The sequence below is a fragment of the Calothrix sp. CBUCES-K 9914 genome (assembly GCF_059640475.1).
This window is the reverse complement of the sequence record NZ_JBXXZH010000006.1, coordinates 1-57,671: the sequence shown is the minus strand read 5'-3', so window position 1 is coordinate 57,671 and position 57,671 is coordinate 1. Positions and strand designations below refer to the sequence as shown.

At 38.0% G+C, this 57,671-nt stretch carries 58 protein-coding genes and 1 pseudogene (1 of these 59 running past the window's edge); 36 read left to right on the top strand and 23 right to left on the bottom strand.

Features of this window, described 5'->3' with window-relative positions; all coding sequences use genetic code 11:
* Positions 1 to 119 carry the 3' portion of a hypothetical protein gene (locus AC2JBO_RS02375; protein ID WP_496952018.1) on the top strand. It extends 22 nt beyond the left edge of the window, so 119 of the gene's 141 nt are visible here — the last part of the coding sequence; the start codon falls outside the window, past its left edge; its stop codon occupies positions 117 to 119.
* A gap of 8 nt (positions 120 to 127) precedes the next feature.
* On the opposite strand, the gene AC2JBO_RS02370 is transcribed toward AC2JBO_RS02375, so the two are convergent.
* Entirely contained in the window at positions 128 to 724 is a 597-nt protein-coding gene (locus AC2JBO_RS02370; protein WP_496952017.1) for a hypothetical protein, read from the bottom strand.
* A gap of 464 nt (positions 725 to 1,188) precedes the next feature.
* On the opposite strand from AC2JBO_RS02370, the gene AC2JBO_RS02365 reads away from it, so the two are divergent.
* A complete protein-coding gene (locus AC2JBO_RS02365; protein ID WP_496952016.1) occupies positions 1,189 to 1,452 on the top strand; it encodes a hypothetical protein in 264 nt (87 codons plus the stop codon).
* A gap of 89 nt (positions 1,453 to 1,541) precedes the next feature.
* Here the strand turns inward: AC2JBO_RS02365 and AC2JBO_RS02360 are convergent, their stop codons facing one another.
* The 5 genes from AC2JBO_RS02360 to AC2JBO_RS02340 form a co-directional block, all read right to left on the bottom strand.
* On the bottom strand, positions 1,542 to 1,925 hold the full coding sequence (locus tag AC2JBO_RS02360; RefSeq protein WP_496952015.1) for a hypothetical protein: 384 nt from the start codon (positions 1,923 to 1,925) through the stop codon (positions 1,542 to 1,544).
* A 588-nt stretch (positions 1,926 to 2,513) separates the two neighbouring features.
* A complete protein-coding gene (locus AC2JBO_RS02355) occupies positions 2,514 to 3,176 on the bottom strand; it encodes a glutathione S-transferase family protein (RefSeq protein ID WP_496952014.1) in 663 nt (220 codons plus the stop codon).
* A gap of 59 nt (positions 3,177 to 3,235) precedes the next feature.
* The gene (locus tag AC2JBO_RS02350; RefSeq protein ID WP_496952013.1) at positions 3,236 to 3,979 is read right to left on the bottom strand and encodes an SDR family oxidoreductase; all 744 of its coding nucleotides are present in this window, start codon (positions 3,977 to 3,979) and stop codon (positions 3,236 to 3,238) included.
* Between the two features lie 11 nt (positions 3,980 to 3,990).
* Positions 3,991 to 4,731 carry a glutathione S-transferase family protein gene (locus AC2JBO_RS02345; RefSeq protein ID WP_496952012.1) on the bottom strand — a complete coding sequence of 247 codons (741 nt, stop codon included), beginning with the start codon at positions 4,729 to 4,731 and terminating at the stop codon, positions 3,991 to 3,993.
* A gap of 86 nt (positions 4,732 to 4,817) precedes the next feature.
* Positions 4,818 to 5,420: a TetR/AcrR family transcriptional regulator gene (locus AC2JBO_RS02340; protein ID WP_496952011.1), complete on the bottom strand. Its 603-nt coding sequence runs from the start codon at positions 5,418 to 5,420 to the stop codon at positions 4,818 to 4,820.
* A 299-nt stretch (positions 5,421 to 5,719) separates the two neighbouring features.
* On the opposite strand from AC2JBO_RS02340, the gene AC2JBO_RS02335 reads away from it, so the two are divergent.
* Complete coding sequence (locus AC2JBO_RS02335; RefSeq protein WP_496952010.1) at positions 5,720 to 5,929, top strand: CopG family ribbon-helix-helix protein; 210 nt, start codon at positions 5,720 to 5,722, stop codon at positions 5,927 to 5,929.
* Here the strand turns inward: AC2JBO_RS02335 and AC2JBO_RS02330 are convergent.
* The 6 genes from AC2JBO_RS02330 to AC2JBO_RS02305 all read right to left on the bottom strand — a co-directional run bounded on the left by AC2JBO_RS02330 (position 5,921) and on the right by AC2JBO_RS02305 (position 9,990).
* Positions 5,921 to 6,955 carry an NAD-dependent epimerase/dehydratase family protein gene (locus AC2JBO_RS02330; RefSeq protein ID WP_496952009.1) on the bottom strand — a complete coding sequence of 345 codons (1,035 nt, stop codon included), beginning with the start codon at positions 6,953 to 6,955 and terminating at the stop codon, positions 5,921 to 5,923. The two genes, AC2JBO_RS02335 and AC2JBO_RS02330, sit on opposite strands and share 9 nt — an antisense overlap.
* A complete protein-coding gene (locus tag AC2JBO_RS02325; protein ID WP_496952008.1) occupies positions 6,952 to 7,284 on the bottom strand; it encodes a cupin domain-containing protein in 333 nt (110 codons plus the stop codon). The genes AC2JBO_RS02330 and AC2JBO_RS02325 overlap by 4 nt, the downstream gene beginning before the upstream one ends.
* Positions 7,285 to 7,537: 253 nt before the next feature.
* Positions 7,538 to 8,119 carry an ATP-dependent Clp protease proteolytic subunit gene (locus AC2JBO_RS02320; RefSeq protein ID WP_496952007.1) on the bottom strand — a complete coding sequence of 194 codons (582 nt, stop codon included), beginning with the start codon at positions 8,117 to 8,119 and terminating at the stop codon, positions 7,538 to 7,540.
* A gap of 165 nt (positions 8,120 to 8,284) precedes the next feature.
* Positions 8,285 to 8,839 carry an SRPBCC family protein gene (locus tag AC2JBO_RS02315; protein ID WP_496952006.1) on the bottom strand — a complete coding sequence of 185 codons (555 nt, stop codon included), beginning with the start codon at positions 8,837 to 8,839 and terminating at the stop codon, positions 8,285 to 8,287.
* Positions 8,824 to 9,159, bottom strand: a complete 336-nt coding sequence (locus tag AC2JBO_RS02310; RefSeq protein WP_496952005.1) for an ArsR/SmtB family transcription factor — start codon at positions 9,157 to 9,159, stop codon at positions 8,824 to 8,826. The genes AC2JBO_RS02315 and AC2JBO_RS02310 overlap by 16 nt, the downstream gene beginning before the upstream one ends.
* 147 nt (positions 9,160 to 9,306) lie before the next feature.
* Positions 9,307 to 9,990: a type 1 glutamine amidotransferase domain-containing protein gene (locus AC2JBO_RS02305; RefSeq protein WP_496952004.1), complete on the bottom strand. Its 684-nt coding sequence runs from the start codon at positions 9,988 to 9,990 to the stop codon at positions 9,307 to 9,309.
* An 80-nt stretch (positions 9,991 to 10,070) separates the two neighbouring features.
* Here AC2JBO_RS02305 and AC2JBO_RS02300 point away from each other — a divergent pair, with 80 nt between their 5' ends.
* The 3 genes from AC2JBO_RS02300 to AC2JBO_RS02290 all read left to right on the top strand — a co-directional run bounded on the left by AC2JBO_RS02300 (position 10,071) and on the right by AC2JBO_RS02290 (position 11,926).
* Positions 10,071 to 10,502 (top strand): DUF6006 family protein, encoded by a 432-nt coding sequence (locus AC2JBO_RS02300; protein WP_496952003.1) that lies wholly within the window; start codon positions 10,071 to 10,073, stop codon positions 10,500 to 10,502.
* Between the two features lie 126 nt (positions 10,503 to 10,628).
* Positions 10,629 to 11,489 (top strand): LysR family transcriptional regulator, encoded by an 861-nt coding sequence (locus AC2JBO_RS02295; RefSeq protein ID WP_496952002.1) that lies wholly within the window; start codon positions 10,629 to 10,631, stop codon positions 11,487 to 11,489.
* Between the two features lie 80 nt (positions 11,490 to 11,569).
* Positions 11,570 to 11,926: a DUF6464 family protein gene (locus AC2JBO_RS02290; protein ID WP_496952001.1), complete on the top strand. Its 357-nt coding sequence runs from the start codon at positions 11,570 to 11,572 to the stop codon at positions 11,924 to 11,926.
* Between the two features lie 125 nt (positions 11,927 to 12,051).
* Here the strand turns inward: AC2JBO_RS02290 and fmt are convergent, their stop codons facing one another.
* Positions 12,052 to 13,056 (bottom strand): methionyl-tRNA formyltransferase, encoded by a 1,005-nt coding sequence (fmt, locus tag AC2JBO_RS02285; RefSeq protein WP_496952000.1) that lies wholly within the window; start codon positions 13,054 to 13,056, stop codon positions 12,052 to 12,054.
* A 984-nt stretch (positions 13,057 to 14,040) separates the two neighbouring features.
* Between fmt and AC2JBO_RS02280 the strand changes: the two genes are divergently transcribed.
* Positions 14,041 to 15,330 carry a hypothetical protein gene (locus AC2JBO_RS02280; protein ID WP_496951999.1) on the top strand — a complete coding sequence of 430 codons (1,290 nt, stop codon included), beginning with the start codon at positions 14,041 to 14,043 and terminating at the stop codon, positions 15,328 to 15,330.
* A 242-nt stretch (positions 15,331 to 15,572) separates the two neighbouring features.
* Here the strand turns inward: AC2JBO_RS02280 and AC2JBO_RS02275 are convergent, their stop codons facing one another.
* Complete coding sequence (locus tag AC2JBO_RS02275) at positions 15,573 to 15,998, bottom strand: slr1601 family putative cell division protein (RefSeq protein WP_496951998.1); 426 nt, start codon at positions 15,996 to 15,998, stop codon at positions 15,573 to 15,575.
* 249 nt (positions 15,999 to 16,247) lie between these two features.
* Positions 16,248 to 16,346 (bottom strand): photosystem I reaction center subunit XII, encoded by a 99-nt coding sequence (psaM, locus tag AC2JBO_RS02270; protein ID WP_096688900.1) that lies wholly within the window; start codon positions 16,344 to 16,346, stop codon positions 16,248 to 16,250.
* A gap of 164 nt (positions 16,347 to 16,510) precedes the next feature.
* On the opposite strand from psaM, the gene AC2JBO_RS02265 reads away from it, so the two are divergent.
* The gene (locus AC2JBO_RS02265; RefSeq protein WP_496951997.1) at positions 16,511 to 17,809 is read left to right on the top strand and encodes an FGGY-family carbohydrate kinase; all 1,299 of its coding nucleotides are present in this window, start codon (positions 16,511 to 16,513) and stop codon (positions 17,807 to 17,809) included.
* Between the two features lie 220 nt (positions 17,810 to 18,029).
* Here the strand turns inward: AC2JBO_RS02265 and AC2JBO_RS02260 are convergent, their stop codons facing one another.
* Both AC2JBO_RS02260 and AC2JBO_RS02255 read right to left on the bottom strand, forming a co-directional pair.
* The gene (locus AC2JBO_RS02260; protein WP_496951996.1) at positions 18,030 to 18,578 is read right to left on the bottom strand and encodes a shikimate kinase; all 549 of its coding nucleotides are present in this window, start codon (positions 18,576 to 18,578) and stop codon (positions 18,030 to 18,032) included.
* 4 nt (positions 18,579 to 18,582) lie between these two features.
* A complete protein-coding gene (locus AC2JBO_RS02255; protein ID WP_496951995.1) occupies positions 18,583 to 20,142 on the bottom strand; it encodes an NB-ARC domain-containing protein in 1,560 nt (519 codons plus the stop codon).
* Positions 20,143 to 20,602: 460 nt separating this feature from the next.
* Here AC2JBO_RS02255 and AC2JBO_RS02250 point away from each other — a divergent pair, with 460 nt between their 5' ends.
* Entirely contained in the window at positions 20,603 to 20,806 is a 204-nt protein-coding gene (locus AC2JBO_RS02250) for a hypothetical protein (RefSeq protein WP_496951994.1), read from the top strand.
* A 38-nt stretch (positions 20,807 to 20,844) separates the two neighbouring features.
* Here AC2JBO_RS02250 and AC2JBO_RS02245 read toward each other — a convergent pair whose 3' ends face one another.
* The 3 genes from AC2JBO_RS02245 to AC2JBO_RS02235 form a co-directional block, all read right to left on the bottom strand.
* A complete protein-coding gene (locus AC2JBO_RS02245) occupies positions 20,845 to 21,564 on the bottom strand; it encodes a LapA family protein (RefSeq protein ID WP_496951993.1) in 720 nt (239 codons plus the stop codon).
* A gap of 23 nt (positions 21,565 to 21,587) precedes the next feature.
* On the bottom strand, positions 21,588 to 22,199 hold the full coding sequence (locus AC2JBO_RS02240; protein WP_496951992.1) for a flavin prenyltransferase UbiX: 612 nt from the start codon (positions 22,197 to 22,199) through the stop codon (positions 21,588 to 21,590).
* A 126-nt stretch (positions 22,200 to 22,325) separates the two neighbouring features.
* Positions 22,326 to 24,728 carry a ribonuclease R family protein gene (locus AC2JBO_RS02235; protein WP_496951991.1) on the bottom strand — a complete coding sequence of 801 codons (2,403 nt, stop codon included), beginning with the start codon at positions 24,726 to 24,728 and terminating at the stop codon, positions 22,326 to 22,328.
* An 858-nt stretch (positions 24,729 to 25,586) separates the two neighbouring features.
* Between AC2JBO_RS02235 and AC2JBO_RS02230 the strand changes: the two genes are divergently transcribed.
* Entirely contained in the window at positions 25,587 to 26,576 is a 990-nt protein-coding gene (locus tag AC2JBO_RS02230) for a slr1353 family protein (RefSeq protein ID WP_496951990.1), read from the top strand.
* A gap of 70 nt (positions 26,577 to 26,646) precedes the next feature.
* Here the strand turns inward: AC2JBO_RS02230 and clpP are convergent, their stop codons facing one another.
* Entirely contained in the window at positions 26,647 to 27,255 is a 609-nt protein-coding gene (clpP, locus tag AC2JBO_RS02225; RefSeq protein ID WP_496951989.1) for an ATP-dependent Clp endopeptidase proteolytic subunit ClpP, read from the bottom strand.
* A 224-nt stretch (positions 27,256 to 27,479) separates the two neighbouring features.
* Here clpP and AC2JBO_RS02220 point away from each other — a divergent pair, with 224 nt between their 5' ends.
* From AC2JBO_RS02220 to AC2JBO_RS02100, 25 genes and pseudogenes are all read left to right on the top strand, one after another.
* Positions 27,480 to 27,635, top strand: a complete 156-nt coding sequence (locus AC2JBO_RS02220; protein ID WP_496951988.1) for a QAALIT motif small membrane protein — start codon at positions 27,480 to 27,482, stop codon at positions 27,633 to 27,635.
* Positions 27,636 to 27,711: 76 nt separating this feature from the next.
* Positions 27,712 to 29,820 carry a thioredoxin domain-containing protein gene (locus AC2JBO_RS02215; RefSeq protein ID WP_496951987.1) on the top strand — a complete coding sequence of 703 codons (2,109 nt, stop codon included), beginning with the start codon at positions 27,712 to 27,714 and terminating at the stop codon, positions 29,818 to 29,820.
* Positions 29,821 to 29,832: 12 nt separating this feature from the next.
* Entirely contained in the window at positions 29,833 to 30,444 is a 612-nt protein-coding gene (locus AC2JBO_RS02210; RefSeq protein WP_496951986.1) for a molybdenum cofactor guanylyltransferase, read from the top strand.
* Between the two features lie 91 nt (positions 30,445 to 30,535).
* Positions 30,536 to 31,054, top strand: a complete 519-nt coding sequence (gene ilvN, locus AC2JBO_RS02205; protein ID WP_496951985.1) for an acetolactate synthase small subunit — start codon at positions 30,536 to 30,538, stop codon at positions 31,052 to 31,054.
* 932 nt (positions 31,055 to 31,986) lie between these two features.
* Positions 31,987 to 34,035 (top strand): polysaccharide biosynthesis protein, encoded by a 2,049-nt coding sequence (locus AC2JBO_RS02200; protein ID WP_496951984.1) that lies wholly within the window; start codon positions 31,987 to 31,989, stop codon positions 34,033 to 34,035.
* 1 nt (position 34,036) lies between these two features.
* Positions 34,037 to 34,177, top strand: a complete 141-nt coding sequence (locus AC2JBO_RS02195) for a hypothetical protein (protein WP_496951983.1) — start codon at positions 34,037 to 34,039, stop codon at positions 34,175 to 34,177.
* A gap of 50 nt (positions 34,178 to 34,227) precedes the next feature.
* A complete protein-coding gene (locus tag AC2JBO_RS02190) occupies positions 34,228 to 34,419 on the top strand; it encodes a hypothetical protein (RefSeq protein WP_496951982.1) in 192 nt (63 codons plus the stop codon).
* The gene (locus AC2JBO_RS02185) at positions 34,406 to 35,860 is read left to right on the top strand and encodes a DUF4832 domain-containing protein (RefSeq protein ID WP_496951981.1); all 1,455 of its coding nucleotides are present in this window, start codon (positions 34,406 to 34,408) and stop codon (positions 35,858 to 35,860) included. Before AC2JBO_RS02190 ends, AC2JBO_RS02185 begins: the two co-directional genes overlap by 14 nt.
* A gap of 82 nt (positions 35,861 to 35,942) precedes the next feature.
* Positions 35,943 to 37,295 (top strand): murein biosynthesis integral membrane protein MurJ, encoded by a 1,353-nt coding sequence (gene murJ, locus AC2JBO_RS02180; RefSeq protein WP_496951980.1) that lies wholly within the window; start codon positions 35,943 to 35,945, stop codon positions 37,293 to 37,295.
* 55 nt (positions 37,296 to 37,350) lie between these two features.
* Positions 37,351 to 39,429 carry a glycosyltransferase gene (locus AC2JBO_RS02175; protein WP_496951979.1) on the top strand — a complete coding sequence of 693 codons (2,079 nt, stop codon included), beginning with the start codon at positions 37,351 to 37,353 and terminating at the stop codon, positions 39,427 to 39,429.
* A 55-nt stretch (positions 39,430 to 39,484) separates the two neighbouring features.
* Positions 39,485 to 40,573: a glycosyltransferase gene (locus AC2JBO_RS02170; protein ID WP_496951978.1), complete on the top strand. Its 1,089-nt coding sequence runs from the start codon at positions 39,485 to 39,487 to the stop codon at positions 40,571 to 40,573.
* A gap of 47 nt (positions 40,574 to 40,620) precedes the next feature.
* Complete coding sequence (locus AC2JBO_RS02165) at positions 40,621 to 41,946, top strand: O-antigen polymerase (RefSeq protein ID WP_496951977.1); 1,326 nt, start codon at positions 40,621 to 40,623, stop codon at positions 41,944 to 41,946.
* 42 nt (positions 41,947 to 41,988) lie between these two features.
* The gene (locus tag AC2JBO_RS02160) at positions 41,989 to 43,173 is read left to right on the top strand and encodes a glycosyltransferase family 4 protein (protein WP_496951976.1); all 1,185 of its coding nucleotides are present in this window, start codon (positions 41,989 to 41,991) and stop codon (positions 43,171 to 43,173) included.
* Between the two features lie 172 nt (positions 43,174 to 43,345).
* Positions 43,346 to 43,501 (top strand): hypothetical protein, encoded by a 156-nt coding sequence (locus AC2JBO_RS02155; protein ID WP_496951975.1) that lies wholly within the window; start codon positions 43,346 to 43,348, stop codon positions 43,499 to 43,501.
* A 75-nt stretch (positions 43,502 to 43,576) separates the two neighbouring features.
* Positions 43,577 to 44,755, top strand: coding sequence for a glycosyltransferase family 4 protein (locus AC2JBO_RS02150; RefSeq protein WP_496951974.1), 1,179 nt, complete (start codon positions 43,577 to 43,579; stop codon positions 44,753 to 44,755).
* Positions 44,756 to 44,847: 92 nt separating this feature from the next.
* The gene (locus tag AC2JBO_RS02145; RefSeq protein ID WP_496951973.1) at positions 44,848 to 45,501 is read left to right on the top strand and encodes a sugar transferase; all 654 of its coding nucleotides are present in this window, start codon (positions 44,848 to 44,850) and stop codon (positions 45,499 to 45,501) included.
* 82 nt (positions 45,502 to 45,583) lie between these two features.
* Positions 45,584 to 46,672: a DegT/DnrJ/EryC1/StrS family aminotransferase gene (locus AC2JBO_RS02140; protein ID WP_496951972.1), complete on the top strand. Its 1,089-nt coding sequence runs from the start codon at positions 45,584 to 45,586 to the stop codon at positions 46,670 to 46,672.
* A 48-nt stretch (positions 46,673 to 46,720) separates the two neighbouring features.
* A complete protein-coding gene (locus AC2JBO_RS02135; RefSeq protein WP_496951971.1) occupies positions 46,721 to 47,800 on the top strand; it encodes a GNAT family N-acetyltransferase in 1,080 nt (359 codons plus the stop codon).
* A gap of 52 nt (positions 47,801 to 47,852) precedes the next feature.
* Positions 47,853 to 48,989 carry a glycosyltransferase family 4 protein gene (locus AC2JBO_RS02130; protein WP_496951970.1) on the top strand — a complete coding sequence of 379 codons (1,137 nt, stop codon included), beginning with the start codon at positions 47,853 to 47,855 and terminating at the stop codon, positions 48,987 to 48,989.
* A 47-nt stretch (positions 48,990 to 49,036) separates the two neighbouring features.
* The gene (locus AC2JBO_RS02125; RefSeq protein ID WP_496951969.1) at positions 49,037 to 50,179 is read left to right on the top strand and encodes a DegT/DnrJ/EryC1/StrS family aminotransferase; all 1,143 of its coding nucleotides are present in this window, start codon (positions 49,037 to 49,039) and stop codon (positions 50,177 to 50,179) included.
* A 62-nt stretch (positions 50,180 to 50,241) separates the two neighbouring features.
* Entirely contained in the window at positions 50,242 to 51,312 is a 1,071-nt protein-coding gene (locus tag AC2JBO_RS02120; protein WP_496951968.1) for a GNAT family N-acetyltransferase, read from the top strand.
* A 92-nt stretch (positions 51,313 to 51,404) separates the two neighbouring features.
* Positions 51,405 to 52,163, top strand: coding sequence for a class I SAM-dependent methyltransferase (locus tag AC2JBO_RS02115; RefSeq protein WP_496951967.1), 759 nt, complete (start codon positions 51,405 to 51,407; stop codon positions 52,161 to 52,163).
* Positions 52,164 to 52,255: 92 nt separating this feature from the next.
* Positions 52,256 to 54,463 carry a GumC family protein gene (locus tag AC2JBO_RS02110; protein WP_496951966.1) on the top strand — a complete coding sequence of 736 codons (2,208 nt, stop codon included), beginning with the start codon at positions 52,256 to 52,258 and terminating at the stop codon, positions 54,461 to 54,463.
* A 32-nt stretch (positions 54,464 to 54,495) separates the two neighbouring features.
* Positions 54,496 to 54,726 (top strand): hypothetical protein, encoded by a 231-nt coding sequence (locus AC2JBO_RS02105; RefSeq protein WP_496951965.1) that lies wholly within the window; start codon positions 54,496 to 54,498, stop codon positions 54,724 to 54,726.
* Between the two features lie 254 nt (positions 54,727 to 54,980).
* Positions 54,981 to 55,420: pseudogene (locus tag AC2JBO_RS02100) on the top strand (two-partner secretion domain-containing protein); the annotation flags it as partial.
* A gap of 197 nt (positions 55,421 to 55,617) precedes the next feature.
* On the opposite strand, the gene AC2JBO_RS02095 reads toward AC2JBO_RS02100, so the two are convergent.
* Both AC2JBO_RS02095 and AC2JBO_RS02090 read right to left on the bottom strand, forming a co-directional pair.
* Positions 55,618 to 56,565, bottom strand: coding sequence for a class I SAM-dependent methyltransferase (locus AC2JBO_RS02095; protein WP_496951964.1), 948 nt, complete (start codon positions 56,563 to 56,565; stop codon positions 55,618 to 55,620).
* 355 nt (positions 56,566 to 56,920) lie between these two features.
* Entirely contained in the window at positions 56,921 to 57,175 is a 255-nt protein-coding gene (locus tag AC2JBO_RS02090) for a hypothetical protein (protein ID WP_496951963.1), read from the bottom strand.
* Between the two features lie 252 nt (positions 57,176 to 57,427).
* On the opposite strand from AC2JBO_RS02090, the gene AC2JBO_RS02085 reads away from it, so the two are divergent.
* The coding region (locus tag AC2JBO_RS02085) for a helix-turn-helix domain-containing protein (RefSeq protein ID WP_496951962.1) at positions 57,428 to 57,671 on the top strand (244 nt) is incomplete at its 3' end.

Here is a 57,671-nt window from a genome sequence, read left to right as displayed (position 1 = left end):
GAAGAATCCTTGCTCGTGTAGACCATGTGTTTGTCGCAGACAGAAACGACCGAATGATTTATGGAGGTTTTGTAGGTTGTAACCGTTCAGGGGGTGCCTACGGGTTAACCCAAACATAAACAAAACTTTACTGCTGCATCATCCAAACAAGGAAAGCTAAAATTTGGTTGACAGGAGGTAATGTATAATCAGTCAAATCAACAGTTACATTATTTTCTTCTAATTTCAAAAAGCGCCACTGTGTACCATTACTTATGGCGCCAAAAATAGTATTAATTGAGTTATTGTTTGCCTCATTAAAACGTTGAGCAGCAACCATTTCTGCGACACATTGCCCGTATCCGCTTTTTAAATCGGCTTTTTTTGCTTCAACGATGATTGCAACAGGTGCTTGAATTTCCAATACTAGTGGAGAACGACTGAGAAGAAAATCCACAAGTCCATTTAGCCCTACAGAATCATCAACAGAAAAATCTTCACCGGAAAATAAGGATATTTGTTTGTTTAAGATTCTTCTTACTTCTAGTAAAACTGGGTAAATAATGCCTTCTGAGCGAGCTTTTTCACTGGCAGTTGCTGAAATTATTAAGGTATCATCAAGGTATTCTTTTAGTAATGTAGAAGGAACTGTCGGCTCAATCTCTGGGAAAAACTTTTCTTCTTTAACTTTTAAATTAAAAGCATCAGTTGCTCGTTTTAGTGTTGTAAATTGACTGTAAGGCATTTTGTAACCTCGTATTTATCTAAACCCAGTATGCATTATGCTGCTATATCAAAATACTTGATTGTATTCGATTGCCTTTATTTTATAGAAGAATCGAGCTTTTGTGTTTTGAATTTTGGCGCCACTGATAGATAAGTGCGATCAAAGGAAGCTAGCTTATCCGTTCGTTCTACCAGTTTTGCTTAAGATACTTATTACTTCTTGGTATCCTCCATACCTAGTATTCGCTCTAGCAGTTAAGCTGTTACTCCCGTTGGACGGTATGAGAAACCGACTTGAGTTAGTAGTAATATTGCAAAACACATTTGATAATTTTTTTACTAATTTGTTTTTCGTTCTTTGTGGAATCGAGAATTATTGAATGCTGGTCTATCAAAAAACTACAGCAGAACTTTTTACTAATAAATTAATTATGTTATATTATAAAATATTTAATTATTCAAGTTACAATTGTAAAAAAAATTATGGCTCAGGCAATCCTTCAGAACATTATTAACCAACTTCAAGAGCTTGAAACAGAAGAATTATACCAACTCAATCAAGCAATTAAGCAACACATTACTGTTAAAACGCAAACTGAATCGGAAACTGCATTTGAGCAGGCATTGTTGGAGTCTGGACTTGTCAAAGAAATTAAAAAGCCCACTTACCGGAATGTAAGCACGGAGCAGTTAATAAAAGTGGAGGGGAAGCCACTCTCTGAAACAATTATTGAGGAACGGCGCTAGATGGCGGTTTATTTTATTGACAGTAGTGCCCTCGTCAAACGTTATGTGAATGAAGTTGGCTCGGCTTGGGTCTTGGAATTATTTAATTCTCAGCCAAGCAATAAAATATTTATTGCTGCTATTACAGGTGTTGAAATAATTGCTGCAATTAATCCTTTTTCCGTAGCATCTGTAAAATCAACGCCCAATTCCTTAACATCCATATCTGGCTTAATAATATATATATCGGCGCCGTTATAACTCTCAGATATTTCTTCTAACTGAAACATATCTCGATAGAGTACACCTGGTTCATTACTAATAGCGATGACTTTTTGGTATCCTGCTTCTACCATTTCTATAACTGGGCACATACAAGTGTACGATGCATCAATATAAGGTTTTTGGTTTATCCAAGCTGGAATATCCCAAGCATGTAGCATCCGACTCAAAGCATAAGTGACTTCATCAAAATTACTTGCATTAAGCTGCAATTTAGGCTCTTCCGTACTTAGCGTGCTAAATCTGTTGATAAATTAGCTTAAAATTCTTACTATGCTTATGTTACAGCCATTATTACCTTTATAAAGATTAAATTAATCAAATTTCAACTATAAGTGCCTGTAAGCCTTGATAATAAAGGATAATTATCGATTTTAATGAAAATTTAGCACGCTATGTACGGAAGAACCTAAATATTGTTATCAAACATACATTAAAAATTAATAATCATTATTCCTCATGAGTGATGTTGCAGAGCCAAAAAATATCTAATCTACTAAGGCAATTGCTTTCGTATTAATTATGCACCCTTACTTTCAAGAACATACATCTGAGTATGCTGAGTTTATTGAGGAGTACAATTGCTTCTTAAAGCATTACGCAAAATCTCAAATGTTTTGTAAAAAAAATACATAATTTATACCGCAAATACCGAGACATCTTCAGGCCATACACAAGCTGTAGAGGCACATCTTGATGCAACAAAGGCTTACATACGACTTGTTGCCATACACGAACGTCTGGTTCTAAAATGCTGGCACAATTTCCACACGTAGGAATCTCAAATGAGAATAAACTTACTAAGTTCTACTTGCTTGCCTGATTTTTCTGGTCTGTATTATCAGAAAAACTCTTTTAAATTGCTCAAATTCTTCTGTACTTAATTCAGTTTTTTGCCAAGCTTCGCGCTGCATCAAACGCTCAAACCAATCATTCAATTTTGGATATTCACTCAAATTAAATCCAGATTTTGCTAGTAAAGATATATCAGTTCCTGCTACGATATCAGCCAGACTTAAAGTTTCACCTCCAAAATATACATTTTCCCCTAACGTTGCGGTAAAAAATTGAAATACAGTATTGATATGTTGCTGGGCTTGTATGTATACTGGTGAATCTGGCTCTTTGAAAATAAATGAAATAGCTTTTGGCAATAATTCATTGCTGGACACCAACTGCACCATCTTTACTGTTCCTAACGCTTGCGCTTCTTTTGGTAAAAGTGCAGGAACCGGATATTTTGCTTCGAGATAATCTAAAATTGCTAGTGACTCAATAACCCTAAAACCATCATCTATAATTACAGGTACATGGTGGAATGGGTTTAACTCTAAATATTCAGGCGCCATTTGGTCGCCATTTAAGTTCATAATTACTGGTTCAAACTCAATTTGCTTTTCTAGCAAAGCACGCCATACACGTCTCGCCATTGGTGAACGCGGATTGTAGTAAAATTTCAACATTCTGTTTTACTCCTTGATAAAAAAGACTGAACGGTCTGTTTGCAAATAAAAAAATACACTTATATTTCCCAGTCTGTACTCCCGACAAAAATAGTTGCTCCAGTTTCTAGTTGGTTATCGAGTGCAGAAGAAGCAACAGCGCGCGCGAATTCCTCTACTGTAGGTAGAACACCTGCTTGTTGTTGCCTCTTTTCAATCAAACCAGGATTTTGACGCTGCATTAATTTGGGTGTAATTGTACCTTCAATTAAATCACCGCTTACTACAATCAGTTTGATACCCCTTTTCGATAGTTCTGGTATATACGCGCGTAATGTTTCTTCACCTGCTTTTTTACTTTGTGCAATAGGTTCATAAAATGGGTAAACTGGTTTATCACCATAAAAGTGAGCTAAGTGACTAGTAACAAATACTATACGTCCACCATTTGACATTAAAGGTAATGATAAATCAACCGCGCGTTTTTGGGCAGTTAGGTTAAGTTGCATTGGGTAGTCTGGGTCTTTGCCTTTTTCTAATCCACCACTAGCATTTAGAATAAGCAAGTCAAGACGACCAAATTTTTCTTGCACTAATTTTATCATCTCCTTCATGTCGTTCTCGCTTGTTAAGTCTGCTTGTGCAAGTAAAGCTTGGCGCCCTTTTTCACGTACAATATTGGCAACTTCTTCTGCACGAGAAGTTTTACTGTGATAGTTAATTACTATATTGAATCCTGCTTCAGCTAAAAGATATGCAGTATTGGCGCCAACTCCTCGTGATGCTCCTGTAATTAGAGCGACTTGTGCTGTATCATTTTTCATTCAAAACCTCATTAATTATTTCTTTCATGGTATAAACGTAAGACAAATTGCCCTGCTGGTGTTTTCCGAAATTGATTTACCTCTTGTGCCATATTTACAGGGAAATTATCTAAGCTACCCCGTGTAGCTGGGTGTTCAGGTGGTGCAATAGTTGGTGCAGCAAGTGCAGCAAATGTTATATCTGCTGCGGAAAGTTCATCTCCAACTAAGTAACGGCGCCCGTCTGCTAATATATTGCTAACTTGTTCAAAGATTTGCTGTATTTTTTCATGTGTTTCAACTGTAGATTCAGGAGTTATATTAAATTTTTTACAAGCCAGCGTGCGAGTTTTAGAAAAAACTAATGGAAATAATACACGTTCTATCCAAGGTACATTTCTACACCATGCTTGTTTTACAAGTTTGGGGTCGTTTATCGTATGAGAATAACCCCAAACTCTTGTTAAAACTCCTAATTGCTCATCAAATAATTCTTCTAATTCTTCAACCTCTTTTCTTAATTCTACTTGACTAGGGTATAACTTCTTATCAACTGAGGCAATCGAATCAAGATATTTCAAACAATCAGTGGAGTCTAAAAATATACTATCTTTCGTAACGAGTATTGGTGTTGTCTTTCCACCTAAACGAGGCGCCACTAATAAATGAAATGGCGGAGAATGACATTCTTCAATATATGATATTTTCAAGCGGTCTAATGCCCATCTGACTTTTTCACAGTAATGGCTGATTGGAATTGTAATTAATCGCATCTGATTTTAGATTGTTGTAAAGGCTGATTTACAAATACCATAAAAGACCGAATGGTCTGTTTTGATGTAAAAAATAAAGGCGTGATTTATATCCTCAAATCACTATTAATATAGTTATTCAAATGCTTAATCGCGCGTTCAAGGTGTATAGAGTCACCGTTAAGTTTGCTCATCATTACAGAACCCTCAAGAGTTGAGATAATAATCGACGCGACTTCATCACCATCAACATTTGGTTTGACTTCACCTTTTTTGATGCCTTTCTCGATAATACGACGAAAAAGCTGGCGCCATGAGTCCATTGCTTGCTGCGCGCGTGCTTTTAAAGCTGGATGCGCGTCATCGCTCTCGATAGCAGTATTTAGTAATGGACACCCACCTTTGATAATCGGATGCTGTGGATTATCTATATAAATACGGAAAACATCAACAATAGCTTGCAAACGTTCTATTGCATGTTTCTTGCTTACCCACGCTTCACGGTAGCGTTTCTGAATTTGCGAAACAGCATAATCAAACGCAGAGAGCGCTAAATCATCTTTACTTCGGAAGTGGTTATAAATTCCTCCTTTCTGTAACCCAGTCACCTGCATAATATCCGACATCGAAGAACCCGCATATCCTTGCTGGTTAAACAAAGATGCTGCTTTCTCGATAATCATCGCCTTGGTGTCATCGCCCTTCGACATGTGTGAGTGTAGAGACGCGATATATCGCGTCTATGCTGAGTGATTAAGACCGATTGGTCTGATATTAGCATATAGGGAGTTAGGAGGTCAAGTAGCTAGTGGTTTATATCATTAGTTTTGGTTGGTTAATTTGCAACGGATATAACGGATGTAACGGATAATTTATTGCTTACAAACAATATCTAGTACTCCATGTCATTAATTATCCTAATATATATTTTTTACTACAGAGGAACAGAGTTATAGAATATGTGTAGAGACGTTACATGTAACGTCTCTACGAGATTTCGGGTATTACTATGAACGGAGAAAACGTTACATTTAACCTAGACACCGAGAAAAAGAATACATACAGAGATTATATACTGAATCAAGCAGTAGATACAGAGATGAAAATATACTGTTGGCAGCTTGAGGAAATTACAGATGGTATTGCGGAAGCAGAAGCAGGAGACTTTGCTAGTCCTGAAGAAGTTAATGCCGTTTTTGCACAACTATGTTTAGGTTAACAATACATGCCTCAAGATTGCGTCTTCAATTGCATAATCAAGTAAGTACGGCGCCGCAAACTGATTTGGTTGTTGAGGTAAATTCGCGCGTTGCCAACTAATTGTTCGCTGCAATGCTTCATCAGAAGGCACAATTTCTTTGTATCCCAACTCTTTACGAATACGAGTTGAGTCTACTAGCCAATCTTGCTTTACATTAAGTGGCAACTTCCATTCTGGTGGTAATTGACTTTCCGGTACAGTAACAACTTTACCCTGCCATTGAGCTATTTCCCCTACTTGAGTAATGCGAAGAGCTTCACTTTCGTTTTCTATATCACCAACGTGATAAATGCGATTTGTTGCACGCGCGTTCGTGACTACCAGTGCTATTGCATACGCCACATTTTCTACATAACCATAAGAACCACGCCAATTAGCTACACTTTCTGGCAATACAATTGCAGGACGATTATCATCTATACGCTGTAAATACGGAAACAAACGATGCAATGGGTCATTTTCACCGTACACCATTGGCAAGCGTATTACTGTTCCTGGTAAATCAGGATTTGACATTACAACCTTTTCAACCAGAATTTTTTCATAATCATCTGGCGCCTGTAAAGGTCTATTTGGCATTTCCCGAAACGGATAAAGTGAAGTACGTAGAGGTGAATCTTCAGTTAATGGTACTGGAACAACATCTGATTCTTTTCCTAGAAGCACGCTGTAAGCTTGATATACATCAATACTACTAACTGCAACTACACGCGCTTGTATGTTTTCTAGTGCCTCAAATAGCGTGCGCACATCGTGTTCAGTATACGCAATCATATCGAGTACAACTTCAGGAGAAAGCTTTTGTAACTTATCTTTTATCTGAATGATATTCTGCCGTTCTCCCAAAATTTCATGTACACCTGCTGGTAATTGAGCAGTTGTTTTTCCTCGATGAAATATAGTTACCTCGTGCCCCATCTGTATAAGATGGCGAATAACGGGAGGCCCGATAAAATTTGTGCCACCTATAATTATAATTTTCATTTCTCGAATACTCCCATTACTCCAAGACGAATTGTGATAACCTCTACATCTGTAATTGCTTGATGAGGTCTGTTTTTTGCATTAGCAGGTGTAGACCAAAATGCTCCTGCCTCACATTGGCGCCCAGCCGTTTCAATAATTCCATCCAAAACATATACATATTCATTGCAGGGGTGATAATGAACTGGTATCACTGTACCTGCTGCAATTTTAAGGCGATGAATTGAGCCTTGTGGTACAGGTTCTGCCAATGGTAATAGTTGGGCACCAGAAAGCCTACTATACGGTTGGTCTAGAAAAGTCGATCTGCCGAAAGTGGATGCTCCCATTTTGATCCCCCTAACCCCCCTTAACAAGCTACTGTGTACACACAAGTCTCTAAAAGTTGCCTTTCTTCTCTTTCTTTGCCTCTTTGCATACGAGCGCGGTTAATTCTTTAACGAACCGCAAAGTACGCAAAGTACGCAAAGGGAAGGAATGTAAGAATTATAAAAAGATGTGTGTACACAGTAGCTTTAACAAGAGGGGAACAAGAAATTAAGCAATAATCTTAGCCCCCTTCCACGCGGGGGTTGGGGGGATTTATCTTTGAATAATAGTGTCGATCAATCCATAAGTTTTTGCTTCAAGAGCGCTCATAACTAAATCTCTTTCAGTATCAATTTTGATTTTATCTATCGATTGATTTGTATTAGCAGCTAATATCTGATTAATCGATTCTTTTAAGTAAAGAACTTCTTTAGCTGCTACTTCAATATCACTGGCTTTTCCTTCAGTACTTAAAATTGGTTGACTTATAGAAATCCGTGCATTTGGAAGAGCATATCTTTTGCCTTTAGTACCTGAAGATAGTAAAAGTGTTGCTGTCGCTGTCGTATTACCAATACATACAGTAGATACATTACTACGAATTTGAGTGATAACATCGTATACAGCAAATGCAGTTGTTAAGGCGCCTCCATTGCTATTGATATATAATGTTATATCTTTATCTGGGTCTTCAGCATCAATAAATAACATTTGAGCTACAATTAAATTTGCGACTTCTTCTGTTAAGTCTCCACGCAAGAATATAATTCTTTCTAATAGTAATCGAGAATAAATATCAAACTGATTTGGTGCCTGATTTACTGTTGCAAAACCAATTTGTGAAGGAATATTCATTGCTTACAACCTCCGTGCGTCTTAATCTTTTGCTACACATAAAATAATGACTTAGCTCTTGTAATAACTCTTGTAGAAACTCTTGTGATAACTCTTGTGATAACTCTTGTGATAACTCTTGTGGGATGGGCATCCCTGCCCGTCCCCTTATAAAACAAACCCACTTTACACATCACAATTGAGAACCTGAAATAAATTTTGATTCAGCTTATCTTCCCATCCACCATTGAAATAAGCACTCATAATAATGCTTATAGATTGCTCAAGGTCATTATTTATTAACCCATAGCTAGGAATCAAAGTAGAAACTGCTAATTGTCTATTCAAAGAAGCAGAAGGAACAGATTTATTAGTATGCCAATCGTACTGTTCTTGACGTTCTTGCTTAAAAGCATTTTCAATTACTCGATGTTCCAACCGTAATACAGTTCCACCATCTACAGCTTCTAACGTCCAAGTTACAATCGAAGGCTGATACATCAAACTATCTTTCCAAGTAAACGACAGGCGCCTTGGTTCATCAAGTTCAATAACTTCACAATTTATATGCGCGCTCATTCCTGGTAGCGATGAATATATAAATTGAAACTTATGTCCAAGACGCGCTTCAAAATTGTTGTCCATCAACCAAGCAGCTAACGCTTTCTGATTTGTTATTACCTGCCAAACTCTTTGTAATGGATAAGGATAAAAAACTTTCTTATTTAAGTATCTGAGCATGGATTCTCCTCCAAATAATCGCCAAGGGCGCCTAATTTGTCTTGCCAGAACTGTTCATAATCACTAATCCAGTCTGATATTTGTTTCAATGGTTCTGGATTTAGACTATATAAACGCTGGCGCCCAGATTTTCGCATTTGCACTAAGTCAGCTTCACAAAGAATTTGCAAGTGCTGAGATATAGCTGGCAAACTCATGGCAAATGGTTCCGCCAACTCTTTAACTGCTTGCTCTCCTAAACGCAATTTATCTAATAGCGCGCGCCGAGTCGGGTCTGCAATAGCTACAAACACATCGGCGCTAGCAATGGGTCTACTCATTCTATTTAACTACATATTTAAGCAATCGCTTAACTATCTTTCATGATATATAAGCAATTGCTAAAATGTCAAGTCGGGTGGGCACTGCTCGCCATACATACTATGCACACTTTTACCACAGAGGCACAGAGAGACAGAGGAAGAGAGTTAAACGAGTTGTAATTTGAGTAATTTAACCATTTCCTCTCCAATCAATGAAGCGGAAGCAGGGTTTTGACCTGTGACGAGATGTTCTGATACACTAACTTTTGGTTGGAAGTTTACAGCTTTTTCTACAAGTGCGCCTAATTCAATAAATTTTGCTTCTAACAAAAATGGCACAACTTCTGTTAGTCCAACTGCTGCTTCTTCTTCGTTAGTGAAACAAGATACTGTTTTCCGAGCTACTAGATATTCACCGTTGCTAAGTTTAATATTTACTAGTCCAGCAGGTCCATGACATACGGCACCGACAATACCACCCTTTTCATAAATGCTTGCTGCAATCTTAGCAAGTTCGATATTGTCAGGAAAATCCCACATAGTACCGTGTCCACCTGCGTAGAAAATTGCATCGTAGTCTGCTGGGTTGACTTGGTGTGGCGCCAATGTATTTTCGACTTGCGCTATTTTTTCGGGGTTGTCCAAAAATGCTTTGTTAAGAGGGTCATTCATATCAATACCAACCATCGGCGCCTTGCCTCCTTTGGGACTAACATAATCTACGCTAAAACCATTCTGGGTAAATACTGCTTCAGGGTGTGTGACTTCAGGAAGGTAAAACCCTGTTTCTCTGCCAGTATTACCGAGAGTTGCATGGCTAGTAAGAACGATGAGAATTTTAGGTTGCATTGTTTTCTCCTGTAAAAATCAATTTATTGCTGCATAAAATTTCCACCTTCTACATATAAAGAGCAGAAGATGAAAAATTTATGGTAAAAACGATGAAAATTAAAGCTGTACTTGCTGGTTTAGCTATTATTCCCTTGAGTTTTTTCGCACCTGCGGGAAATGCTCAAGCTGGACTAGTTGCTACACAATGGTTTTTCGGTAATTGGGATTGTTTTATCGACGGTAGACCAGCAAAAATGCAGTGGCGTGTTGTCGATGACCCTCAAACACATTGCGATGGTAATGTTTGTTCTACCTCATCTGGTGTAAAAGTTGTTGGAAGATTTAGTGATAACGGTAGTGCATGGGTTCCTTTAGCACAGCGTTATATTCGTGGTTCAGAATTTGGTATTCGTTACCAAGGCAGAGAACAAGACAACTGGCTTTTAAGATATGACGCGCGTACTCAAACTGCTAACGGTTGGACTACCTGGCGCGGAAATCGTTACCCGTTACAATGTCGCAAAGTTTAAATCAATGTAGAGACGTAACATGTTACGTCTCCACAAATTTTGTGTCACATTTTCATCCTAATCTTGATTTATCTAAAATACAAATTATGAATTTTAGATATTACTATAAATATATTTATAGTAAATATGGTTAATCTGGAGTGGTATCGCAGTTTCATTACGGTATATCAAGTTGGAACCACATCACGCGCGGCTGAAGTTTTACATCTCACACAACCAGCAGTTAGCCAGCATCTTGCTGCATTAGAGTCTGCCCTAAACACGCAGTTATTTGAACGAACACCTCGAAAAATGCTGCCAACTGATACTGGTAAACGACTTTATAATCAAGTGGTGCCTGCTATAGAAACATTAGATGCAGTAAACGCACACAGTAATTTTTTACAATTACAGCAAATAATACGCTTAGGTACACCACAAGAGTTTTTCAACGAAAAAGTTTTGGTTTCGCTTCAACAAGATGAAAATATTAGCTATGTAATTAAGTATGGAATTACAAGCGAGTTAATTAAGTTACTTCAAAACACTGAACTTGATGCAGTTATCGCAACGCAAAAAATTAATAACTCAGAAATCGAATATCAACTTATATATGAAGAAAATTTTTGGCTAGTGGCGCCGCCAGAATTTACAATACCCTCTACACCATCAATACAATGGTTGAAAGAGCAACCTTGGATAGCTTACGCTGAAGACTTACCTATAATTCGCCGATTCTGCCGAATAGTTTTTGGAATGAGAATCGATATTAACCCTAAATTAGTAATTCCAGATTTACGCGCGATACGTGAGGCTGTATCGTATGGATTTGGCGTAAGCGTACTACCTGATTACTTGTGTCAAGATTGGGTTTATAATAAACGCTTAACATTGATGCTAAAATCTAGTACGCCTGTTACAAATCAGATTATGTTGGCGTTTCGTAAGTCAGAACGTCAAACACAGAAAATACAAATGCTATATAAGTTACTATGTATTAATGATTGAACATCTTGTGGAGTGGGCATCCCTGCCCGCACAGACAGTCTTTAAGTATGGTATACAAGTTATTAAATTACACGTATCTTATGGAGCAAGATTCATTGCCAACGGAGGTTATTTTAACTCATCCACGTCAAACTCTTGGAAATGTCCAACTTGACTGGATGCCACAACCTGGAAATTATCTTGATTTAGAAGGAAAAACCTACGCTGTTTTAGAACGCAGTCACAAGTATCAACTGAAGTCAGGACGCTACCGCTTGCATAAAATTGCTATCTATGTTCAGTCAGCGCAGCGTCCTACAGAAAAAAGTTTAGTTAATGGACGTTGGGTGGTTGGCGATGCTACTTGTTGTTACAATGCTCAGTCTGAAATTATACGCTGCGCTGTTAACCCAAATGGCCCTTGTGAGTCTTGCCGCTTTTATAAAAGTGCTGAATAGAAAGTGCTGAGTGCTGAGTAGAGACGCGATTAATCGCGTCTCTACAGGAGTTAATGGTTAAGGGTTAAGTTAGAAGTTCAAAATCACAACTCAGCACTCAGCACTCAGCACTCAGCACTCAGCACTCAGCACTCAGCACTCAGCACTTCTTTTATTGTTAAGCGTGTGCCGTTGACAAAATCCCATCCTGACTGGGGACGTTTCCCTGATGGTTGAACTTCTAATAGTAATAACATCCCGTCTCCAGTTTGTACTAATGCTCCCATTCCTTTAATGATGCCGACTACTTCACCTGGTTTAGTTGCTAGAACAAATGTGCTAAATAGTTTTTCGAGTAATGATTGATATTGAGAGGGTAAATTAATTGGAACTGCGGCGCCAAGGGGAATAGTAGCGGTTATTTTGAGTGGTTGGTTACGAAAGCTGGTGATACAGTTTGGGTAAAATCCTCGAATTTGATTATGTAGGGCAAGCGCGCTTTTTGTCCAATCTATTTTATAGTCGTCTTTTTTTATCAGTGGAGCATAAGTTGCCTTTTCGTTTTCTTGCGGTGTTGGAACAATCTCATTTTTTTCTAATTTGAATAATGTTTCCAGTAATAACTCGGCACCTGTTGTTGCTAATCGTTGGGCTAAAATATAAGCATTATCTAGTAAATCTACTGGTGTTGTGACGGTTAGAAGCATTGCTCCCGTATCCATTCCCGCATCCATTAACATTGTTGTTATACCCGTTTCTGTTTCACCGTTGCACAAACACCATTGAATCGGAGCGGCACCTCGGTAATATGGCAATATTGAGCCATGTACGTTAATACACCCTAGTTTTGGCATATCAAGAATCTCTTGCGAGAGTATTTGTCCGTAAGCTATAACTACAAATGCATCGGCGCCTGACTGTCTGAGCAAGGCTAAAGTTTCTTCGTCTTTCTTGATTTTTGCTGGTTGCCAAATCGGTAAGTTGTGAGCTAAAGCTATGCTCTTTACTGGCGAAGGTGTTAAATTATTACCTCGCTCTCGGCGTTTGTCTGGTTGCGTTACAACCGCTAACACCTCAATGTCTGGGTGTGTGAGTAGTTTTTCTAAAGTCGGAACCGCAAATTCTGGTGTGCCAAAAAATACTATTTTCATGCTTTCTACTGGAAGTTTGACGAACTAGTTATCATATATTTCTATTATTAAAGAGAAACAATTATTTATTTATGCCCATAAACCAGATTAGATGCTCCGGTCTGTGATCAAAAACACTTGTATTCAGTGTTTACTCGGTTGAGCATCCACCATTCCTGAAATAAATTAGTTTATCAAAGATAACTTACCTCAAATTTTTCTAGGAAAAGGGGAGACAAAACATAGGTGAGTAGGGTTATAATATATTTGGAACGAAGCCTGCCAGTACATCTACCGTGTCTGTTTCTATCCACTTTTTCTGAGTAGCGCTTGTTACCAAAATTTACTCTTTTGGTAGATTCGATTAATTTATTATTAATCTATGTTAAGTATAGCCTCAGATTACTGAGTTCAGTTCAGACAAAAAAGTATTAACTGAAACGTGCGTTGAAATTATTATTATTTCTCTATCAGTGTAAATAACTAAAAAATGATGCAGTCGAGTACAAGTATGGTTATGTATATTTAACCATATATATGTCGGCTGATTAACTTATTGACACATACGCATGTGGGTATCCGCTTCCGTATGGGTACTGTATTTTTGGTTAAATCTGATTAACTGCTCGTTCAAGATTTTCTAATTTGTTCTTGCTAGTACTAAATGCATGAGCGCATTCAGTATATTCTGTTAGGAACAAATGATAAATTAACTCCTCTTTTACTGATTGGCTGTGTAATTCTGGAAACATTATTTGTTTTTCAGGAATCGCTTGATGCCAAGGTGTATCTATAAATTGTGGAATTACTTAAAGTTGTTCACAATTTTTAAACTTTAGAGAGTTGTAGTTTAAAATACCTGTTTATGTAAAACTATGCTAGACTGAAGCGGATTTCCGTTCAGTGCTTTAGTTCTCTGTTATACATAATAGCTATAGCTTGCCTGGTTTCGCTTCCTCAGTATTTCTCTTCGCACAGCAACACCCCAATCTAGAGAGTCAGCAGATGTTGAAAACCCTTTTGTTGTCGGGATGGTTTCGCACTAAACCATTCCTTAAGTATGTTGTAGTTGTGATGCTAATTGGCCCTTTAGCAGCAGCTAGTAGTCATGCGACCACTTCAACAACCCCAGAATTGGAGAGCGCTTCTGTTGCTACTACTGATTCGATACCAACAGCACCTGCAAATACTGTTGATACTAGTAGCGCAAATCCTCAATTGCCTACAACTGATAATAATTCCTCACAACAAAAATCTGACTCAATGCCCACAATGGTTGCTGCTGTCATTGAACCGCAACAACCTAGCTTAGATACAGATAATCATTCACTTTTGGCGGATGATAGTTCCCACGCTAACGAATCTACTAACGATTCATTAGCGGCTGTTGAATTGGCGCCTCCAGTTGTTCGGTCTGAGTTTTCATCAATCGAGATTCCGGCACAGAAGAATGATTTAATTGAGAGACTAAAAGCTTCTAAGACTAAGGTCGCTATAGAAAATGGTTCGCTATACGTCACAAAAGTGACACCTGTACTTCGCGACTCACAATTACCTACAACTTCAAATAACGTTAATCCTCAACCTGAAGCAGGGCAGCAAGAATCTAATGACCCATTAGGTAGCGCTTACCCAATTCCAATGAAATGGATTAATGCAACCCAAGAATCTATGGCGCCGAGAGGTGGTGGTGTACGTTACTATCGCAGCGTACCAGTAATTTCTCCAGATGGGCGTTATGCAGTTTACAGTCGTATTCAACTAGAAGTAAAACCTGAGACACATAACAGTCGCGTTAGTAGCGTTTTATTCATCGAAGACCGCCAAACTAAAGCGTTACGTGTTCTTTCATCAACTTCACGCAATAGCGATGTTTTGATTAACGTCAAAGCTCAACCTGACGCAAACGGCGAAGGAACAATAGGGGTATTGGTTCCTGTAAGCTGGTCAGAAAAAGGAGAGCGCTTCCTAGCACGACGCTTTGAAGGTGTAATGAATACATCTGACGTTTCCGATTATGCCGTAATTTGGCATCGTGAAAAGAATCATACAAATACCGTTGGTCCAGCGCACCAAGAAAACGAGCATGAAAAAATCTCTATCTTGTTAGGCTGGAGTAAATCTCAACCAAATCACGTTCTATTCCGTGCTGGCGAAATGGGTGAAGAAAATTGGGCACTTCTTTCTGTTTCCGACGAAGGAAAAACTAATAATGCTACAGAAGTTGACCAACCTGTAACCTTCGGCAAACAAGCCGTTGACGTTTGGGCAGGACCGCAAGTTGCTTACCGTTAGTTCATAAGTTTCAATCAGGTTCAACTAAATATTAATATTTTTACTAACAAAGATACCCGACTTCTCCTTGAGTCGGGTATCTTTGTTCTAACAACCTGATATATCTAAAATAATTTAAAGTTTTGTTTACCTATAACGACGAATCAATAATAGCTAAATAGTTAAATAGTAATAATTAATCATAAGCCGACATTGGCGAACGCGTGCTATTAACAATTAACTATTAGCTGTTGATTTTGTATTCATGGAGATGATTCAGATGCATCTGAAGAATTCGCTTGATTAGTAGTCAATACAATGCGGCGCTGATTTGGATCGAAACGGAATCCTTGTTCTTCTCTAATCGATTTAGCTTGGCTAGGGTCGAAGTTACGGCTTAATTCCGCATTTAAGGTGTTTACGCGCGTTTCTGCTAGATTAAGTTCGGTGCGTATTGCCCGTAGCTTTTCTTGCTGTGTCCAATGATAGGGTAAAAGCTGAATTAAAGCAGATACAGCAGCAGCTCCGATTGCAATATTTACACCAACTTTAGCTGTCGTCTCAAGTGCCATAACTTGATAGGAGCGCGCGCGCAAGTGACGTTTGGGTCTGGGAGACTTTGACGGTTGTTGGGTTGGCTGTTGGGTCGGTTGTTGAGCTTCTTGTTTGTAATTTCTAATTGCATTCATACACTTGAAAATCGTTATATTTACTACATGCCAGCAAACCTTAATTACTTATTTTACTGATTGCGGCTGGGGAATGCTGTCATATTACTTTATTTTCATAATTTTGCTACTGTAATTTCACTAGCAAAAAAATAAACCTGGCAAAACAAGTAGGTATTTCTACTATTTTTGGGGTTGATAACCACCCTTGAATAGCAGAAATACCTTCTTTTCACCAGGTTCGATTCGTTTTACAGCAAGTTGCTCAGTTTAGTTTTTGTAAAGTTCTGATGCTAAACGCCAAGCTAATACGCCTGGAATTAAAGCAACGACGAGAGCAACATAGACTTGGGTATCTGATATAGACATAATTTGAAGTCTCCTTAACTATTGGATTTAAATACCTCGTTTACTACTTTTCACCTTTTTGCCGAAAATGGGGAATAGGTTGTTACAAGATGCAACAATTGGAGTTTGTAAGAAGCACCCCTTTTCAAGATTGATTCAAGTTTTATTAAGAAATAATAAGAAATATGTCTTTATATTTAGGCATTGATTTTGGAACCGGAGGCGCCCGCTGTGCAGTTATTGATTCTGAGCAGAGTATTCTAGCTACTAGACGTTACGCATTTGAGATGGCGCCTAACGACCTTGCTGGTTGTTGGCAAACAGCTTTATTTACACTGTTGGAAGATATTCCTCTCGAAATCAGGCAGCAGGTAGAAGCTATTGCGATTAATGGCACTTCTTCGACTGTAATGTTATGTGATGCCGACGGAAAACCTGTTTCGGCGCCGCTACTTTATAACTCGGCGTGCGGGGCTATGATGCTCGATAAGCTTTTGGAAATGGCACCAGCAAATCATACTGTATTGAGTGCTACATCAAGCTTAATAAAATTACTATGGTTGTTAGAATTGCCTGGTGCTGAAAAAGCAAGATACTTTCTACATCAAGCTGATTGGTTAGCGTTTTTGCTCCACGACAAAATAGGTGTTAGTGATTACCATAATGCTTTGAAGCTTGGTTATGACGTAGAAAATTTAAAATACCCTCAATGGTTAGAAAAGTTAAATTTGCCCATTGAGTTACCACAAGTTTTGGCGCCTGGAAACGTCATGGCGCCTGTTAAACCAGAAATATCCAGTCGCTATGGTTTTCCGATGTCCTGCGTTGTCTGTGCAGGAACAACCGATAGCATTGCGGCATTTATTGCTAGCGGTGCTTTTTTACCAGGGGATGCAGTCACGTCACTCGGTTCAACCCTTGCCATTAAGTTACTAAGCCAAACAAAAATTGATAATTCTCAGTACGGTATTTACAGTCACCGTTTCCCTAACTTAACTCAAACACCTGCTACACAACCACCAGTATTATGGCTAGTTGGTGGCGCCTCTAACACTGGAGGTGCTGTACTACGACATTTTTTCTCTAATGCCCAGTTAGAAAGTCTAAGCAGCAAAATTGATTTATCTAAATATAGTCATCTCGATTACTATCCATTAATTAAACCAGGAGAGCGTTTTCCTATCAACGATGCGAATTTACAACCGCGACTGGCGCCTCGTCCTGATGACGATGTTGAATTTTTGCATGGTTTGCTCGAAAGCATTGCCCGTATTGAAGCGCGGGGGTATGAGTTATTACAACAATTTGGAGCTTCGCAATTAAACCGCGTCTATACAGCAGGAGGTGGCGCCGTAAATGAAGCTTGGACATCTATTCGCCAACGATATTTAAACGTTCCCGTACAACCATCAGTTTACACTGAAGCAGCTTATGGAACTGCACTATTGGCTTTTTTGGGACGAAATCTTATCACCCGCGAATAATGATGTTCTTTATACTTTCTTTGCAAATGTAACAGATTTCAGTATGTACACGAGTGACAATCATAAAGTCATCGGTTGATACTGGGATGGTTAGACACTGGGCGTAATGGTTCCAGGTTAATAATCTGGGCAGCAATTTGGGGTAGGTGTTTCGTGTATTAACTACGATTATCATCTATCCCTTTAATTTATTTATTTATTTATTTATTTATTTATTTTATTAATTTAAGGATTGATTCGATTTAAGGACGCTTGGTATTGCGGTAATTATTTTTTGAGCGGTGTCAAGGGGTGCTTCTGTTTCGGTAATAGTTATATGTAAATCTGCTTCAGAATATAGGGCTTTACGTTCCAAAGCTAGTTTATGTAATTTTTCTTTAGGGTTAGCATTTTGTAATAAGGGTCGAGTTGTATCTGATACCAAGCGGTTATAAAGTACATCAACGGGGGCATCAAGCCAAACAACTAATCCGTAGTGTAAATAACTCCAATTTTGGCGCCGTAAAATAATCCCTCCACCAGTAGCAACTGCAAGTTTTGTGTAGGCGCAAACCTGAGCTAATACATCGGTTTCAAGATTGCGAAATGATTCTTCCCCATCGGTAGCAAATACTTCGCTAATTGTTTTGCCCGCAGCTTTAGTAATTACATCATCGGTATCCAAAAATCCATATTGCAAATGCTGCGCGACGAGGCGCCCTACCGTTGTTTTTCCGGTTCCCATCATTCCAATTAAGTATATATTTAAACCTTCTAATAAATCAGCCATAACACTAAATTCCACTGTTAAAACGAAGCTCACGAATATAATTTTTAAGTTGTGTTTCAAAAATCGGGTGGTTAACTAATAGCGAAGCTGTGTGAGGATTTTCAGAACGCATGTTCTCATCAATTAAACGTTCAATGATATACTCGATTATAATAGGAGTTTGAGAGAAGCTAGAAGAATATCGCTCGATTAATGACCGTCTCTGTAATAATTCTATCGCCTCCAAGATTAACCGCTGCGAAACTCTTGGTAAAATATCTCTCTGTAACTTTCGTACTGACAAAAAATCTTGGTTGAGTGCTAACCAATACATGACTTGCTTTTCTAAATAAGATAAGCGTTCAAACTGTTCATCTATTACCGCGCGAATCTCACCAAAAACTACCGTTCCTTGCTGTAAAAATTCATACACGCTACCATCAAATAGTTCTTGAATTGCGGTTGCGACTAGCTTTAAGAATAAAGGATTTCCAGAGTACCAATCAATTAAAGAAGTAGACTCGGCTTCGGTGATTTTGGTTAATCCTTTCGCGTTGAGTACGGATAAACTGTCTACGTAGCTTAACCCTGTTAATTTTAAAGTCTTTACAGGTAAAGTTTCACCAGAAAGTGCAGCGATGGCTTGAGGTTTTTCTCGACTCGTTAACAAAACACAGCTCTGGTGCTGTGACTCTCCTAAACGTCGAATCAACTCACCATAACCTTCATAACCTGGACGATATTGTATTGTAGGGAAAATGGCGGTATCTGAAACTTTATTTGTATCACCTGCCAAAATTGCATCGATACCATCTAGTACGATGAGACAGCGCGCGCTTCGTATGTACTCAATTAACTGAGAAATACTACCTTCGACGGTATCAGAAATTTCGATATCCGGATTTGACGCTAAAAATCGAATCAACTGATGCATAATCACTCCTAAAGGAGGTTCTGACTGTAGCGAACGCCAGATGATAAATTCAAAATCATCCTGAACAGTATGTGCGGCCTTGACGGTCAATGTCGTTTTACCAATACCAGCCATACCTAACAATAGTACTAATCGACTACCTTGAACTATCCAGCTTTGAAGTTGTTCAACTTCGCGGTTTCTGCCGTAGAACATCGAGACATCGATAGCTTCACCCCAATCAGTTTTGAGTGAAGTAATTTTTGGTAATTCTGGAATTTCTTTTTTACGTGCCATTACTGAGTTGGTAGTTGCTTCTTTCGAGACCCAATTCTTTTTATAATTGGCTTTTTCTAGCAGTTGTGTTACACGGCTCCAGTTTTTAACTTTAACACTCGTTCCTGTTTGGTTGCTTAACATTTCTTCTATATATTTATATAAACCATTCGATAAGTAAACTCGAACCGTGCTGCTACTGCGAGTTTTATAAACAGTATTTGCAATCTCAGCAGGACTATAGCCACAAAGCAACCCGCGTAAAAACTTTTTCTCGACAGGCGTTAGTGCTTTACCTTTTGCTGATGCCAAGTCAATATATAACTTTTCTAATTCCCAGTTATTTTTAGCTTCTAGAAATTCCTCTTCGATTAGATGTGAGTCGCTGGCAGTCATTCTTTTAATGCTTTTCCTTTTAAAGAGAGTAATATACTAACTATTTTTTTGTAAAGCTAAAATAAACAAATATTAAATTCATAACGAATTTAATAACATTCGTTAGGTGACTTGGGAATTCTTGCTTAGGTATCTTAAGTCTTAATGGAAATTTAAAAATTCAGAGGTTGAAACTTTATTCAATTTATGAAAGCCAGTAATGAAATTAAAAATCCATTTTGGGTGGAGTAATTATAGCTCACTCTGTGACAGTGTTGCTATCAACAGACTCCAAGTAACTTGATTGGTTCAAAGAAACCCTGTTTCTTATGTCGGCGTGTAGATTGTTACCAAAAAAAGGAAATGTACTCAGATTTTTGACTTTTCCTTATCATTGTTTGCTGTTGAGGCGCCAAAAACACTGCATAACTGATCTGAAAAAGTCCGAATGTACAAGTGTGGCATTAAAGAGGTTCCAACAATGACTCGGATTCGTGATGTTGTTCAAGAAGCTTTGGTTACGGGCTATTTAACCCTAGAAGCCGAAAACCAACTGCGGCGTTTATTATCCACTCGCTACGATATGGAAGATTTTAATGCTTTTATGAAGCTGCAAGAGGCAGCAATGGGCGGAGAAGTCAAGCAGCAGTCTCGTGAACCAAACTGTTCGCACAACCCTAATTAGAGACGTTTTATTGCACGTGCCACTACAAACGAATGGTCTTATTTTTCGTTGTCTTCGTCGAAAAAACTCCAATCATCATCTGACGACTGTTTTTGTTTTGGTTCAGGTGTTGACGGTGGGGTTACAGGATTATTTGGATTGTATGGTGGAACAATAACGCGGTAATCCGCGTCGTAGATGGACTCGGTTTTGCCAACTCCAGAATCTTTTGGCTCGCGCGAACTGTAGGAATAAGATGTATCTTGCTTTGAACCTTGCTTTGAACCTTGCTTTGAACTTTTAGGTGCGGGGTCTAGGTCTTCTACTTCTTCGTCGCTCACCCTTCTATCTCGTTTATCTTGCTCATAAGCATTTGCGTGCGTGCGTTTGCTTTCAAAGTCCCAATCTTCGCTTGCACCCTCTAAGTCCCAGTCGTCCTCTTTTGAGCTTGTATTATTTCTTGTATTATTTCTATATTCGCTACTTTGGCTCTTATTGTCCGTGTTTCTTGACGTGGTTTCTTGCTGACGATACGAACTAGTACTCTTTGAGGCTTTTGGTATTGCTCGTCCCAAACCAGCAAACCCGAATAAACTCCTAACTATTAATGATGTTGTGGCGCCTGCTAGCGTACTAAACAATATCCACATTGCTAAGGGAAAAGGTTGAGTACGCGCTCCTAAAAACACTAGCGGTAAAGCTGGGGAAAAATTTTGCGCTAGTAGTAGCGTTAGTCCTCCCAATACAATTACTAATATAGTTAAACGAATTACAGCCATAAAAGTTTTTATAGGTTTTGCCTTTATTTTCTACCCTGCCAACGTTGAATTGGAATACAGTCAATATCAAGTTGGTCGAGTGCGCGGGCAACAACAAAATCAACTAAGTCTTCTATTGTTTGAGGATTATGATACCAAGCTGGGATAGCAGGAACAATCCGGGCGCCTGCTTCGGCAAGTGTCGTCATGTTTCGCAGATGAATTAAGCTAAAAGGAGTTTCGCGCGGTACTAATACAAGTTTACGTCCTTCTTTAAGTTGTACATCAGCGGCACGCTCTAGTAAATCAGAACTTAAACCGCCAGCAAGTTTGGCGACGGTACTCATACTACAGGGAATAATTAACATTCCCAAAGTGCGGAACGAACCACTGGCAATATTGGCTCCAACATCACCCCAAGCATGGCAGTTAAGTTTACCTGTTGTTTCAACTTGACATTGAGTGCGCCAAAATACTTCTTGTAGGCTAGGTTCAGGTGGCATCCGAATATTTTGTTCAGATTGCCATACCATATAAGTTGATTTAGAAGCAACCAACTCAACAGCATAGTCAGCAGCAAGGAGATATTTAATCGTGCGAACGGCGTAAACTAATCCAGAAGCACCGGATACGCCAATAATTAGAGGTTTTGACACAGGGGTAGGGTGTGTGACGCTATAACAATTGTGAAATAAAACTAGCAATCTTGTGGTGTCACGCACCGGAGCTAGTTAGGAAATGTAGAGACGCTTGGGTATCGCGTCTCTACAGAAGGCATTTATTTATTCGTCATCGTCATCGTAGTCTTCCATGTCGTCATCGTCGTCATCGTCATCGTCATTAGGTTCGATGTCGTCACGCATGTACAATGGAGGGACATCGCTGGTGTTATAGTCTTTACCGATGATTGGATTACCATCGCTACCAACTGTAACTAAATCAATTTGCTGACGGTAGTAATCGACGCTTTTAACTTGGACGGCTACACGGTCACCTAATCGATATGATGCCCGATTTTTCCTTCCAAATAATGCTTGCTGTCGCGCGCGATACTCATACCAATCATCTTTTAATGAACTGACATGAACTAGACCCTCTACCCTTAATGGGTTGGCTTCTTCATCATCATCAGTAAATACTTCAATCTCTACGAAAAAACCGTATGATTGAACACCAGTAATTACACCATTAAAAACTTCACCGATGCGCTGCTTCATTAAAGACGCGCGCTGCAAACCAGCCAAGTCAGCTTCCGCTTCTTGAACTTCTTTTTCACGGTCGTTAATTTGGGTAATTACGCGCGCTAAGTCACTTTGTAGCTCACTATGCAATTCGGGAGCAAGAACATTCCAGTTAATTTCAGTGTGAGATGTTGAGGAACGTAAATTAACCCGCTCTTTAACACGAGTGTTACGACGGTCACGTCCGTGTTCCAGCAAGCTGTAATAAACTCGCTGCATCAATAAATCTGGGTAGCGACGCAGCGGAGAACTAAAGTGCGTGTACCCTTCGGTCAGTGATAAACCAAAGTGTGGCGCACGATTTGTAGTATAAACAGCAGGCTTGAGTGTATCTTGAAGGAGATACGTTAAAACTTGCTCGGATGCTGACTCGGCAAATACTCGCGTTAATTGTTGATAGTCGAGCGGTTGTACCTCAATATCTTCTGGAAGAGAAAGTTCAACACCTAAATTAATAGCAAGTTTAAGCATTTCTTGCACGTCTTCGGAGTCAGGGATACCTTGAACACGCCAAATTGCCGGAACTCCCAAGGCGCCCAAGTGTGCTGCAATGAGTTGATTCACTAATAATACCAACTCAGTTAACAACATTCGCATCGGCGAGTCGCTCTCAATAAGACATCCTAAATAGCCTTCATCGTAATACGGATTTTGAACTGGTGGTAAATTTAACTGCAAACTACCACGAGCGATACGAATTTGCTTGAGAGCATTGCTAAGACGAAGCAAGGTTTGCAGCATTTCGATAGTGTCACTAAAGTCCTTTGCTTTTCTACCTTTAGTAGTGCTGCCCTCAGTGGTGCCATCAAGAATTGCATTCGCTTGTTCTTCGGTCATGAATTTATCTACCTTGACAACACTAGGCTGAATTTCCCATTTCAGCACATTACCTGTTCGTGCTTCCAAAGTGATCAAAAAGGAAATTGCCAAGCGGTCGCTACCTGGAAGTAAAGCACACCTTTCTGAGACTGCCGGAGGTAACATTGGCAATAAGAGTTCTCCCAGATACACTGACCGTCCACGTTTGAGGGCTTCGCGGTCGAGGATTTCATCAGGCAAAATATAATGTGTAACATCGCTGATATGAAAACCTAACAGCCAATTCCCATTCGCAGTTGAGTCTAATGTCAAGGCATTTTCAATGTTATTTGAGTCAACTTCCGTACCTATGGCAACAGTAAATTTTTCCCGCAGGTCGAGTCGATTTTTCAAATCTGCCTTTAACAGCCTTTTAGGTAATCTCGCTGCTGCATCTTGTACTGCATCCGAAAAAGTACGTGACAAGTCATGTTTGCAAGTTACCAAATCGATATCAGCTGCTGCTTCTGCATCGCTACCTAAGACTTGAACTACTCGACCGAGTGGTGGATACTGTGCGAGTGGATAGCGCAATACCTCAACGTGAGCGAGATGATCGATAGCTTGACCTAAAGCCTCAATATTTCCATTCGCGGCTAAAAGCTTTAACTCAAATAATAAACGGTCATCTAGAGGTACAGCCCGATAACCATTTTCGACCTGTTTTATTCTTGCTAATAAAGTGTGGTTGGAACGTTCTAAAATCAACTTTACTTCGCCTTCTGGAGAACGGCGCCTTGAGCCTTCTTTTAAAACTCTGACTAAAACACGGTCGCCATTCCAAGCATTACTTAAATGGCTCTCGCGGATGTAAATGTCCTCAGCTCCTTCCACATCTTGGATAGCAAAGCAAAAACCCTTACTCGAGCAGCGAAGTTTTGCTTCAATAAGTCCTTCTTCGGTTACACGGCGATATTTGCCCCGCTCTTTGACCAAAATCCCGATTTTTTCGAGGACCTCCAAAGCAATATGAAGTTTTTGCAAATTGGCTTCATCTTCGCAGCCAAGTTTTTTTTCCAGCAGTTTACGAGCTACCAATTTATCATCGGTGAAATTGGCAAGGAGTGTAGCGATTGAAAATTCCATGCAGTGAACCGACCTTTGGTCAAAACATCATTTGTTGAAAGTGTTGTTGAAACGGGTTCAGCGGCACTCCACATGCTTGTGTTTCAATTTGCCCTCATAATATAGAGCAACCGAAGTGGGAGTAGGTGCCGAATTGTGTATCTAATACACGTAACTATATATACTTATATATATATAGATACACTGCGCCTACAATCGCTTCTCACTGCACGCCTTTAAAGTGAGTTTGGTTCTTCAAAGTTTCAACGCTTCCATGAGCTAGTCATACAAAGCACCGCTTAGAGTGAGTTTCCTTAACCTAAAAATGACGCTGTAGGGTTTAAAACGAGGATTGATATGGATTACTTTCCAACTAAAACCTATACAACGCTTTCCTTGAAGTCGGAATCACAGGTGTTTGATTGAAGCCGTGCATCGAGGTCTTTGACCCTTGCTCACTGTGCATTTTAACCACGAGAAACATTGGCGCGAACCCAACTGTTCCACATGTAGAATCGGTAACAATTAGGCAAACAGTTCAACAAGCTGTGAGGTGAACCTTACCTTCACTATTGTAGATTTAGAGCGTACTTCCAGAAAATACTTCTGGATATCAAATCAGGTAATTAGTATAGCATTGCTTTTTATAACACTTAGACGAATTCGCTGTTTTCTAAAAAATTCTTTATCCTGGCTGCGCTACAATCGTATAGCACTCTTATACTATTTAAGAGTCCTTACCTGAAATTTCAGAATTCGCTGATTGCTCTAAACGCACCATTGCAACCAGTTTTCAGTTCACCCTAGTTCATGTATTAAATTGTTTGGTAGTTATTATTTATGTTGGGTTCGTTTCTTAGCTCTTATCCCACGGGCAGTATGCAGACCGAATTGGTTCAAATTTACAACGGTAAGTATATAGTCAAGGCAAGCTTACAAATAGAAGGTGTAACGCGCGCGACTGCAATGGCAACTGCCGAAACTGTAGAAACTGCCGAGGACTCTGCTCTCCTTCGGGTGATTACGTTTTTTGCTGGCACTACTACTACCCAGCAACCATTACCAACATTACAACAGCAAGCAAGTCTTGATAATTCTTCACATAATGGCGCCGCTATTACTTCTGAAAATGTTACTGTACCCGTAACCGTACCAGTAGAAATACAAAAACCTCAACCAACACCTGATACTGCGCCAAGAAGTAATCAAGAAACTAATCTAACTAATAATACAAATACAGCTTCGGAACCACCAGTAGAAGAAATTGTGCCAGCGAAAACTGAAGCTGAAACAAAAACAAAAACAAAAACAACTCAGGATATCAGTCAATTTACTGAAGCGACTACAAGCATCCCAGATTTGAGTAAAGTTTCAGAAACAACATTTAACAATGAGCCTTTATTTGACGCATACGAAGAATTTGCGCCAACTGTACCCAAATTTGAGGCGCCAAGTCCGCTCCATGACGTACCGTCTAATTTTGATGTCCCAGAAAAACCGACTCAAGTACCAAATAACGTCACACCTTTTACTGGACAAAATTATAGTTCACCTGAACCAATAGAACCACCAGAAGAAATTGAGTTACCACCAGTTTCAAATATTGTTCCGAGTTCGACGACAACTACAAATAAACGCAAAAAGAAAACAGAAGCGACTGACCAGTCGGACGACATTGCTAAAATTGGTGTTGAAATGCAGCGTTTAGGGTGGACAACCGAACAAGGAAGAGATTATTTAGTAAAACAATACGGAAAACGTTCGCGTCATTTGCTTTCCGCTTCGGAATTACGCGATTTTCGTCTCTTTCTCGAATCTCAATCTACACCCGAAGACCCTCTTGCCTTTGATCCAATTGCAGGATTTTAACAAAAACCCCAAAAACCAAATCCCCGACTTCTTCAAGAAGTCGGGGATTTGAGGGAGAGATAATTAATAATTAAGCTACAATAGCCATTGGACGACTGCCGGCTGAGTGACGGTCAATAACTTGGTCGATCAAACCGTAGTCTTTTGATTCTTCAGGTGACATAAAGAAGTCACGCTCGGTATCTTCGGCTATTTGATCGTAAGGTTTACCTGTGTGTTCTGCAAGATATTCATTCAGGCGCCGTTTGTGGTAGAGAATTTCCTTAGCCTGAATTTCGATATCCGTTGCTTGTCCTTGGGCGCCACCTAAAGGTTGGTGAATCATAATTCGCGAATGAGGGAGACTCATGCGCTTACCTTTGGCACCAGCACTAAGGAGGAAAGCACCCATACTAGCAGCAAGTCCGGTACAAATTGTACAAACGTCCGAACGGATATACTTCATAGTATCAAATATACCCATACCAGCTGTTACAGAACCACCGGGAGAGTTGATATACATATATATATCTTTCTCTGCGTCTTCAGCATCTAAAAATAAAAGTTGAGCAACAATCAAGTTAGCTACATTGCTATCAATCGGTTGCCCTAAGAAAATAATCCGCTCGCGTAAGAGTCGCGAGTAAATATCAAAAGCGCGCTCGCCCCGACCCGATTGTTCAATTACTATAGGAATCATGTAGCCACAAAGAGTGATTTTAGGTATATTTTATCGATTTTCCTCACATGTTCGCTGTCCAGTTAACCGAACACGCCTCTTCATCCAAACTATATGTAACTTTACAAGCTTTTTGACTATTGGCTTCCGGATAATATCATCCTAAAGGGGTAGATAAACAATACAAGCTACATTTCACTTAGCTTTTGTGTGGCGCCAAGAGTATCTATCCGGGGAGAGAAGTTATGTTTGAAAAATTAACCCAGGCCGTAATAATCACTTTTTTGCTTCAACTCATAGCAACACTTAGCTCAACTTCGGTTAATCCTACTAAAACACCAGAATCATTCGTACAAAGGTCTGAGCCAATTGCTCAAACATCATTGTACGTGCAAGATTAGAGAGATTTAATCAGAAATATAAAGTCATAGGCGCGCTAAACTAAACGAGTAGGCTTATGAAAGTGCATTGAAAACTATGACTAATCGCCTTGCTCAAGCCAAAAGTCTTTATTTACGCAAGCACGCAGAAAATCCTATAGACTGGTGGTACTGGTGTGATGAAGCACTATCCACTGCATCATTACAAAATAAACCTATATTTCTTTCGATTGGTTACTCAAGTTGCCATTGGTGTACTGTTATGGAAGGTGAGGCATTTTCTAATTCAGAAATTGCCTCTTATATAAACGCGAATTTTTTACCGATTAAAGTAGACCGCGAAGAACGTCCCGACCTTGATAGTATTTACATGCAGGCGCTACAGATGATGAGCGGTACTGGTGGGTGGCCATTAAATATATTTTTATCACCTGAAGATTTAGTACCGTTTTATGCTGGTACATATTTTCCTGTAGAACCTCGTTACGGTCGTCCAGGTTTTTTACAAGTGCTGCAAGCGCTACGTCAATATTACGATACAGAGAAAGACGATTTACAGAAACGTAAGGCTGTTATATTAGAAGCGCTGTTGGAAAGTGCTGTTTTGTCCGTTGGTCAAGTTACTGAAGCGAGTGATAGTGAGTTATTACAGCAGGGTTGGGAGACGAGTGTTAGAGTTATTACCCCTCAACATGATAGTAATCGGTTTCCAATGATTAGCTATGCTGAGTTGGCATTACGTGGAAATAGATTCAATTTTGAATCAGATTATGACGCAAAAGTTTGTTGTAAACAACGCGCGCTTGACTTAGCGTTGGGTGGAATTTTTGACCATATAGCAGGTGGGTTTCATAGATATACAGTAGACCCAGCATGGACAGTTCCACATTTTGAAAAAATGCTTTACGACAATGGACAAATAGTTGAGTATTTAGCGAATATTTGGAGTACCGGAGTACAAGAACCAGCGTTTGAAAGGGCTGTTGCTTTAACTGTAGAATGGTTGGCACGGGAAATGACGGCGCCAGAGGGTTATTTTTATGCGGCGCAAGATGCTGATAATTTTGTACCTCCCTTAAAACATCAGGAACAAGAAGAGTGGGGTGAACCTGAAGAAGGTGCCTTTTATATTTGGAGTTATAGCGAACTACAACAACTGTTAACTTCGGACGAACTAACAGAATTACAACAGCAGTTCAATATTACTAGTAAAGGAAATTTTGAAGGTAAAAATGTATTACAGCGGCGCCATGCGATAAAATTAAGCGACACAGTAGAGACAGCTTTACAAAAATTATTTACCGTGCGTTATGGTGTTGGGTTTGATAGAGTTAAAAGTTTTCCACCCGCACGTAATAACGATGATGCGAAAAGTATAAACTGGCAAGGACGTATTCCACCAGTCACCGATACTAAAATGATTGTCGCCTGGAACAGTTTGATGATTTCGGGTTTGGCAAAAGCTTATATTGTATTTCGTAAACCAGTTTATCTGGAGTTAGCGACCAATGCCGCAAATTTTATTCTCAGCCACCAATCTATAGATGGGCGCCTGCATCGATTAAACTATGAAGGTGAAGCAACATTACCAGCACAATCAGAAGATTACGCCTTTTTCATTAAAGCACTTTTAGATTTACATAGTACTCAGCACTCAAAACTCAGCACTCAGCACTCAAAACTCAGCACTCAGCACTTTCTCGACGCTGCGATTAAACTTCAAGAGGAATTTGATAAATATTTGTGGAGCGCTGAGTTAGGTGGGTATTTTAACGCAGCTAGTGATAATGTAAGCGAGTTAATTGTTCGCGAACGTAGTTATCAAGATAGCGCGACTCCATCGGCAAATGGACTTGCAGTTGCAAATCTTGTACGTCTTGCTTTGCTTACTGATAATTTACATTATCTTGATTTGGCTGAAAAAGCTTTGAAAGCATTTCGCTTAATAATGGGTACTGCTCCCCAAGCTTGTCCAAGTTTGTTTTCTGCTTTAGATTGGTATCGTAATTCAACTTTGGTTCGCACTACATCTTCACAGATAGACGCATTGATTTCTCTGCATCTACCTACAGTGGTATTTTCTGAAATATCTAATTTACCTGAACACAGTGTTGGTTTGGTTTGCCAAGGATTAAAATGTTTGCCGGCGCCTGCTACTGTAGAACAATTGTTGAAGCAAGTGGGGCAAAGTTCGCAACGGATGTAACGGATGTAACGGATGAGTGAGAAAGTAACTGCGATTATTTTGGCAGGTGGGAAAAGTTCACGTATGGGCAAAGATAAAGCGATGCTCCCTGTGGATGGAGTACCGTTGTTAGTAAGGGTGTATCAAGTTGCCGCTGCTTGTGCTGATAGTGTTTATGTTGTTACTCCTTGGCAAGAACGCTATGTAGAGTTATTGCCTGGTTGTAAGTTTATTCGTGAGGTTATTCGTGAGGCGCCGTCTTTGAATAATGATGGTGAAACACAAACACATGGGCCTTTGATAGGTTTTGCTCAGGCTTTAGTACAAGTGAATGTTGAGACTGAGTGGGTGTTACTTTTAGCGTGTGACTTGCCTAAGTTGCAGGTGGAAGTTTTGCGAGGGTGGATATCCGGGTTGGAGACGAAGAGGGAAGAGGTAATAGCAGCTTTGGCAAAGAACGAAAAAGGGTGGGAACCATTGTGTGGTTTTTATCGTAGAAGTTGTATATCTGGACTGAACGAGTTTATTAATAAAGGTGGACGTTCATTTCAGGAGTGGTTAGACCAAAACCCTGTTCATGTTCTGCCTTCACCAGATGTAGACATTTTTTTCAACTGTAACACTCCGCAAGATTTGGAGGGTTAACCCTTACATGTTTAAGTTTAGTTTAAGTCTATAATATTTGTCTAAACTTTTTGTTTGACGGTTAAAAGCCTGCTTGCTGTTATTGCCTACCATGAAACATACCCTTTCTGTGCTTGTTGAAGACGAAGCGGGAGTTCTTTCCCGTATTGCTGGTCTGTTCGCGCGTCGTGGTTTTAATATCGAAAGTCTCGCTGTTGGTCCTGCTGAACAATCAGGTATTTCCCGAATTACGATGGTTGTACCAGGTGATGACCGCATTATTGAGCAACTGACTAAACAACTTTACAAACTGATTAATGTCCTTAAGGTGCTGGACATTACGGAAGTTCCTTGCGTTGAGCGCGAACTAATGTTGCTAAAAGTTAACGCGACGAGCATTAACCGCTCAGAGATTGTTGAGCTTGCTCAAATATTTCGCGCGCGGGTTGTTGACGTTGCTGAAGATTCCCTAACTCTAGAAGTAGTGGGTGATCCCGGCAAGATGGTAGCGATAGTGCAAGTGTTGCAGAAATTTGGGCTTAGGGAAATCGCGCGTACTGGCAAGATAGCCCTGACTCGTGAATCAGGTGTGAACACTGAGTTACTAAAATCTTTAGAAGCGAAAGTTTAACCAAGAAAATACTTAAGATTACATTCTTTATTGTGGAATAGTTTTGGAGTTAGATTCTGATTTCACAATGAAGAGTGTGGCTTAATTGTTGGTTGTTTGCTTTCATTATGGCGCCTTGGTTATTGAGGTGATAGTTTTTACTGCGAAAGTTGAGTTAATGCGTCAAGAGCAAGCGTTTATTATTTATTTCGAGTGAAAGTAATGCCAATTTGGCATGTATAGCTTAAATAAAACTGTTACAAAAAAGATAACAAAGCTAAAAGGTTGAAACAATTGCTTAACACAAGTTCATGTAAGGCGTTGATATCAGCAGTAGCTTTACCCGATACCAAAGGCGTTCTAGCATATTTTGCTCGTCTAGATTGGCAGAGGATAACAGTTAAGCTTTAGGAAACCCGGTTTCTGATATGGAATTAATAAAATCTTTTTAGTTAACATGGTGTGAAAAATTTTGTGTTAGGGGTGCATGTGCTTATGTCCGTTCTATATTCATTACATAGCAGTAATCAGAAAAGACAGTTTCAAGGCAGTGCATTTACGATAACATGCTACTGATTGTTGAGAGCGAATGTTATTGAGTAATAGTAGGTAATTATTGCAGTTAGTGGCAGCGAGATTGCTAAGACCTAATTTTGTTGGAATTTAATAATGTCATGCTGAGGAACGTTAACGCAGTTTTCCCGGAGGGTAGCATTTTAATAACTTTGACTTTAAAAGTAAAGTTCTAACCCGTTCCTAGTATATAAGGGCGCAGTAATCTACCTATCTACCAAAATCTAGTTGTTTTAAGAAGCAGCTCTGATTACCTTGCGTCACAAGTTTGGTTTCCTATTTTTGAAGCATACTTTGGCTATTGATTGTATTGATGATTTTAGCTTGGATGTATATTCCAGGTGCGATACGTGCTGTTTACCCAGAAAGGTTGGACGGGTATGAACTTTTTATTCTTTGTTTCTCACTGGTTAGTTAAAAATACTTTAAATTTTGCTTCAAAACAGTTACTAAAACTACGAAATCGGCATTTATTTGTTCTTGATGTAGTTATATTTTTAGTAACGCCGTTACTCGCACTTATTTTGCGCCTAGACGGGAATCTACATATTGCGTTATTTTTAGAAGATTTAGCGGTAGCTACGGGTTTATTTTTAGTAGTCAAGGTGGGGATATTTTGGAGTTTTGGATTTTATCGTCGTTATTGGCGTTATGCGAGCATTGAAGAATTGCTGTATGTTGGTGTTTTGACGACTGCGGCAGTAATTATTCAGACGGTAACTCTTCATGTTCTAAGATATGTTTTACCTGGTACAGTAGACCATTTGCCTGAGTCGCTACCATTTCTAGACGGTTTACTGACTTGTGTTTTCATCGGCGCCTTTCGGTTTAGTTTTCGAGTTACTGAGCGTCTTCAACAGCGACGTGATAGCTTTGATTTGGAGGAGCGTGTCATAGTTGTTGGCGCCGGAAATGCGGGAGTATCGCTAGTTCAAGAGATGCAGCGTAACCCTCATCTAGGTTTGCGTCCGGTTGGTTTTATCGACGATGATCCCCAGAAGTTGAATACAAGAATTCGTGGTGTACCCGTTGTTGGCACCCGGACTATAATTCCAGAAGCAGCTAGAAGGTTATATGCGCGTAAAGCAATTATTGCAATGCCAAGTGTTTCAGGACAAGTAATTCGTGATGTTGTTGATATTTGCAAGTCAGCGAGTATTCAAACGAGTACTGTACCTGGGTTGAACGAGATTCTCAACGGTCGTGTAAGAGTTGAAAGCATTCGCGACGTGAGAATTGAAGATTTACTACGTCGTGAACCTGTGCAGACTGATATTGAGCGTGTTTCTAAGTTTATTCAAGGCAAGAAGGTTCTGATCACAGGCGCCGGAGGTTCGATAGGTAGCGAGTTGTGCCGTCAAATTCTCAAATGTCGTCCGAGTGAAATCATACTAGTTGGACATGGAGAGAATTCTGTATTCAATATCCAGCAGGAGCTTGAGCAAGTTATTCAGCTACTGAAAGAAGATACTAAAACATTGCGTCACAACAGCCCACGTTTATCTACTTTCATAGCAGATATTCGCTTCCGAGACCGTTTACAGCACGCCTTTGAGCGTTATCAACCTGATGTGATTTTCCATGCTGCTGCACACAAACACGTACCATTGATGGAAGTCAATCCTGCTGAAGCGATAACTAACAATGTTGTGGGTACTAGAAACTTAGTTGAATTGGCATTGAAATACAACGTCAACCACTTTGTGATGATATCCACTGATAAAGCTGTGAACCCTACTAATGTAATGGGCGCCAGTAAGCGAGTGGCAGAAATGATAGTCTTACAAGCAGCGAAGCAAAGCGGAAAGTCATATGTAGCAGTACGCTTTGGGAATGTGTTAGGTAGTCGCGGCAGTGTGGTTCCCACATTCAAAAAGCAAATTGCTGCTGGAGGACCTATTACAGTTACCCATCCAGATATATGTCGTTACTTCATGACTATTCCTGAAGCAGTGCAACTTGTATTACAGGCAGCAGTACTTGGTAGAGGAGGTGAGGTGTTGATGCTAAATATGGGTCAACCAGTGAAAATAGTAGATTTAGCAGAGGAGTTAATTAGGTTATCGGGGTACGAGGTTAACAAAGATATTGATATTGTGTTTACTGGGTTACGACCGGGAGAAAAGTTATTTGAGGAGTTATTTATTGAAGGTGAAGTGTATGACCCAACAGAGCATGAAAAACTATTTATGGTAAAAAATGCTAGCCAAATTATTCCTGAAAATTTAGATATTGCTGTAAATGCGCTTTGCCAAGCTGCAACTAAGAATGATGCTAATTCTATTATGTTTTTGTTAGAGCAGGTGGCGCCGGGTTATAAACCGAAGTACTTTAATAATAATTTTCAAACAGAAAATGTAAGTAAGACTAATTTAGTATCAAGGCCAAGTAGAGACGTTTTGAGACAAGTGAAACCAAAGGAAGCTTAATATGAGTACTATAAATTTAGTAAATGCTAGTAATTCTGAAGTATCAAGCTCATTAGCTAATCGACCGCTACGCATTCTTCATGTTGTTAGAGCATTAAATACAATACCCGTGAATGAAATCGATAAAGCGACGATAGAATGAGTGATTTGGGCGCTTGCTGAGGGCATGAAATACGAATTGATTCACGGGTATTGGCATTAAATAGAGGAGGTATTGAAAACTGGTTATTGCAAGTCTTGCAACATATAAATCAGGATTTATTCCAAATTGATTTTATTGTTAACACAGCGCAATGTGGTGATTATGAACCAGAAATACGAAAAATAATTTGGTGCCAGCATCTACAGAAAAACTTTACTTTAAAAATTTATGCTAGTTTATAAAATTGTCAAAAAACATAAAGCTAGTTTATTTCTAATTATAACTATTGTTTTGGTTATTGTTTCTCCAGGCATAATGTTTGCAAATGTTAATACTAATAGCATAATATACCAAGAAACTGATGAAAACTTTTCTAATCCGGAAAGGGGTTTTTATTATCCCGTCAACCCTAGTGATAGTAATGAGCTTTTGCCTTTAAAATTATCTGATTTACAAAAAGTTAAAGAACAAAATATTACCTTAGTTAGGCGCGTTTATTTAATAAAGTCGTATATAAACGAACCTTTGTCACAGTCCTTTTTAGAAATGATGAGTAAAGATTTTGAAACAGCTCGTCAAGCCGGGATGAAATTAATTCTTGTATTTTCATATAATTGGATAGGAGGTGGAGCAGATGCGACAAAATCAATAATTATTTCCCATTTAGATCAGCTCAAGCCTATATTTGCAGATAACTATGATATTATTTCTTATGTAGAAGCAGGTTTTATAGGGTATTGGGGAGAATGGAACAGATCGACAAATAACCTAGATACAAATAGTGAAGATAGAAGAAATATTTTGTTGAAACTTTTATCGGTTCTTCCTAGCCAAAGAATGGTAAGTTTAAGATATTCACATTATAAAATAGATGCATTTAATAATGATAACCCTCTGACCCCAGAAGAAGCTTTTAATGGTAGCTATCGAGCGAGAACAGGCGCTACAAATAATTGCTTTCTCGCTGACATTGATGATGAAGGCACTTATAATAATACGGATCCAAAAATTATAGATAAGCAAAAGCAATTTTTAAGCCTTGATAATCTTTTTGTGGTGCAAGGTGGCGAAGTTTGCGTTGACAGTCAATATAATGATTGTCCAAATACCTTAAATGAGCTAGCACGAATGCGTTGGAGTACATTAAACATAGAGGTATTTGACGGAACAAGCGTAATACAAAAATGGGAAAATCAAGGTTGCATAGCAGAAATCAAGCGCCGTTTGGGATATAGGTATCGTTTATTGAAATCAGTAATATCAAACCAAGTAAAACCTGGAGGGCAATTTTCTATAAGTTTTGAAATTATTAATGATGGCTGGGCTAGCGCTTATAATCCGCGCAACTTAGAAGTTGTTTTACGTAATACTCAAACACGGCAAGGATATTATTTAACAGTAGATAAAGACCCTAGAAGATGGTTGCCTAGTACTAATAACGTAGTAGATGTTATAGGTGGTATTCCCGAAAATATGCCCAACGGGGAATATGAAGTGTTGTTAAATTTACCAGACCCCGAACTTAGATTACGCAATCGTCCAGAGTTTTCTATTAGGCTTGCAAATCAAAATGTTTGGGAAGAATCAACAGGTTACAATTCTTTGAACCACAAAGTAGTTATTAGCGATAGCGCAGGCGGAGATAATTACTCTGGTAAAAATTTTTTCCAATCAATTAATTAATAAATTGACCAACAATATTTTTATGGAAAAAAGCGTTGTTATATAGTCAAATGAAAAAGGTTGGAATATGGAGCAAGATTAAATGAGAACACTAATGTTAAAAAATTTAGCTCTTTACTGGAATAAGTTTGTAAATCGAAAGATTTTTAGAGCAGCTGTCATGGTAGCATCTGTGACAGCCTTGGTAAAAGCAGCAACTTTAGTCAAAGAATTATTAGTTGCTTGGAAATTTGGTACTGCAGAAAGCTTAGATGCATTTTTGATCGCATTTGTAATTCCTTCTTTTGTTAGTAATGTAATAGCAGGTTCTTTTAATGCCGCTCTTATACCTACCTTTATACGTGTACGAGAGCAAGAAGGTTCAAAAGCAGCACAAAAGTTGTTCTCTGGAGCCACTCTTTTAAGCATAAGCCTATTAGTAATTGTAACAATATTGATTTTAATAGCTGCACCACTGTATTTACCAAAAATCGCAGGCAATTTCAGCGTGGAAAAATTAGAGCTTACTTACAGGCTACTTTATGCTCTGGCACCGACAGTAATATTATCTGGAATTATTACCGTATGGAATGCTGTTTTAAATGCTGGAGAGCGCTTTGCTTTAACTGCAATTTCTCCAATTTTGACTCCAGCAATTAGTATTGCATTCCTTTTATTTAATGATTCTTGGGGAGTGTTTGCTTTAGCAATGGGACTATTATGTGGCGCATTTTTGGAAATGATTATTGTCGCAGCAGCACTAAAGCAGCAAGGTATTTCTTTATTACCAAAATGGCATGGATTTGATACTCATTTACGTCAAGTAGCAAGTCAGTATGCTCCGATAATTGCTGGAGCATGTTTAATTTCTAGTGCTGGTTTGGTTGATGATTCTATGGCTGCAATGTTATCACCTGGAAGTGTTGCAGCATTAAGCTACGGAAACAAGATAATTTTATTGCCAATTAATCTAGCTATTACTGCTTTAAGAATTGTTGTAACTCCCCATTTTTCAAAGATGGTGGCTCATCAAAACTGGATAGATTTACGCAGTACACTCAAACGCTACTTAAAAATAATTTTTGTATCGAGTTTACCAATTGTAGTATTATTAATTTTGTTTTCAGAGCCATTAGTCAAAACATTTTTACAAAGAGGTGTATTTACAGCTAGCGATACTGAACTAGTTGCTCAAATTCAAAGTTTGTTTGCTTTACAAATTCCGTTCTATATTGGAAATATATTACTAGTGATTTTGATAAATTCATTAAGTTTTAATCGAATTCTTATTAAACTTTCTTTCTTTAACTTAATGATAAATATAGCTTTAAATTATTTCTTTATGCAGTGGTTAGAAATTAAAGGAATTGCTTTATCTACAACCTGTATATATATATTTTCGTTTTCTTATTTACTAATTATAATTTATAAAAAAATGCCAAAAAGCAAAACTTAATGTAAGAAGTATGTAAATTAGTTTAGTTGTTCAATTATTTTTTTTGATTAAGATTATGAGAAATATCGTATTTATTATTCCATCACTAAGTTCTGGTGGTGCCGAGAGAGCAGTAATTTTACTTGCAGAAGGATTTATTAAAAAAGCTGACAAAGTTTCTATAATAACAATTTATGGAAAAGATTCGTATTTTTATGATGTACCCAAAGGAGTTAACATTGTAGGTTTAAATATCCATAAACATTCACCAACATTATTGGATGGATTGTTGAACAATATTTATCGTATTAAAATCATAAGAAAAGTTATTAAGTCTCTTAACCCTGATATTGTTATTTCATTTTTAGAAATAACAAATGTGTTAACATTAATTGCTCTTTTAAACACAAAATACCCAGTTATAGTAAACGAACAAAATAACCCTCAATTTGCTACAACTGTTTTATGGTCAAAAGCACGACGTTTAATCTATCCTTTAGCAAATAAAGTTGTTAGTTGTAGTCAAGGGGTAAATAATTATTTTAGTTGGTTGCCTACAAGGAAAAAATCGGTAATTTATAATCCACTTGTAACTAATAACGATGACAATGTTAGTATTGATCGAATCAATTCCATAGAAGGTCTAAGCCCAAGCAAAAAATGGATAGTTTCTATGGGTAGACTGACACACCAAAAAGGATACGATATTTTACTAGCTGCCTTTCAAAAAATTTATCTAAATTATCCTGATTGGCAATTAATAATACTAGGAGAAGGAGAACTACGTGCTGAATTGGAGAGCAAAATGAATTTTTTTGGCTTAGATAATCATGTTGTATTTCCTGGCAGAATAAAAAATCCTTTTATTATCCTCAAACAATCTAAACTGTTTGTTTTATCATCACGCTTTGAAGGATTTGGCAATGTTTTAATAGAAGCGATGGCTTGCGGTTTACCTGTTATTTCAACAAATTGCCCAAGTGGACCTGCAGAAATAATAGACGATGGTGTGGATGGAATTTTAGTGCCTAATGAAGATGCATCTTCATTAGCGACAGCAATGGAAAAACTGATGTATAATGAACAGGAACGGCAACGTTTAGCAAACTCAGCTTCTTCAAGAATAGAACGTTTTGAGCTAGATAATATAATCGGCGAGTGGGAAGAATTAATTCAAGAAGTTATTCAGGCAAATTCAAAAAAACAAATTACTTTTGATACAGAATTTGCAGTTGTCCCCGGTGACTATCAGTATCTTTTTACAGTCTTTACTCCTACTTTTAACCGTGCTTCTACACTTCACCGTGTTTATGAAAGTTTAAAAGTGCAAACACTTAGTGATTTTGAGTGGTTAATTATTGATGATGGTTCTAGCGACAACACTAGTAAGATAGTAGAAGAATGGCGAAAAGAAGCTAACTTTCCTATCCGTTACATTTGGCAACAAAATCAAGGTAAGCATGTAGCTTTTAATCGAGGAGTACAAGAGGCACAAGGAGAGTTATTTTTGACTGTTGACTCTGATGATGCTTTTGTAAGTACAGCTTTAGAGAAATTTCAGTATCAATGGGATTCAATTCCAAATACGCAAAAACATTTGTTTGCTGGTGTGACAGTTCTATGTATAAATCAAGAAGGAAAGCTTGTAGGCAATGAATTTCCTTGTGACATTACAGACTCTAACTCAGTGGATATTCATACTTTACACGGCGTTTTTGGCGAAAAATGGGGTTTCCAAAGAACGGATGTATTGAAAAAATTTCCTTTTCCTGAAATTTCAGGAGAAAAATTTATTACTGAAGCGATTGTGTGGGACAGAATAAGTAAATATTATCAGACTCGATTTGTGAATGATAAACTTAGGATTTATTATGAGGATACAAGCGTTAGTCTTTCTAATTCTTCTGTAAAATGTCGAGCGAAAAATCCTAAAGGTGCTATGCTTTACTATAAAGAGTATAGTACACTAAAAATTCCTTTTATTTGGAAAGTAAAAGCAGTAATAAACTACATCCGCTTTTCTCTTCATGCAAGGGTCGGTTTTTTTAAGATAATTTTTGACTCACAAAATAAACTGTTAACTTTAGTATTGTTATTTCCTGGTTTTTTGTTTTATCTTAAAGATTTACATAAGCTATCACGTTCAAAAGATTAGCTAGTTTTCACCATCGAATCACCATCGAAATAGATTGAAAAATTTGGTCAAATTTATGAAACGCATTGCTTCCTTTATCCCTAATTTACACGGTGGTGGCGCCGAGAGAATAGTTGTTAATCTGCTTAAGGGAATGTTGAGTAAAGGTTTTAGTCTCGATTTATTGCTAATTGATGCAGACGGACCTTATTTAAGCCAAGTCCCGAAAGAAGTTCGTGTGATTAATTTTGGATCAGGTCGAGCTTTAAAATCTATCGTCCCTTTATCCAATTACTTACGCAAAAATCAGCCAGATGCAATTATTTCCCATTTAAGTGAAGCCAATGTAGCAGCAGTTTTAGCGTTGAAAATAGCTGGTACAAAAACTAAACTAGTATTGGTGGAACATAATACACTATCTGCGGGTAAATCAAAGTTAGTAAGAGCCAGATTTATACCACCATTTATGAAACAGTTTTACCCAAGCGCAGATGCGGTCGTAGGAGTTTCTAAAGGTGTATCCCAAGATTTAGAAATTCAACTTGGTCTACCAAGAGGAAAAGTTAATACTATATATAATCCTATAGTCGATAGCGAGTTAATTACTAAAGCAAAAGCACCTTTAAATCATCCTTGGTTTGAAAAAGGTTGCCCACCTGTATTTTTAGCAGTAGGACGGTTGACACAACAGAAGGACTTTATAAATCTCATTCAAGCTTTTGCTCTTGTCAGGAAACAAAAATTTGCTCGTTTGCTTATTCTTGGTGAAGGAGAATGTCGAGACGAGTTAGAGAGAATGGTTAAAATACTAGGGATAGGTGAAGATGTTTCCCTACCTGGATTCGTTGAAAATCCATATGCATATATGTATCGAGCTAGTGGGTATGTACTTTCATCTCGTTGGGAAGGTTTACCAACTGTATTAATTGAGGCAATAGCTTGTGGTTGTCCCGTAGTTGCGACAGATTGCCCAAGCGGTCCAAAAGAAATTTTAGCAGAGGGAAAATATGGTTCTTTAGTGCCTGTTGGAGATACAAAGGCATTATCTAGCGCAATGCTTAAAATACTAGAAACTCCTGTGAACTGTAATATTTTAATGCAACGAGCGCTTGATTTTTCAGTTGAACAGGGAGCTTCTAAATATTTAGAACTGTTGGGATATTAGTAAATTAGTAAATTAGTAAATTAGTAAATTATTCTTATTCTTAAAATATGTTAGCGAATGCATATCTCGGATTAATTATTTTCATATTGTTTTTAGAATCAAGTCGGAAAAAGATATTAAAACCAGATTTTTTGACGTTATTTCATATTGTTTTTATTTTATTGTATCCTTTGCCTGGTTTTTTTCTAGAAGCTAATATTGAAAACTCTCAAGCAGAATTAAATATTAATGGAAAAGAATATGTGAGTTATATACAAACTGTAATAGCTATTTATGTTGGATACTTTGCTGTTCTTTTCGGTTTTTTTTCTAAATCAGCAGAAAAATTTGGTGCAAAAGTCAATATCAAAAGCAAAGATGAAAAAATAGTAAATTATTACGCTATTGTTTTGCTTATTATTTCCATTATATCTATTCAGATATATGGTATGCAATTTGGAGGTGTCATGAATACATTAAGTAATGCAACATTAATTCGTTCAACTTTATTGGATAGTGGACCTTTAGTATTCTTTAAACATTTTATGCCTCTTTGCTTTATGTCATCTTATCTATTTAGCTATCCGCTTATCTTAGGTAGCAAAGATTGCAAAAAAACATATTTAGTAATTGGATTATTATTGTCATTTGCCGCAGCTTTCGTGTCTACTTCAATGACAGGTGGACGCGCGCAATTTATATATTATTTACTAGTATTTTGCTTTGCTTATATGCTGAAAACAAAGAAAGTATTGTCTTTGCCTCTATTGCTTATTAGTGGATTCATTTTTATATTTATTTTATTCGGTAAACAATTATTTTGGAGTTTAAGTGGTCTCCCAGATGGTTTGGAGGGAGTAATTAGAACATTTTCAGAATCGAGTGATAATGACCCCAATACTGGCTCCAATTTTTATAAAATACTAGCAAATTTTGCGTATCCAGTACACTCATTAAATGCGGCTTTACGTAGTAATTATGATTTACGGTTGTTCGTTGACTGGTTTTATGGAATAATTTCCTTTTTACCACAGCGAATAATAAATATAGAAAAGCCAAATACAGTTTCTTATTACAATACAGAGTTTATTGTTGGAACTGTTGATTACGAAATACCAGCCGCATTTTTAGCATTTGGTATTTATAGCATGTCTTGGCCTGGTTTAATTATTGTTGGTTGTTCATACGGGTGGATTGGACGTTATTTGGAAGTTATTATTGTTAAGCATTTATCTAAAATAGATTGGATGACTTTTTTATACCCTTTAATAGGAATAATTTGGATTGACTTCCAACCTGCTGGAGACCCGCGAATTTTTTTGACCAGTAATTTTTCACTTTTGATATCTATACTAATTTTAATATTTGTAATTAATCCAACATCTAAAAAATAATATTTACTAAATTGATAAGAACTAATTTTGGGGAGAAAAACTTTGAATTATACTACTAAAATAGCTCAAACTATAGTTATTGCATTTGTCATTACCGGACTAGGAACAGGAGGTGCAGAAATGATGCTTTACAAGCTACTTACAAAGATAGATAGACAGCGTTTTAAACCGATTGTAATTTCATTAATGGATTGTGGTACGTTTGGTGAACGTATAGATAAATTGGGAATTGCTATATACACGCTAGACATGAAAAGAGGAATGCCAACACCAGCTACTTTCTGGCAATTAATTAACATTATCAATCAAGTCAAACCAGATATAATTCAGGGTTGGATGTATCACGGGAATTTAGCAGCTTATCTAGCTAGTATGTTTTCATCCTCTAAAATCCCTGTGGTTTGGAGCATTCACCACTCAATTCAGTCTTTAGAATTAGAAAAGAGGATGACTATTGCGATTATTAAGCTGTGTGCAAATGTATCAAGATTTGTTGATAGAATTATTTTTGTTTCTAAAAACAGTAAAGCGCAGCATTCAGCTATCGGTTACACCTCTGCCAATAGTTGTGTAATCCCTAATGGCTTTGATACTTCCTTATTTCAGCCATCCTCTTCAGCTAAAACATCTATTCGGCAAGAGCTAGGTTTATCGGAAAATACCTTCCTCATTGGACTCATCGGTCGGTATCATCCAATGAAAGACCATGATAATTTTCTTCAAGCAGCTTCATTACTATCTGAAAAGTTTCCCCAAATTCACTTTCTTCTAGCTGGTGTAGGAACTGATACCAGCAACGATAAACTTACGTATTCAATTGAAAAATTAAAGCTAGCGAACAGAGTACATTTGTTAGGAGAACGTAGTAATACACATTGGTTGATTGCTGGTTTGGACATCCTAACATTATCTTCTGCTTATGGTGAAGCCTTCCCTCTAGTTGTTGGAGAAGCAATGGCTTGTAGTGTTCCCTCCGTAGTTACAGATATCGGTGATTCTGGTTGGATTGTTGGTGATACTGGAAAAGTTATACCACCACGCGACCCACAATCACTAATGAAAGCTTGGCAAGATTTGATTGATATTGGTCGAGAGGGTAGAGAAGCTTTAGGGAAAGCAGCACGGGAAAGAATTATCAAGCATTTTTCACTGCATTCTATAGTTCTTCAATATGATAAATTATATGAGGAATTGTTGATTAAAAATAGAATTAAACATCTTCTTTGAACAAATAGCATAATAGCTATAGACCAGATGAGCTATAATCCAGATTTAGTTTTAGCAGCTTTTGCAAAAGTGTTTTTAATCTGGCGAAAACTTTCTCACGTAATAAAGCTTATTTAATCCCAGTAGTAGATTTTAACTACTTTCTTAGAAACATTAATTGAGGAGAATTTCTATGCTTAAGGCAACAACTACTCAACTACAGCTATTATTGTGTTGTCCTTGTCATTTATCTTCAGATGCTGCCTCAGCAATCTACTTTATGGATAGAAAATCGGAAAAACCAATCAAACAAAGCGACATTATTGAGTTTTATAAAGGAGTAGTTTGATAGCAAAATTATTAATTACTTCGAGTTGAACATTTAGTAGTTGAACATGCACGTAAATTCTGGAGATGACTTGGTATGAAGAGTATCTTGATGGTTACTACTGTACCAGATACATTACAGGCATTTATTTTACCCTTTGCCAAGCATTTTCGCGCTCAAGGATGGCGTGTAGATGGAATGGCTAGTAAAATTTCCAGTAATGCCCAATGTTTACAAAATTTTGATAATGTCTGGGATGTTGAATGGTCGCGTAACCCGCTAGACCCACAAAACCTATCGCTTGCACCGCGCGTTATTCGGCAAGTAGTGCAACAAGAAAAATACGATATAGTTCACGTCCATACTCCAGTAGCAGCTTTTGTAACCCGCTACGCCCTTAGAAATAATCCCAGACTTCAGCACAGACCTAAAGTTATCTATACTGCTCATGGTTTTCACTTCTATCGTGGTGGTAAACCTTTAAAAAATGCTGTATTCCTAAATCTGGAAAAGTTGGCTGGACGCTGGACTGATTACTTAGTAGTGATTAATCGCGAAGATGAGGAAGCAGCCAAGCACCACAAATTAGTTTCTCCAGAGCGAATCTATTACATGCCAGGTATTGGCTTAGATTTAAAGCAATATAGTTCTGATAGCATTTCCAGTTCTGAAGTTATCCAAGTTCGTGAGGAGTTAGGGTTGACACCCCAGACCCAAATGTTACTATGCGTAGCTGAGTTAATTGGGCGTAAGCGTCCACAGGATGTTTTGAAAGCCTTTGCCCATCTCAATAAATCTAATACGTTCTTAGCTTTTGCTGGAAATGGACCACTACTTAATGACATGCAACAGTTAGCTCAAGAACTCAATGTAGCCAATAAAGTACGCTTTTTAGGATTACGTAAGGATATCCCTATTTTAATCAGTGCAGCAGCAGCAACTGTTATTGGTTCACAGCAAGAGGGATTACCTAGATGTGTTATGGAGTCTATGAGTATGGGAGTTCCTGTAATCGGTACTGCAATTCGTGGAACTCAGGATTTGCTCAAAGATGGTTGTGGCTTTTTAGTCAGAGTAGGAGATGTCGAAAGCTTGGCAAAGGCAATGGCTTATGTCTTAAACAATCCTTTAGAAGCTCGGATCACAGGGCAACGTGCGCGCGAACGCATGACTCAATACGATATAAATCACATTATCGAGCTACATTCTGCTTTATACGCTCAGGCTTTAGGTGCCAAAAATGGCGCCGAATTAATTAATTACCGACAAAACTAATGCCAGTTTCAGGATATATCTAGAAATTTATCCTTTCCTAAGTTTGTACTCTTCATTTGCTAACCCCTATTTTCAAGACGGAGGATACATCTATGCTTATTAAGACTTTTTATTTATATAAGAATAGATTTAGCTTATTAATTAAGTCTCTTTTGGATAGAATTATTGCAGCAATTGCCTTATTAATTTCTTCCCCAATTTTATTGGTAGTTGCGATTGCTGTCTATTTTCGTATGGGTAGCCCAGTTCTTTTTACCCAACCACGTCCTGGTAAAAATGCACGGGTTTTCAACTTCTACAAATTTCGCACCATGACAGATGACAGGGATCGCAATGGCAATCTTCTCCCTGATGAGCGAAGACTTACAGCTTTGGGAAAATTTCTCCGAAAAACGAGCCTAGATGAACTCCCTCAATTTTTGAATGTTCTCAAAGGTGATATGAGTTTTGTTGGTCCTCGTCCCCTATTAGTAAAGTATTTGGAACGCTATACACCTGAACAAGCTCGTCGCCATGAAGTTAGACCTGGTATTACCGGATGGGCACAGGTAAACGGGCGCCGCACATTGGATCGATTTTGGGAAGAAAAATTTAAGCTAGATGTTTGGTACGTCGATAATTGGAGTTTGTGGCTCGACCTTAGAATTCTGTTTATGACTGTGTGGCAAGTACTTCAACGAGAAGGTGTTACTCAAGAAGGTCATGCAACATCTGAAGAATTTATGGGTTCAAAAGGGTTGGGTTAAGGTGCTTAACTGTAGGGTGGGCAATGCCCCACCTTACGAAAGTAACTGCTATTAATAATTTTTACTTATTTCATTTAGGGTTATGCAAAAAATATGGGAAGTTGGCTCTGAGTTTGATTGGAAAGATGAATTGGTGGCGCCGTCTGTTCCTTCTAATTGGTTTCCTGACAATCATCAACTTTTTGCTACAGGTACATCAGTTTTATTATCAATTCATTATCATCTTAAGCCAAATGGTACACGTTTAAGGTTACATTTACCCTCATTCTTTTGTATGCATGTTGCCAACAAATTAAAAAACGTTTTTGATTTATGTTGGTATCGAGATTTGCCGACAGAGCCAACCCCTGATTTTGATACCCTCAAGCCTTTACCAGGGGATTTAGTTTTAGCTGTCAATTTATATGGAATTCGCCAAGCGGATTCTTGGCAAGAATGGTTATCTAGTCAAAATGATATTATCTTGATTGAAGACCACAGCCATGACCCTTTTTCTTCTTGGGCTAGACAAAGTAAAGCTCACTATGCAATGGCTTCCCTACGCAAAACACTACCTATTCCTGACGGTGCGATTATCTGGTCTCCCCAAAATTTAGATTTACCCCAACCCTCATCAGACCAATCCTTTGGCGCTTATCAAAAACTCGGCGCCATGTTGATGAAAAGAATCTATATTAATGGTGTTAATATTTCAAAAGATGCGTATCGCGATTTACAAGTTGAAGGAGAACAAAAATTAAGTCAAGAGGTTAATGCTTCTGCCTCCAGTTTTACTGCAAATGTTCTTCGTTACTTAAATATTCCAGAATTAAGACAAAGGCGGGAAGCCAACATCAAACTTTTTCTCAATTTGATTAAAAATCATAATGAATTAACACCTTTATTTACGTCTTGGCACAATGGTTCAGTGCCATTTAATACAATTTTACTATGTAAAAATCAAGAAAACCGCAATGATTTACGAAAATTCTTGATTAGTAAAAATATTTTTGCTACAGTTCATTGGCAGCAACCAAAAGAGGGATTATCTAGTAACGACTCCCTAGCAATAGACTTATCAACTAGGGTTTTGACAATTCCTAGTGATAGTCGTTACTCCAATAATGATATTTATCAAGTTGTTGAACATATTATATATTTTTATGAATGTAGAAAATATGTAATTATATGAGATAATAAAAACAGCCAAGTACAACTAAAATATATTAGTGAAGTTAAGATGCAAACTCAAATAGTTGAATTAAACAACTCATCTTGGCAGCAAGTAATCAAAGATTTGCGTCACGATTTTTATCATATACCAGAGTATGTTTATCTAGAATCCAGAAGAACTAATACAATTCCCGAAGCGGTTCTAATATCTGAAGACAATAAACTGTTTTTTGTTCCTTATCTATTACGCAGTTGCGAAAATTTGTTTGAGGGTAGCCAGGAGATACCAGAAGCATATGACATTTCCTCTCCATACGGCTATCCTGGTTTTTTGTTCAATCAAGCTGCTGCGGATTCTCCAGAATTTATTAATAGTGCAATTGATAATTTAAAATCTGCTCTTGCAAATAAAAACGTTTGCTCGGCATTTTTTCGATTGCACCCTATACTCAACCTCGGTTTGAGTAAATTTTTATCAGATGAAATTTGTCAACTGACTGGAGAAACTGTATCCATTAATTTAGAGTTGAGTGAAGAAGAAATTTGGCGCCAGACACGTAACGACCATCGCACCAAAATCAATTGGTGTAAGCGTGCTGGTATGACAGCCAAGATGGTTTCCTTTCAAGAATATATTCATGAATTCATGGATATATATGAAGAGACTATGAGTAGAGTTGAGGCCGTTGAGTCTTATTACTTTGACTATGAATATTTTTGCCAACTGTTGCAGTTAGGTGACAAGCTACATTTGTGTATTGTGGAATGGCAAGGAGAAATAACTAGTGCTGGTTTATTTACCGAATGTTGTGGTATTGTTCAATTCCATCTTTCAGGAACAAAAAACAAGTTTTTGAAACAAGCCCCAAGCAAATTGATGCTAGATTTTGTTAGATATTGGGGAAAAGAGCGGGGAAATAAAATATTTCATTTAGGTGGTGGATTAGGAGGTGGAAAAGATAGTCTTTATGAATTTAAATCAGGTTTTTCTAAACAAAGCCAACCTTTTGTTACAATCCGCCTAATCACAGATGAACAAAAGTACCATCATCTAGTTAAATTAAGAGCAAAGGTTTTAAATACTCAACCTGAAGAAATTATTAAGTCAAATTTTTTCCCAGCTTATCGTTCTCCTAATATTAGGTAATTCAAGTTGATAATTCTTACAATCATTATGAGTGTTAAGGAGGGTGTCTCTAATGAGTAAACGTGTTTTACTAGTGGCTCGAATATTAGATTCTAGTGGTGTAACAACGCATATATTTACTCTGGCACAAGGCTTAATGTCTATGGGGTGGGAAGTAGCTGTAGCTAGTGGAGGGCAAGTGGGAGATCATTCCTACGGACCACAACGTTTTGAAGAAAACGGAATACCGCATTTCTATATTCCTTTCCCTAACAGGTCTCTCACGGCAAAGAATTTTATTAATGGATTGAGAACTTACTGGGAAGTAAATTCTCTTATCAAATCTTTTCTTCCTCAGATAATACATGTTCACTGGCCAGCAACTAGTCCCTATATACGTGGAATACAATTACTTCATAAAATCCCTTTTTTATCAACTATTCATCTGGAAGGAATGCCTTCTGGATTAGCATATAGATTAGGAGCTTTTTGGGGAGATAAAGCTATCGCTATCAGTGCAGAAACTCGCAAAGACTTGATTGATAATTATAAAGTGTCGCCTGAAAAAATTCGCGTAGTATACAATGGTGTAGATGAATCTTACTTTATTCCCCCAAGAGAAGAGGATTGTTGGAAGGCACGCCAGAGTTTTGGTTTAAACCAACAAGATAAAGTCGTCTCTCTGTTAGCACGGTTGGAATATGTCAAAGGTCATGATGTCCTAATTAAAGCCATCAGCTTATTGCGTGCTAAAGGGTTGGATGTCATTGCTTTATTTGCTGGAGAGGGAACCTGTGCCAAAGCTTTTGCTCAACAAAGTGTAGAATTTGGTGTAGCTGATTTAGTTCGCCAAGTTGGTCATGTAGACAGTCGGCAGGTTTTGTGGGCATCAGATGTATCAGTTTTACCCAGCCGCGTCGAAGGTTTTGGAATAGTAGTAGTTGAGTCAATGCTGTGTCGAGTAGTGCCAATTAGAACTCCGGCAGCAGGTGCATACGACCAAATTAACGATGGAGTAAACGGTTTTATCGTACCCTTTGATGACCCTGAGACATTGGCATTACGTCTGGAACAACTTTTTACTGCACACCAACTCAAAAATCAGATGGCAGAAAATGCTTTGATTTCAGCAAAAAATGAGTTTACCCGAAAACTGATGCTGGAAAAAACTGTGTCGGTATATGAAGAAGTTTTGCAAGCGGTAACATAATTTTTTTGGTAACTAATTCATAACTAAAATTATTTAACAAACTGACAATGCCTAAACCAATCCTTTTATCAACACCCCATATGGGGAACCAAGAACTTGAATTTGTACTAGAAGCATTTGATACTAATTGGATTGCTCCTGTGGGTCCTCACGTAGATGCATTTGAGCAAGAATTTTGTCAAATCACTGGCGCCGGATATGCTGCTGCGGTAAGTTCTGGGACTGCTGCTATCCATCTGGCCTTAAAATTGCTAGGAGTAGAGTCTGGTGATGAAGTGTTTTGCTCAACACTGACATTTGCTGCTACTGCTAATCCAATAGTTTACCAAGGCGCCAAACCTGTATTTATTGATAGCGACACAAAGTCTTGGAACATGAATCCCGACTTGTTACGTGAAACTCTCGAATACCGTGCGCGTATCGGTAAATTACCTAAAGCGGTAATCCTCGTGCATCTTTACGGACAAAGCGCCGACATCGAACCAATTTTGAAAGCATGTAACCAATATGACGTTACTTTAATTGAAGATGCTGCGGAAGCTTTAGGCGCCACTTATCAAGGAAAAGCACCGGGAACATTTGGGCGTATCGGTATTTATTCATTCAATGGTAATAAAATTATTACTACGTCGGGTGGCGGAATGCTGGTATCAGACGAACCGGAATTAGTCGCCAAGGCTAGATTTTTAGCAACACAAGCACGCGACCCAGCCCCCCACTACCAGCACTCAGAAATTGGTTATAACTACCGCCTTAGCAATGTTTTGGCGGGTATTGGTCGCGGACAACTGCAAGTTTTGTCAGAACGTGTAGCAGCACGACGGCGTAACTTTGAAATTTATGCAGGAGCATTGAGTAAGTTACCTGGAGTTGAATTCATGCCTGAAGCCAATTTTGGTACTTGTAATCGTTGGCTGACCTGTTTAACTATAAACCCGGAAGCTTTTGGTGCAGATAGAGAACAAATCCGTCTCGCTCTTGCCGCTCAACAAATAGAAACCCGTCCTGTATGGAAACCGTTGCACCTTCAACCAGCCTTTGCAAAATACGAGAGTATAGGTGGCGAGGTAGCGGAAGACTTATTTGCGCGCGGGCTTTGTTTACCATCTGGTTCAAATCTTATCTCCGAAGAATTAGAGCAAGTTATCGAAGCATTCTTCGGTGTTTATGATAGAGCTAATAACGATTAATTTAATTTATTTAATTTCATGCTTTGATTAATTACTTAGATAAAATACAGCGTTTCTAAACTATGCAAGTTGACATTATTGATATATGTAGCCAGAGGTGGTTACAAACGTTACAAAATATTCGCCATGATGTTTATCACTTACCGCAATATATATTGACAGAAGCAATTAGAACTAATAGCAAACCCGAAGCTATTTTAATAACTAAAGGTGAAAAAACTTTTGGTTTGCCTTACTTATGTCAGAAGATAAATTTATTTGACAAAAGTTTAGTTTTCACGGATTGTTATGATATCGGTTCTCCAAATGGTTATGCTGGTTTTTTATTGAATGATGCAGCTTCTAACGAGCCAGCTTTTTTAAAAGCAGCGATTGAACAACTGATTAAAACTTTTAAAGCCAGAAATATTTGTTCTGTTTTTTTTCGTCTACATCCAATACTTAATCAAAACATCAACCAAGAGTTATCTTCTGAAATTATTCAAGTAAGTGGAGAAACATTATCGATTGATTTAAGTCTTTCGCCTGTAGAAATATGGCGTAAAACTCGACCAGAACATCGTACTAGCATAAATCGATCTAAACGCAACGGTTTTACAGTCAAAATAGTAAATTATCGAGAATATATAAATGAGTTTATTAGTATATATTATGAAACTATGGAGCGCGTAGGAGCTAAAACATGTTATTATTTTGATTCCGAATATTTTTGCAGATTGATGAGCTTAAATGAAGCTATCCACTTGTGCATTGTAGAAAAAGATAATAAAATTGCATGTGCTGGTATTTTTACAGAATGCTGTGGAATTATTCAATACCATTTAGGAGCAACGAAAAACCAGTTTTTAAAAGAAGCTCCAAGTAAATTAATGTTTGATTATGTGAGATTTTGGGCTAAAGAACGTGGAAATGAAGTATTTCATTTAGGTGGAGGACTTGGCGCCAAAACAAATAGCCTTTATCATTTCAAAGCAGGTTTTGCTAATCAAAAGCATTCTTTTGTTACACTACGTTTAATTTTAAACCAAGAAAAATACTATCATTTTGTTGATATTAGGTCAAAAACATTAAGTATGGAACCACAAAAATTATTAAATTATAATTTTTTTCCCGCTTATCGTTATGAGGTATAAAACTCTGTAGTCACAGTTAATAAATTTATTTTTTACCATATCGTTAAAACATAAATCAATCTTGTCAAATTCAAAAATAACAGATTAAAACTATGGCTAATAATAAAGAAACTTTCAGCACTGTAGATTTTGATTACTGGGCTTGTCTAGAAAATTTATCTTTTGGGGAAAAATTTCTTATAGAAACATATTTGAACAAGGAGGCTAAAACTTTAGAAGCTGGCACAGGTGGGGGAAGAATTGCTCTAGAGATGCAAAAAATGGGTTTTAAATCGCTTTTTGCGTTTGATTATATATCTGATTTTATTGAACACGCACGCCAGAGAGATAAAATAGGTAGTATTTATTTTGCGGTAGAAGATGCAACTGCATTAACTTATCAAAATGATGAATTTGACCAATTAGTTTATTTACAACAAGTTTTATGTTGTATTGAAAACCAAGATGCAAGATTAAGTGCTTTTAAAGAAGCTTATCGCATTCTTAAGAAAGGCGGAACTGGAATTTTTTCTTTTCTAAATTTGGAATCCAGAATTCAGAATAATTTCCACAAAGGATATTTAACATATATACAATTATTAAGAAAAGTTTTTAATTCTGAATTTTCCTCTCAATACATTCCTCGAATGAAACTAGCTGGAAAACCAAACTTAGGAGCTATTTTTGACAAACAACCTTATATGTATTGGTATCACATTGAAGAAGTGTATAAAATTTTTCAAGATGTAAATTTTAAAATTGTTGCTTTTGGAACTGATTACCAGCTAAGAGAACGAAAAATGCTGAAATCATTGGAACCTTTAAAGACACAACCAATTGAGGGAATGTTGTACTTTGTATGTAAAAAATAACCTATTTAGTAAACTATTTACAAATCTCTCGGTCAAACAACACAAGCATTTCAGGCTATTCGCACAAACTTATTATCAATGAATTTAAGATTATGGAACAGCAAGAATCATTTGTATTATACAAATACTGGCAAATTATACAGCGTCGTTGGATAGCTGGACTGGGAGTCTTTCTTCCGATATTTTTACTTTCATTGATAGCTTCATCTTTAAAAAAGCCCAGTTATCAAGCGGAAGGTAAATTGCAGTTTCAACGTACAAATACAATTTCAACACTGACTGGTGTTGCTCCTGAAGTTGGTAAATTGGAGCCAGTAGTTCAAGATAGTAAAACTAATCCACTTAACACTGAAGCCGAAGTTATACGTTCACATCCTATCATCCAAAAAACTATTGACCGTCTCAATATTAAAGATGAAACAGGTGCCCCTTTAAAAACAAGTGAATTTGTCAAAAAGCTTACAATCAAAGATGTGAAAGGTACTGACGTTTTACAAGTTAACTATAACGATACAAATCCTGAAGTTGCTGCCAAAGTAGTCAATACTTTAATGGAAGCATACTTAGAACATAACATTTCTTATAATCGTAGTGCAGTATCTGCCGCACGTAAATTTCTAGAAAAACAAGTACCAAGTGCAGAATCTGTTGTTCGTAAAGCTGAAGCTGAACTGCGGGAATTTAAAGAAAAGAATAAAATTGTTTCACTACAAGAAGAAGCAAATAAAGCAGTAGAATTGCTCAGTAACTTACAAAAGCAAATAGGGGACGTTAAATCACAAATATCTGATAGCAGTTCGCAAGCACAAGCAGTTCGCCAAAGACTTGGGATGACTTCACAGCAAGCAGTGACAATGACATCACTGAGTCAGTCGAGTGGAGTTCAAGAAGTTATGACAGAACTTCAAAAAATTGAACTACAACTAGCAGATAGACGTGAAGTACTTTTAGATGAGCATCCAGAAATCATCAAACTCCAAAATAAAGCTAATACATTGAAAGGTGTTTTGCAAAATCGAGTTGGTAGTGTTGCTGGACAACAAGTTCAAGCTAGTAATGCTAATTTACAGTTTGGTACACTTAAACAGCAGCTTAGTAGCGAACTTGTACAATTAGAATCACGACGTTTAGGGTTAGCTAGTCAACTTGCAACACTTACAGGTTTAGAAGCAACCTATCGACAGCGCTTAAATAATTTACCCAAATTAGAGCAGGTACAGCGTGAGTTAGAGCGTAAAGTTCAAGCTGCTCAATCAACCTACTCATTACTATTACAGAGACTACAAGAAAGTCGTATTGCCGAAAATCAAAATTTGGGTAATGCTCAAATCATAAGTCAGGCGCCAACTCCTGATGAACCGATTTCTTCTCCAACAGTAAGTTATTTAAGTGCAGGGTTACTAGGTTTGTTAGCTTCAATGGCTAGTATGTACCTCCTAGAAACGCGCGATAAGTACATTAAGACAATTGATGAAGCTAAGGAATTGATGGAACTAACGCTATTAGGTGTTATTCCTTCGTTCAGTAAGCCAAAATCATTTCTCCGTGGTAACAACGACGATATCGAGGTTTCGAGTCCTAAGATTGTTGTTCGTGATACTCCCCGTTCACCATCAAGCGAAGCTTATCGAATGCTGCGTGCGAATTTGAAGTTCATCAGTGCTGACAAAGAAATCAAGGTAATTGTTATTACTAGTTCTGTCGCTAAAGAAGGTAAATCAACCGTTGCTGCTAATTTAGCAATGGCAATAGCTCAGATGGAGCGACGAGTATTACTAGTCGATGGTGACTTACATCGTCCTATTCAACATAATATATGGGACTTACCCAATAACGAAGGTTTGAGTAACGTAATCGTTGGTCAGTCAGACGTGCGGGCAGCTATTACACGAGTCATGGATAATTTATACGTTCTCCCCTCCGGACTTGTACCACCTAGCCCAGCTTCATTACTTGACTCGAAGCGTATGGCAACCCTTATTGACTCATTTAGGAGTAGTTATGACTGCATCATTATTGACACACCTGCACTTAGTGTAGGCGCCGATGCTGCAACTTTAGGACAGATGGCAGATGGTTTATTGTTTGTAGTTCGTCCGGGAGTTGTTGATGTTGTAAATGCAGCATTTGCGAAAGACCTGCTAGAAAAATCTGGTCAGAATGTCTTGGGACAAGTTGTAAATGGAATTATTGCTAAAAATGAACCTTATAGCAATTACTACTTCAATAACGAAGATAGTTACTCGCAAGATAGTGTTGGTCGGGTTGCGAGTGAGGTTGGGTTAGCAGTTAGGGTGTAGGGAACGGCATTCACCTGACCTAACTCATTGTTTTGATTTTCTATACATTACATCAATGGAGTACAACCGATGCTGATTTTCCCTATCTTCAACTTATTTATCAACTATTTGAAGCGCAAGTCGAGCAGAACCCAAATGCTGTAGCTGTTGTACATGGGCAGCACTACGACGCACGATTAATGCCAAACCTCTATTCGGCGCCGACAGAGGGCACTTTTATGACCAAATGCATTTCCGTGCTGGTATTCCAAAATCGAATATAACCACTTTATCAGCGTTAATAGCATTCCTAATCAGCATTTTGAGCGTAATTATTTTTACTTTAAAGTTTCAACTTGCCATCTGGGTTTTTCTACTTGGCATCATCATGCTGTTACTTGCGGCTACATAATTCCAAATTTCTCTACGTTGGGATAATTAACTAGTTTCCAACAAGAATTAAGAAAAAGTTTATACTTTTACCCTTGTGAAAGTATAACAGTACTGAGACAATCTTAAAAAGATTGAAAGGTGCTGCATGAAATATAATTACCAGCGCAACCCTGTAACTAAGCAATTTAAAAAACATCAAACTCTACTACTCAGTAGCCTTGTTGTATTTATAGTTACTCCTGTTAGCGCTCAAATAATTCCTGACAATACACTGGAGCGGAAAACTCTCGCGTTATTCCTATTAATGGCGCCTCATTTGATTTAATCAACGGTGGCGCCCAACGTGGTAATAATCTTTTTCACAGTTTTAGTTCGTTTAATATAAATGAGGGACAAAGAGCATACTTTATCAATCCATCTGGAGTATTAAATATAATCGCGCGCGTTACAGGCAGCAATGCATCTAATATCAACGGAACATTAGGTGTACGTGGCACCGCTAATTTATTTTTAATTAACCCCAACGGTATTTTATTTGGCAAAAATTCTAGTTTAGATGTACTTGATTCATTTATCGGAACGACGCACCATCAAAAACACGCGCGCAGGAGTTAACTTGCAACGGATAAGAGCGGATGTAACGGATGAATTATTGGTTATAAATATAAAGTAAGGTGCGTGACACTACCAGTATTGCGCTTCGTTTTAAGATGTTAGTAGTGTCACACACCCTACAAATTAAAACAATTTATCCGTTACATCCGTTACATCCGTTGCCAATCTTACCTCTTACTTGCCACAATAGTACGGTGACGCGGGTCGCTTTCCACCGTCAACGGCGCCTCAAAACCAACTTCTTGTAACTCTTCCTCAATATTAAACATATAATACTCATCACTCCACGGTTCAGTGCTTTTCATCAGCGTGAACAGAACAGGTGGTAAATTTTGAATGACTTTAGATTTCGGGTTATTATCTACAATCGCTATGGTGCCACCAGGTCGAACTAACCTAAACGCTTCTTTAAAAATTGCTTTGGATGCAACACTCGGAAGTTCATGAGTGACAAATTGTAGCGTTACCAAATCAAAAGAATTATCAGGTAATTTTGTATCCTCAGCTAACACATGTAACCACTGCGATATTTCATTGTTTGTATCTAGCGTCTTAGCAACAGCTAGCATATAAGGAGATAAATCAAGACCAACCGTTCGGACTGGATGGTTTTGCTTTTTTTGATAATACCGATGTAATGCCAGAGTTGAAATACCTACAGAACAACCAATATCTAAAATATCTTTAACATGTTTAGGAGCATAAATTCCTAAAACATCGTGAAAACTACTTCTCAGACGGTTGTGAGCAACTTCCCAAGTCAACGGTTCATTTTTCCAAACCCGCAATGCCATTGAGTAAGTCGCACTCGGCGCCTCAAATGCGGCTTGCCAACATAAGTTACCCTCACTATAAGCATGAAAAGGCACATTATAATAGTTTGGGTAAGTAACTTCAGGGTTGGTGACTGCCGCTAAATTTTGTTGTATACCTGATTTTTCCAACTGCTCATAATTTTGGCGCCAGGGAACACCATTTTTTTCAGCAGTCTTAATAATCACTTGCCGAGCCTGGTGTTTCATCACCTTGTAGATAGGCTCAGTTTTGATTAGCAAATTCACAAACTGTGATAACAGGTTTTCACCCGCCCAGTCAGGCTTTAATTTTTTATCCATACATTCCAATGAAGCGACCTAATCTTATCTTAGGGGAAAGGCGGAGCATAAAAAGAGAAGAAATAGAATAAAGATGATTTTTTGAGTAGCAATTCATACAATATAGCTTTACTATTTTTTGCCAAAATATCTGTTTCTTCCTGTACAGCATTTTCAGAGTCTTGCGTAAGAGGACGTTGAGGACTAAAGCGATGAACAAACCAATGCTCTCCTAATACGTAGTCACCCTGACACCACTATTTAAGAATAGTATCTACTTCCTTGACCCAATCCTAACGTTTATTGCTCGTTGTCATTTCTGCGTTTCCTTGATGTTCGAGCAGGTCGTGTTCTTCCAACATTATGGTGGATAGGTTCAAAGGAGAGTATCTATCAAGTCTGTTGGATTTGGTGGCATACGGGATATGCGTGTATCTTCAGATAAAGGAACTAAGTGTGGTTTTTGAGGTGCGTTGCCTGCACCAAGAATTTGTTTAACTTCCTCATACTTACCTATTGCAAGAAGGTCTAGAACTAGCGTACCATCTTTTGTTAGACTCATTAAAAGACCACGGTTGATATCGGCACTACCTCGGTCTACATACTGGATAGTTCCCAATAATCGATTCAAACTCTCTTCATGAAAGCTAGATAATCGCTGACCACTTGCCCAGAAATGTAGGCTTCTACGTGAAACGTTAAATAGTTTAGCAAGTTGCTCCCAGGTTAATCCACTCAGTTTTCTAAGTTCGTTGATAGCTTTTCGTGTCGCTTCTGCTGTCTGCGTTGATTCTGTAGAACTTGTGTAAGTTATACCCCTAATACCAATTTAATATGAAGTCGCATATAATAGACTTATAAGCTTAATTTACCATAAGTACCTATGAGCCGCCCATTCAAAGTTGAGATAACGGAGAGCGAAGAGGATTTAAAAAAACGCCTGCAAACAGTTAGGCTAGCAGAGCAAAAAGAAAAACTCCAAATGCTATGGTGGCTTAAAAATGGTCAAGTAAGTGAGCAACAGGAAATAGGAAAACGCCTGGGTAGAGACACATCAACAATTACACGATGGCTACAGAAATATCGTTCAGGTGGAATTAGTAGGTTATTGGAAATTAAGAAGGCGC

Excerpts from the sequence above, each read along its gene's own strand:
- AC2JBO_RS02370 (WP_496952017.1), bottom strand. The coding sequence starts at position 724 with ATGCCTTACAGTCAATTTACAACACTAAAACGAGCAACTGATGCTTTT.
- AC2JBO_RS02365 (WP_496952016.1), top strand. The coding sequence starts at position 1,189 with ATGGCTCAGGCAATCCTTCAGAACATTATTAACCAACTTCAAGAGCTT.
- AC2JBO_RS02355 (WP_496952014.1), bottom strand. The coding sequence starts at position 3,176 with ATGTTGAAATTTTACTACAATCCGCGTTCACCAATGGCGAGACGTGTA.
- AC2JBO_RS02350 (WP_496952013.1), bottom strand. The coding sequence starts at position 3,979 with ATGAAAAATGATACAGCACAAGTCGCTCTAATTACAGGAGCATCACGA.
- AC2JBO_RS02345 (WP_496952012.1), bottom strand. The coding sequence starts at position 4,731 with ATGCGATTAATTACAATTCCAATCAGCCATTACTGTGAAAAAGTCAGA.
- AC2JBO_RS02340 (WP_496952011.1), bottom strand. The coding sequence starts at position 5,420 with ATGTCGAAGGGCGATGACACCAAGGCGATGATTATCGAGAAAGCAGCA.
- AC2JBO_RS02335 (WP_496952010.1), top strand. The coding sequence starts at position 5,720 with ATGAACGGAGAAAACGTTACATTTAACCTAGACACCGAGAAAAAGAAT.
- AC2JBO_RS02330 (WP_496952009.1), bottom strand. The coding sequence starts at position 6,955 with ATGAAAATTATAATTATAGGTGGCACAAATTTTATCGGGCCTCCCGTT.
- AC2JBO_RS02325 (WP_496952008.1), bottom strand. The coding sequence starts at position 7,284 with ATGGGAGCATCCACTTTCGGCAGATCGACTTTTCTAGACCAACCGTAT.
- AC2JBO_RS02320 (WP_496952007.1), bottom strand. The coding sequence starts at position 8,119 with ATGAATATTCCTTCACAAATTGGTTTTGCAACAGTAAATCAGGCACCA.
- AC2JBO_RS02315 (WP_496952006.1), bottom strand. The coding sequence starts at position 8,839 with ATGCTCAGATACTTAAATAAGAAAGTTTTTTATCCTTATCCATTACAA.
- AC2JBO_RS02310 (WP_496952005.1), bottom strand. The coding sequence starts at position 9,159 with ATGAGTAGACCCATTGCTAGCGCCGATGTGTTTGTAGCTATTGCAGAC.
- AC2JBO_RS02305 (WP_496952004.1), bottom strand. The coding sequence starts at position 9,990 with ATGCAACCTAAAATTCTCATCGTTCTTACTAGCCATGCAACTCTCGGT.
- AC2JBO_RS02300 (WP_496952003.1), top strand. The coding sequence starts at position 10,071 with ATGGTAAAAACGATGAAAATTAAAGCTGTACTTGCTGGTTTAGCTATT.
- AC2JBO_RS02295 (WP_496952002.1), top strand. The coding sequence starts at position 10,629 with ATGGTTAATCTGGAGTGGTATCGCAGTTTCATTACGGTATATCAAGTT.
- AC2JBO_RS02290 (WP_496952001.1), top strand. The coding sequence starts at position 11,570 with ATGGAGCAAGATTCATTGCCAACGGAGGTTATTTTAACTCATCCACGT.
- fmt (WP_496952000.1), bottom strand. The coding sequence starts at position 13,056 with ATGAAAATAGTATTTTTTGGCACACCAGAATTTGCGGTTCCGACTTTA.
- AC2JBO_RS02280 (WP_496951999.1), top strand. The coding sequence starts at position 14,041 with ATGTTGAAAACCCTTTTGTTGTCGGGATGGTTTCGCACTAAACCATTC.
- AC2JBO_RS02275 (WP_496951998.1), bottom strand. The coding sequence starts at position 15,998 with ATGAATGCAATTAGAAATTACAAACAAGAAGCTCAACAACCGACCCAA.
- psaM (WP_096688900.1), bottom strand. The coding sequence starts at position 16,346 with ATGTCTATATCAGATACCCAAGTCTATGTTGCTCTCGTCGTTGCTTTA.
- AC2JBO_RS02265 (WP_496951997.1), top strand. The coding sequence starts at position 16,511 with ATGTCTTTATATTTAGGCATTGATTTTGGAACCGGAGGCGCCCGCTGT.
- AC2JBO_RS02260 (WP_496951996.1), bottom strand. The coding sequence starts at position 18,578 with ATGGCTGATTTATTAGAAGGTTTAAATATATACTTAATTGGAATGATG.
- AC2JBO_RS02255 (WP_496951995.1), bottom strand. The coding sequence starts at position 20,142 with ATGACTGCCAGCGACTCACATCTAATCGAAGAGGAATTTCTAGAAGCT.
- AC2JBO_RS02250 (WP_496951994.1), top strand. The coding sequence starts at position 20,603 with ATGACTCGGATTCGTGATGTTGTTCAAGAAGCTTTGGTTACGGGCTAT.
- AC2JBO_RS02245 (WP_496951993.1), bottom strand. The coding sequence starts at position 21,564 with ATGGCTGTAATTCGTTTAACTATATTAGTAATTGTATTGGGAGGACTA.
- AC2JBO_RS02235 (WP_496951991.1), bottom strand. The coding sequence starts at position 24,728 with ATGGAATTTTCAATCGCTACACTCCTTGCCAATTTCACCGATGATAAA.
- AC2JBO_RS02230 (WP_496951990.1), top strand. The coding sequence starts at position 25,587 with ATGCAGACCGAATTGGTTCAAATTTACAACGGTAAGTATATAGTCAAG.
- clpP (WP_496951989.1), bottom strand. The coding sequence starts at position 27,255 with ATGATTCCTATAGTAATTGAACAATCGGGTCGGGGCGAGCGCGCTTTT.
- AC2JBO_RS02220 (WP_496951988.1), top strand. The coding sequence starts at position 27,480 with ATGTTTGAAAAATTAACCCAGGCCGTAATAATCACTTTTTTGCTTCAA.
- AC2JBO_RS02215 (WP_496951987.1), top strand. The coding sequence starts at position 27,712 with ATGACTAATCGCCTTGCTCAAGCCAAAAGTCTTTATTTACGCAAGCAC.
- AC2JBO_RS02210 (WP_496951986.1), top strand. The coding sequence starts at position 29,833 with ATGAGTGAGAAAGTAACTGCGATTATTTTGGCAGGTGGGAAAAGTTCA.
- ilvN (WP_496951985.1), top strand. The coding sequence starts at position 30,536 with ATGAAACATACCCTTTCTGTGCTTGTTGAAGACGAAGCGGGAGTTCTT.
- AC2JBO_RS02200 (WP_496951984.1), top strand. The coding sequence starts at position 31,987 with ATGAACTTTTTATTCTTTGTTTCTCACTGGTTAGTTAAAAATACTTTA.
- AC2JBO_RS02195 (WP_496951983.1), top strand. The coding sequence starts at position 34,037 with ATGAGTACTATAAATTTAGTAAATGCTAGTAATTCTGAAGTATCAAGC.
- AC2JBO_RS02185 (WP_496951981.1), top strand. The coding sequence starts at position 34,406 with ATGCTAGTTTATAAAATTGTCAAAAAACATAAAGCTAGTTTATTTCTA.
- murJ (WP_496951980.1), top strand. The coding sequence starts at position 35,943 with ATGAGAACACTAATGTTAAAAAATTTAGCTCTTTACTGGAATAAGTTT.
- AC2JBO_RS02175 (WP_496951979.1), top strand. The coding sequence starts at position 37,351 with ATGAGAAATATCGTATTTATTATTCCATCACTAAGTTCTGGTGGTGCC.
- AC2JBO_RS02170 (WP_496951978.1), top strand. The coding sequence starts at position 39,485 with ATGAAACGCATTGCTTCCTTTATCCCTAATTTACACGGTGGTGGCGCC.
- AC2JBO_RS02165 (WP_496951977.1), top strand. The coding sequence starts at position 40,621 with ATGTTAGCGAATGCATATCTCGGATTAATTATTTTCATATTGTTTTTA.
- AC2JBO_RS02155 (WP_496951975.1), top strand. The coding sequence starts at position 43,346 with ATGCTTAAGGCAACAACTACTCAACTACAGCTATTATTGTGTTGTCCT.
- AC2JBO_RS02150 (WP_496951974.1), top strand. The coding sequence starts at position 43,577 with ATGAAGAGTATCTTGATGGTTACTACTGTACCAGATACATTACAGGCA.
- AC2JBO_RS02145 (WP_496951973.1), top strand. The coding sequence starts at position 44,848 with ATGCTTATTAAGACTTTTTATTTATATAAGAATAGATTTAGCTTATTA.
- AC2JBO_RS02140 (WP_496951972.1), top strand. The coding sequence starts at position 45,584 with ATGCAAAAAATATGGGAAGTTGGCTCTGAGTTTGATTGGAAAGATGAA.
- AC2JBO_RS02135 (WP_496951971.1), top strand. The coding sequence starts at position 46,721 with ATGCAAACTCAAATAGTTGAATTAAACAACTCATCTTGGCAGCAAGTA.
- AC2JBO_RS02130 (WP_496951970.1), top strand. The coding sequence starts at position 47,853 with ATGAGTAAACGTGTTTTACTAGTGGCTCGAATATTAGATTCTAGTGGT.
- AC2JBO_RS02125 (WP_496951969.1), top strand. The coding sequence starts at position 49,037 with ATGCCTAAACCAATCCTTTTATCAACACCCCATATGGGGAACCAAGAA.
- AC2JBO_RS02120 (WP_496951968.1), top strand. The coding sequence starts at position 50,242 with ATGCAAGTTGACATTATTGATATATGTAGCCAGAGGTGGTTACAAACG.
- AC2JBO_RS02115 (WP_496951967.1), top strand. The coding sequence starts at position 51,405 with ATGGCTAATAATAAAGAAACTTTCAGCACTGTAGATTTTGATTACTGG.
- AC2JBO_RS02110 (WP_496951966.1), top strand. The coding sequence starts at position 52,256 with ATGGAACAGCAAGAATCATTTGTATTATACAAATACTGGCAAATTATA.
- AC2JBO_RS02095 (WP_496951964.1), bottom strand. The coding sequence starts at position 56,565 with ATGGATAAAAAATTAAAGCCTGACTGGGCGGGTGAAAACCTGTTATCA.